We start from the raw sequence: 57671 nt of genomic DNA on the forward strand, positions 1-57671 counted from the left end.
GTAGGCAATGGGGCGCCCCATCTGCCAGCAGATTTCCTCTGCGAGAGTACTTTTCTGCTGTTGCATGCTGGCGACTGCCGCGCGTACCAGTGCGGCGCGCTCGGCAATGGGAACTTGTCGCCAGGCAAGCTGTGCCCCTTGTGCGCTGCCCAGGGCATTCTGGATCTCGTACTCCGTCGCCAGCGGCCGCTCCACGTAAACGCGGTTGTCGATGGGAGAAATACACTGGAGTTTCTGCATATTGATCTCGGCTTGCTGCCGCAGTTATCGGAATAGCGCTTTCCTGCGCGCCTTGCTTCCAGCACTCGGGTTCGAAACGATGCAAGTTCCGCTAAATGATTTCGAAATAGCGCTGCAGCTCCCACTCACCGACGTGCTTGCGATACTCGCGCTCTTCCCACTCGCGACTGGCGGCAAAGTGCTCTACAAACGCATCGCCAAACAGGCTGCGCGCGGCACTGGATTGCCGCAGCCGTTGCGCCGCATCCCACAGGGTGGACGGCAGCGCCAGCTCCGCCGAATGTTGCCCCTCATAGGCATTGCCCAGCACCGGTTCGCCCGGTTCCCATGCTTGCTCAATACCATAAAGGCCAGAGCCAAGGGCTACCGCGAGCGCGAGATAGGGGTTGGCGTCGGCAGCGCCCAATCGATATTCCTGGCGCTGGGACTTTTCATTGCCGGGAATCACGCGCAGCGCCGCGGTGCGATTTTCCACCCCCCAGGTGGCATCGGTGGGAGCCCAAAAGCCGGGGATCATGCGTCGATAGCTGTTAATGGTCGGCGCGACCATGCTCAACAGTTCAGGCATCAACCGCTGCTGCCCGGCAAGAAAGTGCCGCTGGGTATCGCTCATATTGTGCGGCTGCCCCGGGGCATAAAATGCAGAGCGATCATCACCTGTATTGCGCAATGACAGGTGAATATGCCCGCTCTGGCCGGGATACTCGTTCGACCACTTGGCCATAAAAGTCGCCATCAGGCCGCGACGCTCTGCCAGCACCTTGATAAAGGTTTTGAACAGCGCGGCCTTGTCCGCCGCAGCTTCCGCCTGGTCCACGGTGATCGCCGCTTCCAGTACCCCGGGACCGGTTTCCGTGTGCAGCCCCTCAATGGGAAAGTCCATGCGCTCGGCCAGGGTGAGGATTTCCTCATACAGGTCCGCATGCACGGAATTGCGGATCATGGAGTAGCCAAACCACCCCGGCGTGAAGGGTTTGAGATTTCGATAACCCTTGGCCCGTGCGCTGTCGGGGGTTTCCTCAAACACAAAGAATTCGTACTCCAGCGCGGCGTAGGGACTGAAGCCCGCCTGCACGCAGCGCTCGATGACCCGCCGCAATAGCGCACGCGGGCACACGGCCTCTGCGGCACCGTCAAATTCCGCGAGGAACAGCAGCATGCCGCCCTCAAACGGTACCTCGCGGCAGGTATGCGGCAAAATTCGCACCGGCGCATCCGGGTAGCCGGTGTGCCAGCCAGTGTACTGGGCGTTATCGTAGAGCTGGTCCTGGGTGTCCCAGCCCAACACCACATCACAGAACGCAAACCCCTTGTCCAGCGCCGAAAAGAACTTCTCACGGCTCATGTACTTGCCGCGCATCACCCCGTCATTATCGAACAACCCGACCTTCACGTGGCTGAGGCCGCGGGCGTCCACAATGTGTTTGGCATCCTCAACCGAGCGCACCTGGCGCGGCTGCAGCGCACTTGGCGTCCCGCTGGCGGACAACGGCGTGCTGGAAGAAGAGACGCTGGCAGACGACGCGCTGATGGGCGGCTCCGGCGAAGAAGACGGCAGTTCGGTGGACTCATCCATGGTCGGCTCCATTATTGTGATCTGGATTGTGATCTGGATTAGGACCCGGCAGGCGGTGCTGGCTGCAGGCGGAATCTTGCCTACAGCATAGTCAACAGATGGAGACTTTTATGAAGACTAAGGTCGCAGGACACGCAGCCACTGGGCGACTATGTTAGCGCTCGCTCAGGGTATATAATCCGCGCTCCGAAATTTAACCCACCCTTTTGATTATTTTTTAGTCAGGACCACCAACAGGACTAGCAATGAGCTTCGACAAGGTTTCCCCAGGTAAAGAGCTGCCCAACGATATCAACGTAATCATCGAGATCCCGGCCAACCACGATCCGATCAAATACGAAGTCGACAAGGACGCAGACGCGGTATTCGTAGACCGTTTCGTAGCTACCCCGATGTTCTACCCGGCCAACTACGGCTACGTGCCTCAGACCCTGTCTGAAGACGGCGACCCCCTGGACGTGCTGGTTGTTGCACCTTACCCGGTAATGGTTGGCTCCGTAATCCGTTCCCGTGTGATCGGCGTTCTGAATATGACCGACGAATCCGGCGTAGACGCCAAGCTGCTGGCGGTACCGCACACCAAGCTGACCAAGCTGTACGACCACGTTAACGAAATCGGCGACCTGCCGGAGCTGCTGATCAAGCAGATCGAGCACTACTTCGAGAACTACAAGGCGCTGGAAGCTGGCAAGTGGGTGAAAGTAGACGGCTGGGCCGATGCTGACGCGGCACGTGCAGAAGTGATGGCCTCTCGCGAGCGCTACCTGAAAGAAGAAGGCTGATCCCACACGCTGGTGATCGCCCGATCTTTCCGAAAGCCGGCCTTGCGCCGGCTTTTTTGTGCCCGTTAAATAGTCTAACAACACAGCTGGAGCCCACAGATGGCAACCACAATCCCGGGACCCGATGGCAAACCGCGCTGCGGCTGGTGCGCCGCCACCGATGATTTCTTCCCGTATCACGACAACGAATGGGGATTTCCGGTAGACGATGATCAGCGCCTGTTTGAAAAAATTTGCCTGGAAGGATTTCAGTCCGGCCTGAGCTGGCGAACAATCCTCGCCAAGCGGGAAAATTTTCGCGCAGCCTTCAAGCAGTTCGATTTCAACAAGGTGGCAAAGTTTGCCGAGCCGGATGTGGAGCGGTTGCTGCAGGATGCAGGCATCGTGCGGCACCGTGGCAAAATCGAAGCGGTGATCAATAATGCCCAGCGCGCCCAAGAGATGGTGCGCGAAGAGGGGTCACTTGCCGCCTACTTTTGGGGGTTTGAGCCCGAGGAAGTTGCCGGAACGACTCCGCAGAGCGTGTCCACATCGGAAGTTTCCAAGAAAATCTCAAAAGACCTGAAAAAGCGCGGCTGGAAATTCGTTGGCCCCACCACCGTCTATGCGTTTATGCAGGCGATGGGGCTGATTAATGATCACGCCATCGATTGTGTGACGCGCAGGGCCGTGGACAAGGCCAGAAAACAATTCAGGCGGCCATCAGTCCGGTAGCTTGAAAGACGCCTTGCCGGTGATATGGCTCCCCAGCTTCCAGTCCGGTACGTTCACCTGCACCGGCGGCGGCACCTGCTTTTCACTCGCCTCAACCAAATAGCCTACGGCAGGCTTGAGGCTCAGATGGCTCACCGGCACCTGTACCGGCTCGACCTTGGCCCGCTCGTGTTCCTTGAGCAGATTGCCCTCCATGGGCGCAAGGGACAGCGTGCCCTCCTCTTGCGCCACAGGTGCGGGCTGTGCCACCGGCGCCGGTGCTGCCGGAGCCTCCTCTGCTGGGCGCGGCGCCGGCTCGGATTCCGCTTCAGCCACGGCCTCGTTTTTCACCGAAGACTGGGCTCCCTGACGCGCCAGCGTGACCTGTAACTGCTCCGCCTGCGCCAGACTCAGGCCTTTCTTTATCGCCAGTGGGCGGCCACTGAACAATTTCTCGACTGTCTCCGGGCCAGCCTTGAACAATCGCGCCATATTGGCCTTCACATCGGCGGCGGTGTAACCCGGTTCCAGGTCACCGCGAAAAATTACGCTGTAAGTGGATTCGCTCATAACACTGTCTCGATAGCGGCGCCGCTTTAAATCGGCTTGCGTACTTTTTATTTTTGTTGGCTTTGTTGATGTGTGTTCTTGTTGTTTGCACTTGGCACCAGCACCCAACGTTGGCGTATCTGGCGACAGAATTCAATGGGTTCTAGTCGTCCGAGTCCAGAGTCTGATCCATGGTGTACGCCGGGGTAGCAGCGCATTTACCCGCCACAATACGTGCCGGCACACCCGCGACAGTGGAGTGATTCGGAACATCGCGCAGCACCAGGCTGCCCGCAGCGATCTTCACGCCCTCCCCTATGCGCACGGGGCCCAATACCTTGGCACCGGCACCGATCATCACACCGCGACCGATTTTGGGGTGACGATCACCACCGCCACTGCCACTACCGCCCAGGGTTACCGAATGCAGAATCGAAACATCATCTTCCACGATGGAGGTTTCCCCCACCACCAGGCCGGTGGCATGGTCGATCATAATGCCACAGCCAAAATGTGCCGCCGGGTGAATGTCCGTGGCGAACTGTTCCGAGACCTGACTCTGAAAATACAGCGCCAGCGTGCGGCGCCCCTGCCCCCACAACCAATGGGCAATACGGTGGGACTGCAAGGCGTGGAATCCCTTGAAATAGAGAAACGGCATAATGTACTGATCGCAGGCGGGATCGCGATCGTACCAGGCACAAATATCGGCCTGCATACTGAGAGAAATCTGCGGATCATCTGCCAGCGCCCCAGCAATCACTTCCTGCAAGGCGGTCGCGGTCAGTGCGGCATGGTCGAGCACGGAGGCGAGCTGATAGGCAAGCGCACTGTCGATGGAGTCGTGGCGCAGCACCGTGTTGTGAAAATAGCTGGCCAGCACCGGCTCCCCCGACGCGGACGTCGCAGCCTCCGCGCGCATGGCGCCCCAAATATCCCGTTGTTTGAGTTCAGTGACGGTAATAACACAAGCTCCTGTGGCGGTGCGCGATTCAATAATGCGTTTATAGTCTGGTCATATTGGCGGGGTATGCCGAATCCGGGACCGTGATAAAGCGCGCATAGATCTCCGGCATCTGCGCGCAAATCTGCGCACTGAATGCCAGCGACCGATCTTGCGGGCAACTGTTGACCTGCTCAACCAGCGCTTGCGCACTTACCAGATCCTGGAACTCCCGCGCGCGCGGCGCATAACTCAAGTGCCAGCGCTCCGGCGCTACTCCTCCGCGGTCCTCACTGTAAGGGCGAAACAGGCCATAACTTTCGCCGGCCGCAATGCGCGCATCCAGCCAGCAATGAAACGGCCCAAACATGCCATCATCCGCCACTTCATCCGAGGTCAACTGTACTTGATAGCCCGCGGGCAATGCCGACGCATCAATCACATCGAAATCGGTACCCCAGTGATGGCGCGACGCGCCCGGCAGGGCAGACCAGCGCAATATAGCGAATAGGATATCCTCAGGCGACATTCCCGCAACATCCAGCGGCCGACCCAAACTGTCCAGTACCGGCCGCGTGCCCTCCGCTTTCGCATTCCAGATGCGACGCTGACGCTCAAAATCGCGAAAGCCAGATACCACTTTCGGCTCAAAGCCTGCATCCCTCGCATCCCGGCGCAGCTGATCAAATGCCACCAGTGCCTCCGGGTGCATCAGTTGCCCGGAGACCGGCTCGAGTATTACGTGGGCATCGGTGCGCCCGAATACCATGTCCTTTAACAAATTATGCATGGCAAAGTTTTCTCCTCAAAGCCGCTTGGCACCCGCTCTAATACTACATCCGGCGGTGATAAACAGAACCAAAGATCTGCAAAACGGCTATTTGCAGACTAGTCTTTTTCTGCATACGGCAAAATAGGGCAAAATAGCCGCGCGACTCCCAGGCAGCCATAGATGCTCAAAATCCATGGCCGCCCATGGGTTTATATAGCTAGCTGGAGCTAACGCGAAAGCGTCGATACTACCGGACGTAACGCGGTGCATAGTTAAGCGACTCGACAAATTTGCGCCGTGCGTAAACTTTTTCTGTTTCAACCACTGTCCGTCGCCGCTGTTTTAGACCACTGCTAAAGGCAAAAAGTGGTAAGGAACACCCGGCAAGCGACCACCTGCTAGCGGTCTCGCTGCGGGTATAGAAGCGCGGTTTGGCCTTTTATTATTTTGTGCTATGTTGGGCGACCGTTTTACTCGACTCGGGATTGGGTCGAAGCTGGTAGCCATCGGGAGATCGCCCGGTGAAATGCGGCGAATGATACGCTGCGATAATGGCTGCCATACTGTCTAACAGTTCAGGGAAGAATGTTATGCACCCAAGTCAGTCAGAGTTGTTAAAACTGAAAAACCTGGGCCTTGCCTCCGTCAATATTCTGCACTCCATCGGCATCCGCACTCAGGATGACCTCCATCGCGTGGGGCCAGCGGAGGCGTTCGCCAGTATCCGCGGCCGTGGTATCAACGCCTCCCGCGTCCTTCTTTACGCGCTCCAGGGTGCCCTGCTCGATGTCCACTGGAACGAACTCGATCCGGACCTCAAAGCCAATCTGGTGGATGAGGCCGAGCAAATACTGGCGCGCAAAGACCGCGCCTGACGTTCCCCGGCGGACCTCGACCGCGCCTACTCTGCCGCGTCTATTCTGCCTCATATTCCCGCCGGATTGATCGGCCGGTCGGGGGCTTGTAATTGGCGCTCATCGACCCTATCTACTCCCCCGAACAAAACTCGAAACCCACGGCCCTGACACGCGCTGGCACCAGCGGCTGGGGGCGGTGCGCTAACTTTATTATCATTCGGTCTATTTTCACCCAGCGGAGAACACAATGCTGCGAATAGGGCTTTTCCTGCTCACCAACCTGGCAGTCATGGTATTGGTAGGCATCATCTTCAACCTGTTCGGGATTCAGGGAATTCTCGACGCCAACGGCGTCAATCTGAATCTGCCAGGGCTGCTTACGATGTGTGCCATCTTCGGTATTGGCGGCTCATTGATATCACTGCTGCTGTCCAAAACCATCGCCCGCAGAACGACCGGCACCCAGATTATTGAACAGCCCAAGACCGCCGATGAGCGCTGGCTGGTGGAGACGGTACGCGAGCTTTCGGAACGAGCCGGTATCGGCATGCCCGACGTCGGTATTTTTCCCATGCCGCAGGCGAACGCCTTTGCCACAGGCTGGAATCGCAATAATGCCCTGGTCGCGGTGAGCGCGGGGCTCATGCAACGCTTTAACCGGGATGAAGCCCGCGCGGTGATTGGCCACGAGATCGGCCATGTTGCCAACGGCGACATGATCACCCTGGCACTGATTCAGGGCGTGGTGAACACCTTCGTGATGTTCTTTGCGCGACTGGTCGGCTTTTTCGTCGATCGGGTACTGATGCGCAACGAACAGGGACTCGGTATTGGTTACTACGTCACCTCCATCGTGATGGATATGGTGTTCGGTGTCTTCGCCATGATCGTTGTGGCCTGGTTCAGCCGCCGCCGTGAATACCGGGCCGATGCGGCCGGCGCACACCTGGCGAGCCCGCAGGCGATGATTGCGGCTCTGGCGCGGATCAAGGCGGAGTCGGAAGCGGGCCGCGAAGAACCACTGCCCGCCAACATGAAGGCCTTCGGTATTTATGGCAACAGCATGGCGGCCCTGCTGGCGAGTCATCCCCCTCTTGAGGATCGCATCCTCGCACTGCAAAATTCTTCCCGTTAACCGCAACTCTCGGCGAGTAGGCCCACTAGGGGCCGCTCGCCACGCTAGCCTGCGGTACCAAACTTCTTTGACGCAGGAAACACGCCCAACCATGCGCCTGATCAATTACTTCTCTCGACTGTTCCTCGCGACTGCCCTGACCCTGCATGCGGGTGCGGCGAGTGCGGCGAACACAGACTCCCGCCCGCCACAGTTTGCTACCGACGACGAAACCAACACCATGCAGGTGTTCAATTTCGCCAGCCCTTCCGTGGTGTATGTCACCAATGAAACGCTGGTGCGCGACCGCTGGAGTCTGCGCTTGCATACGGTACCCAAGGGTGCCGGTAGCGGCTTTATCTGGGATGAGTACGGTCATGTGGTGACCAACTTTCACGTAATCGAAAAAGCCCGCAAGATCACCATTACCCTGCAGGACCGCAGCGAGTGGCCGGCGCAACTGGTGGGCTCGGCCCCGGAGAAAGATCTGGCGGTGCTGAGAATCAACGCCCCGGCGGAACGACTGAAACCCCTGATACCCGGCGAATCTTCCAGCCTCTCGGTGGGGCGCAAAGTACTGGCAATCGGCAACCCGTTTGGCCTGGATACCACTCTCACCACCGGCGTGGTTAGCGCGCTCGGGCGTGAAATTGATGCCGCTGGCAATCGCACCATTCGCAATGTGATCCAGACCGATGCGGCCATTAATCCCGGCAATTCTGGCGGCCCGTTGCTCGATAGCAGCGGGAGGCTGATCGGGGTAAATACCGCGATCTACAGCCCCAGCGGGGCCAGCGTAGGTATCGGTTTTGCGATTCCGGTGGATACAGTGAAGAAGATTGTTCCGGAGCTCATCGCCCACGGCCGCCTGGTGCGTCCGATTCTTGGCATCGAATCGGCACCGGACCAATGGGCGAATCGCTACGATTTTGAGGGCGTGGCGGTTCTGCGCACCGCGCCGGGCTTGCCCGCCGAGAAAGCCGGGCTGCGCGGCGTCTATCGCGGCAGCCGCGGTGGCTGGCAACTGGGTGATGTGATTGTGGGTATTGATGGTCGGCCGATCAGCAATTACGACGACCTGATGAATGTGCTCGAAGACCGCCGCCCCGGGGACCGGGTACAGGTGGACTACCTGCGCAACGGAGAGGCGTACCAGACCTCGCTGGTACTCGCTGCACCTTAATGCATTTGTAATGTAACTTCGCTCGTTACTTGAGTGGCGGCGCCGCTACCGGGGTGCGCCTGGCGAGACACGCCGTGAACCCATCCCTGGGGGCTCTTCGAAAAAGTCCCTTTTTTCGAAGGTCTCACCAGGCGCACCCCGGTATCGACACCTTCGCCCAGAGTTCAAGTAGTTGCTCGAGCCAATAATTCGTTAAACTCCCCGCCGAACCATTTTTACAACAGCGCTGTAACTTTCCATGCAAAAACATTTCCTCTGCGGCTACCAAGACCTCAACGAAGGCGATTCCAAAGGCTTTTCCCTGGGCGACAAAAGCGCGGGCATGGACAATGTGTTTGCGGTGAAAAAGGACGGCGAAGTGTACGCGTATAAAAATGTCTGCCCACATCGGGGCATCAACCTGGAGTGGCAGCCGGATCAATTTCTGGATTCGGAAAAAGCGCTAATCCAGTGCGCTTCTCATGGCGCCCTGTTCGAGATACGCACCGGCGAATGTATTGCCGGCCCCTGCGCGGGCGACGCACTGACTCCAGTGCCCGTCGAGTACGCGCAGGATGGTCTCTACGTGCTGCTGGCAGACTAATTACTACGCAGGTAGAAACGGCACTGGCTCGATCAGGCAGATTTCCTCTGCAGTGAGCTTGGCGCGGTAAGCGATCACTTCCACACCACTTTTTAGCGCCTGTGTCAGGGCTTGGGCATAAGCTGGGTCGATGTCGGCTGCGGCTTCCACCGTGGCAATCTGGTCGTGCTGCACACAGTAAAACAGCATGGCACGCACGCCGGACTGGGCAAGCTTTTCCAGCTCCCGCAGGTGCTTGGTGCCGCGGGTACTCACCGCATCGGGAAACATGCCGCGCGCGCCCTCGGCAAGGGTGACGTTTTTTACTTCGACGTAACAGGCGCCCGCGCTCCCTTCCAACAGAATATCGATACGGCTGTTTTCTTCGCCGTATTTCACTTCGCGGCGCAGGGCATCGTAGCCCTGCAACTCCGCAATAACCCCATTGTTGATCGCCTCCTCCACGAGGTGGTTAGCACGCCCGGTGTTGACCCCGGCCATGGCGCCTTCTGGTGTGGTGGTAATTTCCAGGGTGTGGCGATACTTGCGCTTGGGATTGCCGGAATCGGAATACCAGCAGGGAGTGTTTTCCTCCCAGCAGTTCTTCATCGATCCGGTGTTAGGGCAGTGGATGGTCATTATTTCGCCATTCGGCAGGGCAACATCCGCCAAAAAACGCTTGTAACGGCGCAGGAGTGTTCCCTCGATCAAGGCCGGGCTCAGCTTCACGTGGTTCTCTCGATAAATCGTTTAAAAATTCAGCAGAAGTTGATGTAAACGCCAACTTGTAGAAAAAATGGCCGCCAGAATACACCAATCAAGTCATCCTTTGTGGGAGGATCATCGCCAAGGGGCAGGTCCGGCAACATTTTGTGGCGCAGTCGTGTGAGATTTGATAGTTTCCTCGCCTTGGCTGCCGCCGCGGCCGTTGGAGACTGCCTGCGGTCTAGGCTTCGCGCCTGCTAGGCTTGAATTTGGTTGTAGTGCCCCTATTAAGAAGGGCCCGTATTACGAGAGAGGCAATGACTATGCCCAATACTGCTGCGAAATCCGATTCTCTGCACGGCTTTGAGCCCTATCAGGAACAGAAGGGCGAGGAGTACATGAATGAGAAGCAGCAGGAGCATTTCCGCAAACTGCTGTTGGCCTGGAAAGCCGAACTGATGGCAGAGGTGGATCGCACCGTAACGCACATGAAGGATGAGGCTGCCAACTTCCCGGACCCGGCCGATCGCGCCAGCCAGGAAGAAGAGTTCAGTCTCGAACTGCGCACCCGCGACCGCGAGCGCAAGCTGATCAAGAAAATCGACTCCACTCTTGAGCTGATTGATCAGGAAGACTACGGCTTCTGTGAAGCCTGTGGTGTTGAGATTGGCATCCGTCGCCTGGAGGCCCGTCCTACAGCCACCCTGTGTGTGGACTGCAAAACTCTGGCGGAGATCAAAGAGAAGCAAATCTCAGGTTGATCACGCACCCCGGGCGGCCGCACCCAGCGCCGCCCGGTATCTACCCCTCACACTGACTTACCCTACCAGTGTCTTTACCTTCCGCACCGACATCCCGCTCAGAGCGCTATATAGGCCGCTTTGCGCCCTCGCCCACTGGGCCTTTACATTTTGGCTCCCTGGTGTGCGCCCTGGGCAGCTTTTTGGACGCTATTGCCCATGGTGGCCACTGGTTGATCCGCATGGAAGACCTGGACCCACCGCGGGAGATGCCAGGCGCAGCGGAACGTATCCTACACTCGCTGCATGCCCATGGCCTGCGCAGCCATTTCCCCGTGGTCTGGCAGAGCAAACGTCACGACCTTTATCAGCAGGCGTTGCAGCAGCTGCGCGCCCGAGATCAAGTCTACCGCTGCTCTTGCACCCGCGAGCAGGTACGCAAGGCCGGCGGACATACGAGGGATAATTGTATCGGCGCATCGGGGCCATACGCCCTGCGTTTTGCGTGCGCCGGCACCCGTGAAGGGTTTGCCGATATCTGGCAGGGCACACAGCAGCAAGCCATTGATGAGGACCCAATCCTCAAGCGCAAGGATGGTCTCTATGCCTACCAACTGGCGGTGGTGGTCGACGATATTGCGCAGGGCATCAATCATGTGGTGCGCGGTGCGGACCTGCTGGACTGCACGGGTATCCAGCAATCCCTGTTCCGTGCACTGGGGGCGGAACCGCCACACTTTGGTCACTTACCCTTGGTGATGAACGACGCCGGGCAGAAGCTCAGCAAGCAAAATCACGCCGCGCCACTGGATGACAGCAAAGCCTCCCTGAACCTGATTCAGGCACTGGGCTTTCTCGGCCTGCGCCCGCCGCACGAACTCGCCGCCAACACCCCGGCGCATATACTTGCCTGGGCCAGCGCGCACTGGCAGCGCAAGGCGGTCGATCGCCACAATCGCCTGCTCGACTAATTCGCTAACCGCTACTCCGTTAAACAGTTGAACTGTGCCCCGGCGGCGCATTAACATTTCGCGCCAGTTTCCCCGTGTTCTAATTCCCCGTGTTCAAACTGCTTCACCACAGGGACCCAACAGGCTTCCAATGAGCAACCGCACCCTGTTAATCCTGCTGGTACTGGTGGGCTATGTGTTCAGCCCCACCGTATTCACCTGGATGATCAACCCCTCTGGCGCCTGGTATCGCCCGTTTATCCTCTGGTTCGTGCTGATCCTGCTGGCCATTTTTATTCAGCGGAGGCGCAAACCCGATGACCTTTGACATCGTCAATATTGCGCTAATAGGCGTTGCGTATATTTTTGCCCTGTTCTTCGTGGCTTTTGCCACCTCCAAGGGCTGGCTGTCTAGCACTTGGGTGCGTCACCCCTTTTTCTACGTGATGTCCCTGGGGGTTTCGCTCAGCGCCTGGACCTATTACGGCATCATCGATCTCGCCTGGCAGCACGGCTACGGCGTACTCGCTTACTACCTGGGCACTGGCGCCATGTTCCTGTTTGCGCCATTCGCACTGGAACCTCTGGCCAGGTTGGCACAGCGCTACCAGCTGACCTCGCCCGCCGACTTGTTGGTGTTCCGCTATCACAGCCGCGAGGCCGGCACCCTCGCCACCCTGTTTATGCTGCTAGGACTACTGCCGCTGATTGCCCTGCAAATTCAGGCGGTGGCAGAAACCCTGGCGCTACTGTCCCGTGACAATGTGGCGGCGATGGCGTTGCCCGACAGCGGCGTCACCAGTAAAGACCTTATCGCCTTCCTCTACTGCGTGTTACTGGCGGTGTTTACCAGCACCTACGGCGCCTCGCGCAAGCGCCGCGCAGGCCTCGCCAGCGCCATGGCCCTGGAGTCCCTGGTCAAACTGGTCGCCCTGCTCGCAGTTGGCCTCTATGCGGTGTACGGCGTTTTCGGCAGCCTCGGCGACCTCGACAACTGGCTCGCGCAGAACAGCGATATGCAGCAGCTGCTGTACTCCCCGATCAAGCAGGGCTCTTCCCACACCCTGCTGCTGGTGTTTATCGCCACCGCAGTGGCCATGCCGCATATTTTCTATCTGAGTATCGCCGACCGCCCACCCACCGAGGGCTTGCGTACCGCCAGCTGGGGATTCCCACTGTTTATGCTGCTGATGGCGCTGCCGATCTTCCCGATCATGTGGGCGGGCTTTGCGCTGGATGTAACGGAGCCTGTGCAGTACTTCACTCTCGCGGTACCCCGCGCCAGCGGCTCCGCGCTACTCACCATCCTCGCCTTTATTGGCGGCCTGTCGGCGGCCACGGGTGCCCTGATCATGATCACCCTGGCACTGGCCACCATGGTGATGAACCACTGGCTGCTGCCCGGCACGCGCTGGCAATCCGACGACAACATGTACCGCCAGCTGCTGTGGCTGCGCCGGGCTCTGGTGGCGGCACTGTTTCTCGCGGGTTTCGCGTTTTATCTGCTGTTGAACAACCGCCTGTCGCTATCGGACCTCGCGATCATTGCGTTTATCGCTTCCCTGCAGTTTTTGCCGGGGATCTTCGCGGTTATCCACTGGCCGCAGGGCAACCGGCGCGGGTTTATCGGCGGACTGCTGGCGGGCATGCTGGTGTGGGCCGGTGGCTTACTGCTGCCGGCAATGGTGGGGAACAGTGGTATTCGCATTGGCGACTTCCATATACCGCTGGGGATGGAAATCTGGCCGCAGATCACCACCCTGACCCTTTCCGTGAACATGCTGCTGTTTGTGGGGCTCTCCATCTTCACCCGCACATCCAGCCTCGAGCGCTATGCGGCCGACCTGTGCAGCGACGATTCCATCAGTCAGGCGCTGCGCCTGGAACTGGATGTGCAATCTGCCGCGGAATTCCGCCTGCGCCTGTCCGAGAGCCTGGGGGCGGCCACCGCCAGCCAGGAAGTCAGCCGCGCATTGCGCCAGCTCAACCTGGAGGAGGAAGAGCGGCGGCCCTATGCCCTGCGCCAGCTGCGCGACCGCCTGGAGGCCAACCTTTCCGGCCTGCTGGGGCGTGTACTGGCGGGCCAGATTCTCGATCGACATGTGCCCTTTGTGACCAGCGACCAGCCGGCAAACAAGGACATCAACCTGATCGAGACCCGCCTCAGCCGCTACAAAAACCAGCTCACCGGCCTGGCCGCAGAACTGAACAACCTGCGCCTGTATCACCGGCAAATGCTGGAAGAACTACCCATGGCAGCCTGCTCCCTGGGGCGTGACGGCGAGATACTGCTGTGGAACTACGCCATGACCGAGCTCACCGGCATTAGTGCCAGCGAGGTGATCGGTTCCAAACCCGAGTACCTGCCAGAGCCCTGGCGCAGCGAGCTGACAGAATTTGCCCGCTCCACCGATGACAGCCGTTTCAAGCAGCAAGTGGATATCGATGGCACCAGCCACTGGCTGAACCTGCACAAGACACGACTCAAACAGCGCGCCGGCAAGTACGGCCGTGAAAACACCCGACGCCAGAACCGCAGTGACGGACAAATGCTGCTGGTGGAGGACATCACGGAAACGCAGGTTCTGGAGCAGGAGCTCATGCACAGCGAGCGCCTGGCATCGGTCGGTCGCCTCGCCGCCGGTGTTGCCCATGAAGTTGGCAATCCGGTCACCGGTATCGCCTGCCTTGCACAGAATCTGCAGTACGAGTCGGAGAACCCGGAAGTGCTGGAAACGGCAGACCAGATCCTCAGCCAGACCCAGCGCATCAGCCGTATCGTCCACTCGCTGGTGAGTTTCTCGCACAGCGGCAGCCAGGACAGCGAAAAAGCACCGGTGGACCTGCGCGCCTGTGTGGAAGAAGCGGTACAGCTGCTGTCGCTGCAGCGGGACAAGACCCAGGTCACCTTCGCCAATGAGGTACCCGCGGACCTGATTGCACTGGGCGACAACCAGCGCCTCATCCAGGTGTTTATCAACTTGCTGAGTAACGCGCGCGACGCCAGCCCCGATGGCGGACACATCGCAGTGACCGGTTACACCCGCGCCGGGCAGGCCTGTGTCGCCGTGACCGACAACGGCCCTGGGATCTCAGCGGCACACCGGGAGCGAATTCTGGAACCCTTCTTCACCACCAAGGAACCCGGCGAAGGCACCGGTCTTGGCCTGGCGATGGTGTACAGCATTGTGGAGGAACATGGCGGGCAGCTGGAACTGGTCAGTCCGGCCCATCCGGAAACCGGACGGGGAGCGCAATTTATTGTGCAAATCCCCTTGGTCGAATTCTGAGTCACGCGGCAGAGGGCAAAACAGGCCGGTTTATGACCAGTTTGTTACCGCCAGACATAAAAATTAGTCGTTTTTTTGATCACAAACAGGGCACTGGGTTGCATCGAAACGCTCAAAAGGTAAAACTTAGCGTCCCCTGAACACTTTGTAACCAGGCGTAACACATGAGCCACATTCTGATCGTAGAAGATGAAGCCATTATCCGCACGGCTTTGCGCAAGCTGCTGGAGCGGCATCGCTACAAGATCAGTGAGGCTGGCTCGGTCCGTGAGGCCACCACAAAGTACCGTCTCGCGGACATGGATCTGATTATTTCCGACTTGCGCCTGCCCGGTGCCCCCGGCACCGACCTGCTCAAACTGGCCGGCGACGTACCGGTGCTGATCATGACCAGCTATGCCAGCCTGCGCTCCGCGGTGGACTCCATGCGTATGGGCGCCGCCGACTATATCGCCAAACCCTTCGACCACGACGAAATGCTCGCCACCGTGCGCCGGGTCATTGGCAAGGCGGAGCAGAATCGCGCGGCGGGTGCCGCCGCGGCGGACAGTAAAGCGGAAGGGCGCGCCATTTCCGGCATGATTGGCGACAGCCCGGTGATGCGCGATCTCTACGCACGGATTCACAAGGTAGCCCCCACCGACGCTACCGTGCTGGTGCACGGTGAGACCGGTACCGGTAAAGAACTGGTGGCGCGGGCGATTCACGAAGAGAGCAAGCGCAACGGCAAGCCCCTGATTTCGGTGAACTGTGCCGCCATTCCGGAAACTTTGATTGAAGCAGAGCTGTTCGGCCACGAGAAAGGCGCATTTACCGGCGCGCAAACCGCGCGCGAAGGCCTGATCGCGGCAGCCGATGGCGGCACCCTATTCCTCGATGAGATTGGCGAATTGCCGCTGGAAGCCCAGGCACGCCTGCTGCGTGTGCTGCAGGAGGGCGAGGTGCGTCCCATTGGCGCCATTGAGTCCCGCAAGGTCAACGTGCGCCTGGTGGCGGCAACCCACCGCAACCTGCGCCAGCTAGCGGCCGAACACAAATTCCGCGAAGACTTGTATTACCGAATTAACGTGGTCCAGATGACCCTCCCGCCGCTGCGCGAGCGCGGCAAGGATGTCCTGGCCATTGCCGAGAACCTGCTGGAGAAATTCTGTGCCAAGGTCAGCCGCTCGATGCTGCGCCTGTCACCGGAAGCGATCCAGGCAATCACCACCTACACCTGGCCCGGTAACGTGCGCGAGCTGGAAAATGCCATTCAACGGGCGGTGATTCTCACCGAAGACAACGTCGAGATTGACCACCGCACCCTGGACATCGACCTGGACCTGGTGCCGATTGAAGAGGCCGACCCCGAGCGACGTCCGCGTACCAGCCTGCGCGCCGACCCCCGTGAAGACCTGTCACTGGAGGACTACTTCGCCCGTTTCGTCCTGGAACACCAGGAGACCATGAGCGAAACCGAGCTGGCCAAGAAGCTCGGCGTGAGCCGCAAGTGCCTGTGGGAACGACGCCAGAAGCTCGGCATCCCGCGCAAAAAGGCCAAACGCCTGGCTGAAGCCTGATCTCTGGCACCGCTCCCATCACTTAAAGCCCGCGCTCCCAGCGCGGGCTTTTTTGTTGCCGCACCACGTGGTAACACGCCCCCTGTACCCTGCGGACTCTCTCAGGGTCTCCAGCCCCTCTCGCGAGTGGACAACCTGGATGTAGCAGTCACAGAAATGTGATCCAACGGGGACAAAAGTGCGAGTTGGTAACAAGTGAAAGTGTTACCCGGTTCCGCCCCCAAGTAACAACCACCGCACTATGTGTAACGGAAATCTGTATTCCCACGCCACAAAAAAGTTCCCATAAAAGATAAGTCATTGATTTTTATAGGTTTTTTAAAGTTGGCACGCTATCTGCTTCGTATAGGCCAAACAATGAGAACAGCCAAGAATAATAATAAATGACTGTCTAAGCCCTAATAACAACTGACAATAAGCGGGCGCAACACAATAAAAATAATAACGGGAAGATCGACAATAAAAACCAAAGTGATCGAATCCGGAGCAAAACTCGAGCAATAAAAACAATAAAGCTCACGACAACAATAAAAATAAACAAAAAGTAATAAGAAACAATAATAAAAATAAACAATAAGAATAAAGACGAATAACAAGAACAATAACTTGTAGAAGACAACAAAAATAACGACAAGCACGTGACAAACTGACTGATTGTGCCTGGGAGAGGGTTTGCTGAATAGCAAATTGATAGCGCAAGGAAGCCGCTGCCTTCATACCGAATAAGAATAATTCCTTTCTTTTCTTCTTTTCCTCGATGCACTTTGATGCTGGACCCCATTGGATTGGGCCCGGCAGCTGTGCATTGTGCTGTATGTGTTAGAATCCGCCCCCAAACCGTCTTCCGGGCCTGTAGTCGCCGGAGCAACCCCGGTTTATCTAGAGTACTTTTAAGCAACCGCTTCACAGAAAGTACACCGATACAGAGACAGCCGCCCCGTGCAGTGGGCTGCGGACAAAACAGATAGCCGTATGTTCAATACCCTGATCAGCCGTATCAAGCGCTGGCATGACAAATCCAAGTCCGCCGAGAGCGATTCCACAGTGGAATCCAGCCGGCCAGGCTCCAAACACAGCCCCCGTCCCGGGCGCAAGAAATCCAAACGATCTAAAAACACCCGCACCGTGATTGCCCGCGGCGATCACTGCCTGTCCCGGCGCGACGTGAGCCGCGCGGCACTGACCGTAATGAAGCGTCTGCAGGAAGCCGGCTTTGAGGCTTATATCGTGGGTGGCGGTGTGCGCGACCTGCTGCTGGGCGGCCACCCCAAGGACTTTGACGTTGCCACTGATGCCACCCCGGAACAGGCCAAACAGCTGTTTCGTGGCGCGCGCATTGTTGGGCGCCGCTTCCGTATCCTGCACGCCCGTATCGGCCGTGAAGTAATCGAGGTGACCACCTTCCGCGGCCATCACAGCGACGGTGAAGCCCACGAGGCGCAACAGTCGGAACACGGCATGCTGCTGCGGGACAATGTCTACGGCGACCTGGAAAGCGATGCGGTACGCCGGGATTTCACCGTAAACGCGCTCTACTACACCACCAACGGCTTCGAGATTCACGACTACACCGGTGGTATCCAGGATATCGAACAGCGCCTGATCCGTATGATCGGCGACCCGGCGACACGCTATAAAGAGGACCCGGTGCGCATGCTGCGCGCGGTGCGCTTTGCCGCCAAGCTGGATTTCGACATTGAGCCCGGCACCGCTGCGCCACTGCGCGAGCTGGCACCGCTCCTGCGCAATATTGCCCCGGCCCGCCTGTTCGACGAAGTCCTCAAGTTGTTGATGAGCGGCAATGGCGAGCGCACCTTTGAATTGCTGCGCGAATACGAGCTGTGGTCGCACCTGTTCCCCGACAATGCGCGCATGCTCGAGTCCCCCGAAGCCCTGGCACTCACCCGTCAGGCGCTGCGCAATACCGATACCCGCATCCGTTCCGACCAACGTGTGACGCCCGCGTTCCTGTACGCGGCGCTGTTGTGGCCGGCGGTCAACAGCGAGCAGAAATTCCTGAGTGACAAAGGCATTCCTCCGGTGCCCGCGCTGGCGCAAGCCGCGCAAAAAATTACCAGCGCGCAGCTAGTGCACACGGCAATTCCCAAGCGTTTCTCCATGCCCATGCGGGAAATCTGGGACATGCAGTCCCGCCTGCCGCGCCGCGGCGGCGAGCGCGCTTTCCGCCTGATGGAGCACCCGCGCTTTCGCGCAGCCTACGATTTCCTGTTGCTGCGGGAAGACAGTGGCGAGATTCCTACCGGGCTGGGCCAGTGGTGGACTGAGTTCCAGCAGCAGGACGAAGAACAACGCCTGCAAATGGTCCGGGATGTACCGAGAAATGGGCCGCGCGGCAGTAAAAGCCGTGGCCGTCGCAACCGCGGCGGTCGCCGGAACCGCACCAACAAGGGCGGCGATCGCCCGTCAAATTGAGCGGACTTCACAAGTGACTCGCTGTTATATTGGCCTAGGCAGCAATCTTGCGGACCCCGTCGGGCAACTGCGCAGCGCGCTGGATGCCATGGCGCAAATTGCACGCACGCGGCTCGCCGAGTGCTCTCCGTTTTACACCAGTGCGCCGGTAGGCCCCGGAGAGCAGCCCGATTATGTGAACGCCGTTGCGGAGCTGGAGACCGACCTCGGCGCGGAAGCGCTACTGGATGCACTGCAAGCCATTGAGAATGCGCACGGTCGTGAACGCACCGTGCGCTGGGGTGCGCGAACCCTGGACCTGGACGTGTTGCTGTTTGGCAACCAGACACTGGCGACAGAGCGCCTTGAAGTGCCGCACCCGCGCATTCCGGAACGAAATTTTGTGCTGGTGCCACTGGCCGATCTGGCCCCGGACCTTGTGATGCCGGATGGCACACCTCTGCGTGACCTGCTCGAGCAGTGCCCAGCCAACCGGTTACATCGACTGTAACCAGGGAACCCAAAGGAGTAACTTCGGTGAGTAATTTTTCCGCGTCCGACGCCCCCTCTTCCGACGATTACCGTACCGAAAACCTGTCTCACGAGTTCGACTTGAATGGTCGGGACTTGCCGCGCTTCATTGCGGTAGAGGGCAATATCGGGGTGGGTAAAACCACCCTGGCGAAGCGACTGGCGGCAACCTTTAACTACGACACGCTGCTGGAGCTGCCGGAAGACAACCCCTTCCTCGCGCGCTTCTACCACGACCCCAAAAGTGCGGCGCTGCCCACCCAGTTACACTTCCTGCTGCAACGTTCGCAGCAAATCCAGGCCCTGCGCCAGGACGACATGTTCAAGCCGGTGCGGGTGGCGGATTTCCTGATCGAGAAAGACCAGCTGTTTGCCGAGGTCACCCTCGACAGCGATGAACTGCAGCTCTACCGCCAGGTCTACCAACACCTCACCCTCGAAGCCCCGAAGCCGGACCTGGTGATCTACCTGCAGGCGCCACTGAACGTGCTTCAGGAACGTATTCACAAGCGCGGTATTAGCGCAGAGCGCAGCATCAGCAATGAATACCTGAGCACGCTCAACGAGGCGTACACCAAGTTCTTCCACTACTACGATCAGGCGCCGCTGCTCATCGTCAACTGCGCAGAAATCGATATCGTCGATCAGCAGGCAGACTATCAACAGCTGGTGGAGTACCTGCTGAACGTAAAGAGCGGCCGGCATTACTACAATCCAGGGAAGTAACCGGTCCAAGCCACCGCACGGTGTGCAGGCGACGCCTGCCATATTATTAGAGAAGTCCGGGCCCAGGCGCCCGCAAAGCGAGATCACAACATGCCCTACGGAACCCAGGAGCTGAGCAAGCCCGTGACGGTGCAGACGCTGCGCAAGATGAAGGCCGACGGCGAAAAATTTATCTGCGTGGCCCTCTACGATGCCCCCATGGCGGCGATGGCGCAGAAGACCGGCGTCGAAACCCTGCTGATTGGCGATTCACTGGGCATGACCGTGTTGGGATACGACAGCACTATCCCGGTGACGATGGAGCAGATGATCTATCACGTGGAAGCCGTGGCGCGGGGTAACAAAAAGTCCCTGATCATGGGCGACCTGCCCTTTATGACCTACGCTACCCCGGAGCAGGCACTCACCAATGCCACCCGTATCATGCAGGCCGGTGCCCACATGGTGAAGATTGAGGGCGGCGCGTGGCTCGCACCCACGGTCAAGATGCTCACCGAGCGCGGCATCCCGGTGTGTGCACACCTCGGGCTTACCCCGCAGTCTGTCCATAAGCTGGGCGGCTTCCGAGTGCAGGGCCGCGATGACGAGCGCGCAGGTGAGATTCTCGATGACGCCGTACAACTGGATGAGGCCGGCGCAGACCTACTTGTGCTCGAGTGCGTGCCCACCGAGCTCGGCAAACGCATTACCGAAACCGTCACCATGCCCACCATTGGCATCGGTGCGGGCCCACATACCGATGCGCAGGTACTGGTGATCAATGACATTCTTGGCCTTACGGAAAAGCCACCGAAGTTCTCCAAGAACTTCTTAGTAGAAGCCGGTGATATTCCCGGTGCCCTGCGCAAGTATGCAGAAGATGTGAAGAACGGTATTTTCCCGGACGCCGAACACAGCTTCAGTTAAGGCGCACACACTGGCGAGCGGACAACACCACGAGAAATCACAGGACAAGCAGTATGGATTTCGCAACCACTTTGACGACGGCGCGCCGCGGTGCGCCAGCACAGATTCCGGCAGGCTGGAGCCAGGGGCGTGCGGCCTTTGGCGGCATGGTGGCCGCCGTTTTGTACCAGCCACTGGAATCGGCGCTGGAACAGGCCTGTGGCGACAGCGCACCGCAGGCGCACCTGCGCTCATTAACCTTTTCTTTCGTGGCACCCGCGGCCGCCGGCACCCTGGACACATCGGTGCGCGTGCTGCGCGCCGGACGCTCCGCGGTACAGGTCGAAGCCCATGCGTCGCAGGACGAGCAGGTGACCACCGCGGTCCTGGCGAGCTTTGGCAAGCCGCGCGAGTCGGCGGTTTCGGTCGGCACCGGCGCTGCCCCTGAATTCCCCGCGCCAGAGTCCTGTGAAGCGCTGCCCTATATCGAAGGGCTGGTCCCGGAATTTTCCCAGCACTTCGACTACCGGCTGGGTGAAGGCGCCTTGCCATTTACTGGCAGCGAAGAGGGCCGCATCGGAGGCTGGATTCGATTCAAAAGCGACAACAGTGCCCCCATCAGCACCGGCCACCTGCTGGCACTGATCGACGCCTGGCCACCGGCAGTGCTTTCACTAGTCACCACCTTGTCCCCGGCCAGTACTCTGACCTGGACCGTGGAACTGATGCCCGCGGCCCACGATCTAGTGGCCGACAGCAGTGACTGGTGGCAGTACCTGGCGGAAGTGGAGCAGGCCGAAGACGGCTATGCGGTAATCGGTGCGCGCCTGTGGGATGCGCGCGGCCGCCTGATCGCGCTGTCGCGGCAGACGGTAACCATCTTCGGTTAATAACCCTTCGGCTACTATTCCCTCGGCTGATGACCGAGCTGCTCTAGCCGGCGTTGGTCACAGCCATTTTTTCCAGCGGAAGGCAACCAGCTGCAGTAACACCGTGATCAGCAACAAACTGCTGAAAATGATAAACGCCTGGGGGTTTTCCGAGCCCGGAATACCGCCGACGTTGACGCCGAGTAATCCGGTAAAAAAGCCCAAGGGTAAAAATACCGCAGCAATAATCGACAGCAAATACATGCGGTTGTTGAGCTGCTCGGAAATACGGCTGGCCAACTCTTCCTGAGTCACCGCAGCGCGATCACGGACCTCATCAATATCTTCAATATGCCGCAGCAGGCGGTCGCTGACCTCGCGTAACTGCATTCGATCACGCTCACTGATCCACGGCCGCCGCTCCGCCATCAGGTGCGTCAGTGCATCCCGTTGCGGGGTGAGATAGCGACGCAGGGTAATGGTTTGTTTGCGTAAAACCGCGAGGTCGGACCGGAGGTTGGCACTGTCACCGGCGACAACCCGGTCTTCCAGGGCATCCATGGCATCCTCAAAGCTGTCCACCGTATGCCCCATGTGCCACACCAACAATCCCGCCAGTTCGAACAAGATCCCGACACTGGTCCCCGGGCCGCGCCCGCGCTCCAGCTGCTCCCGCAGATCCCGGATCGCGAGCAGCTGTCGCTTGCGGGTGGTGATAATCCGCGTCTCCTCCACCCACAGGCGCAGAGACACCATGTCTTCCTGCTCTGATGCGGGGTCAAGATTCACCCCGCGCAGGGCAATCAGCAGCCCATCCCCAACAGCGGTCGTCCGCGGCCGCGTTTCTTCTGTCAGCAGGGCCTCAGCCACCAGCGGATCGAGCTGGGCGCCCCCGGATATCCACGACCGTGTATGCGCATCAGAATAATCCAAATGCACCCACAGACAGCCCTGAGCGGGCTCCCAGGCCTCGATTTCAGCCCAGGTTAAATTGCGAGCACCACCTTCGCCGTCCAGCAGGTACCCGTGAATCAATCCGTTGTTCATCAGCGCCTCGTGGTCTAGCGGGAAAGAGCCAATCGGGCCCCGGCGGTCTCACCCGCCGCAAGCTGCCAGCTATCGGCAAAGGCATTGCCGTGCTCTACGCACACAAACCCTGCGTAATAGGAGCCGACATCGGCCATTGTGGATGCGAGCTCCGCGCCCGGGTTCCAGGTAATAACGGTGTGGCAGTTTTCACTGCGCGTATGGATAGGGTGCGGGGTCAGGATGGTCTGTGCGGCGGGCGCCTGCTCAAATACCCGATCGACTTCGCCGGAAAAATGCAGATTCCCCTCGAGGCGATCGCGGGAGAAGCCGGTTGTCTTGTCCAGGTAATCAACACCAGACAGCCCCTGCACCTGTACCGCATTGACGCTATCCACAGCAAAATAGCTGTGCAGTGCCCAACTGTATTCCGCGGCAACGTCGGCGGTATTGGTCAACTCAAGGTCAAACGCCAACTCCGCACCGAGCCCAATGGTGAGCGAACACTGAAAACTTGGTGCAAACACTTCGTCGCCGGGATGGGAAAATGACAGCCGCAGTGACACGCGGCCATCCGCGTGTTGCTCACTGCTCTCCAGCGTCCAGTCTTGGCCACGCACCAGCCCATGCTTGGGTTTGGTGGGGTCCGCGCGATTTTCGCCAAACCATGGCAAACACACCGGTACACCGCCGCGCACGGCCCTGCCGGGCACAAACTGTGCCGCCGGGCTCACCCATAACAGCGGCGCGCGATCGCGGGCGGTAAATTCAAGAACCTGGGCGCCTTGCACGGCAATCACCGCCCGACATAACGCGGTTTCCACCAGCAACAAATCGAGGCCGGGCTTGCCATAAACCGCACCGCTGTCGGTATAACTCAGGTAGTTGGTTGCAACCACAGGGAAACTCCATCTTCAGTTTGTTGCTGACAAATTGTTGCGGGACACGCGCAAGCAGGCGCGCGCAATCTTGACCAGGGTCTTAGTCTATCGCCTCCGCGGGAGATTTGGCCATTGGCACGCCATCCCGCGGTGCCGTAGCGAGGTCACCTGAATTGATCTGCAACCAGTCAAATCCCTCCTGCTGACAGGCAAAGATACAGTTGGCGGCCTTGGCAGCGGCCTCAGACAGGGCCGCGCGCGCGAGTTCGAGACTGTTGTTCTTTTCGCTGATGTGCGCCACGACCAGATGCTGCAGGTGATCGCTGCCCACCCGCTGCAGGAAGCCCGCCGCCTGTTGATTGCTCAGGTGGCCGTAGGCACCGCCCACACGGCGCTTCAGCGACGGGGGGTAAGGCCCCTGCGCCAGCATTTGTGGGTCGTGGTTGGCTTCCAGCACCAGTGCATCGCAATCGCCAAAGTGGGACTCTACGTGAGGCGTGATGGTACCCAGGTCGGTAAGCAGGCCGAGGCTGCTGCCACGGCTGCGAAATACAAATTGCGCGGCTTCGCGGGCATCGTGAGGGACCGCAACGGGGGTAACTTCGATGTCCCCGATCACAAATGGCTGGTGCCCTTCGATCAGGCGTACCTCTGGCAAGGTGCCGATATCCCGTGCCCGCAGGGTACCTGGTGTCAGGTAAACCGGCAGGCGGTACTTGCGGGCCAGTGGGCCAACGCCACCCATATGGTCGCTGTGTTCGTGGGTTACGAGAATTGCGGAGAGGTCCGCGGGAGAGGCGCCGAGCCGCGCCATGCGCCGCTCGGTTTCCTTGATGGTGAAACCACAGTCCACCAACAGGCAGTGATCACCACAGGCGACCAGAGTGCCGTTACCCTTACTACCACTACCCAGGGAGGCAAATCGGATCGCCATGTCGTTTCCGTCAGATCAGGTTCTGGCGGATCGCCATCAGCAGCTCGGAAGCCCTGACGCGGGACAGCGGCTGGCCACGGGTAGAGCGCACACGCACTTGCACGGATTCACCCACCTGGCGCAACACCACCAGGTATCCGGGGATATCACTTGCTGGTGCAGCACCAACCCCGGGGATGCCGGCAAACAATTGCGCGCTGGGGTCAACATTCGCCAGCACCTGCTCCAGACTATAGCCTTCGGCAGCCTGCGCGATCTTGTCTTCCCCTCTGCCGGAGCGCCAGCTGGAGAACCAGCCTTCGTCGTCATCGGAAAGCTCGCGGTCCGGATCGAAGGTCACATAGTAAACGCCCTGATCCGCATCTTCTTTGTGCAGGCGATAAGCGCCGGTATTCAACGCGTGGGCAACGGTGGCACGCGCACGATTCATCGCCAGATCCAGCGCCACAAACGGCTCCTGACCGGCCGGCTCCATCACCTGTACCTTAACCTTGCCACCGCCAACGGCCTGCGCCACCAGGGAAGCCGAAGTGCCGGCAGCATCGGTGGCCAGTGCGGTGGACATCTCGTCGATCATCCAGCCTTCGCGCTCCACGCTGCTGGACTGCGCCGGCCAGGTAACGGCTTCGCTGGCTGGGGCGGACATGGGCGCAGACAGGTGGCGCACATGAATTTCAGTGGTATCCGGCTGTACGCCGGACTCTACCTGCAGACGGTATTTGTCTTTGGTGTCCGGGTTGTCGCCAAAGGTCAGCCAGGTGGTTTCCATGGTGCCGGAACCCGCGTCCGACATCGCCAGCTGCAGGCCTGTGGTGCGCAGGAAGTAATGCAGTTGCGGCCATACCTCGTCTGGCGGCTGATTCACCAGCACCCAGCGACGACTACCTAGCTTCTGGATTTTCACCCGGTCGAGGCCCACATTGACATTCAGGGCCTGCGGCCGCGGCACAACGAACTCTCCGCGCTCCACATCACCGGCGATGGTCGGCACCTCGTAAAGCTCTTCCTGGGGCTTCTCGGTGATGCCCGCAGGCATACGCAGGGGGGGCAGGCTATTGGCCATCTGGTAGTCGTCTCCGCGATCGCGGAAATACCCGTCATTGCCGAAAATACCACAGCCACTGAGAGAGGAAACCACAGCGCACAACAGCGCTCCGGCGGTCAATTTTGTCATTATTCGTACCTTGTCGAATCAGTCGCGATCGCGTTTTATTCAGTTACGCTGGCCTTGCATAAATCCGATGCCTCGGGTCTCAGCCAACCGTGTTTTCGCTGTCAGAGCACGCCGGCACTGCGCAGGGCATCGCGCACCACAGCGTGATATTCGGAAGACAGCTCGGTCATGGGCAGGCGGATTCCGCTGTCGATGCGGCCCATTTCTTTCAGCGCCCACTTGACCGGTATGGGGTTGGACTCCACAAACAGCGTTTTGTGCAATTGTTCGATACGCTGATTGATGGCGCGGGCAGTATCGGTGTCGCCCACCAGGGCTGCCTCGCACATTTGCGCGACAGCGGCGGGGGCAACATTGGCAGTAACACTGATGTTGCCGTGGCCACCCATCAGGATCAATTCCACAGCCGTGGCATCGTCACCAGAGTAGACGGCAAAGTCTTCCGGCACCAGATCGATCACTGCACGCGCCCGCTCCAGGTCACCCGTCGCCTCTTTGATCCCGACGATATTGGACACCGAACTCAACCGTGCCACGGTTTCCGGCAACATATCCACCGCGGTGCGACCGGGCACATTGTAGAGAATCTGGGGGATATTGACGGCCTTGGCCACCGCCTTGAAGTGCTGGTACAGGCCTTCCTGGGTGGGCTTGTTGTAGTAAGGGGTTACCAGCAGGCAGGCATCGGCACCGCATTTTGCTGCGGTGGCGGTCAGCTCAATCGCTTCTGTGGTGGAGTTGGCGCCGGTGCCGGCGATGACCGGGATGCGCCCGGCTACCTGGTCTACCACCCGGCGAATGACTTCCAGGTGCTCGTGTACGTCGAGGGTTGCAGACTCACCCGTGGTTCCTACGGCCACCAGGGCGCGGGTGCCCTGCTCAATGTGCCATTCCACCAAGTCGTGCAGTTTGTCCCAGTCCAGGCTGCCGTCTGCGTACATGGGTGTGGCGAGTGCCACCATACTGCCGGAAATCATTGCAACTCCTTCTCTAACCGGCCGTGGACCGGTTACTACCACCAAAAATAGAATGCGGTATGTTACTTAGCGTGTAGGTTCGATGCCAGCGTAAAAAACTCATCCTGCGGAAGAGAAGCCGACACCGCCAAAACTGGTTATTTTTTGCGCTTTTTGCGACGTTTTTTGCGAGGCGGGTAGAAGCTTTCCTCCCCCTCCGGACGGGTTTTGAAGCGACGGTGCACCCACATGTACTGGGAGGGGTTTTCGCGCATACGCGCCTCCACGAACCGGTTCACCAGCACCGCATCCTGGTATTCATCACCAGAGGGAATCTCATCAATCGCTGGGAACACCTTGACGTGGTAGATCCCTTTATCTTCCAGACGGGTAACGGTGTAGGGAACGACCTTGGCGCGGCCCACCCGGGCAAACCGGGAAGTGCCGGTTACGGTTGCCGCCGGGATGCCGAACAGCGGCGCAAACACCCCCTGCTTGATGCCATAGTCCTGATCCGGTGCGTACCAGACTGCGCGACCACGCTGCAGCGCCCGCAACATACCGCGTACATCCTTGCGCTGCAGGACATTGGACTCTTTGTTGTGGCGCTCACGACCTTTGCGCTGCATGTAGTCGTATACCGGGTTCTTGTGCGGCCGGTACATGCCATCCACCGAGTGGCTCATGCTCATAAAGGCCGCACCCATCTCCAGGGTGGTGAAGTGCATGGCCATCAATACGACGCCCTGCCCCCGATCCTGCGGTTCCTGCAGGTGCTCCAGCCCCTCAATCGTGAAGCGACGGCGCAGCCAACGCGGTGAACGGAACCAGGCCATGCCGGCTTCCATCAGCGCGATACCGTTGGAGGCAAAATTGCGCTGCAACAACTGCGCGCGCTCATCAGGGGAGAGTTCGGGGAAACACAGCGCCAGGTTGCGTTCGGCGATCTGGCGGCGGTCATCGGCAAAGCGCAGCATCAGCCCGCCCAGGGCGCGCCCCATGGCGATTTGCCAGCGGTAGGGCAGCTGGGCAACCAGATACCAGATTCCAAAGAGGGTCCAGGTGAACCAGTAACGCGGGTGCAGCAGGGCGGCGCGAAAATGGGGTTTTTCCATAAAACGGGTAATTGCGATCAGGGAATGGAGTCCCGGCCACCGCGGCGGCAGGAGGAATGCGGCGCATTATAGCTCCGCCCCCCGCCAGCGGATATACCCGTTGAACTATCGCTGGTAAGCAGTCACAACCCAGATATCTCAGTGACGCAGCATTACATCCAGCTCGTCAACCACCTCACACCAGTCACTATCTTCGTCCAGCGCGTCACTGAGAAATTTACGCTGACTGTCACTCCAGAAGGTTGCCCGGGTGAGCTTCTCCTCCCCTGCCAAATGGTGACTATCGAGAAATTCCCGGATCGCATCATTGTCAGAACCCAGTCCCAGCTGAGCAAACAGGTCATTGATCGTGTGGTGTCCAGTTTCCATGGCGAATCTCTTGTTTCTCACTGATTGAAATCAGTATAGATAAAACCGCGCCAAGTACCCGGCAACACCATGGCCCGTATATCTGGTCAGGGGGCGGGATTGGCGTTGGCCTGATGAATCTCGCCGATGGCCGCGAGCAATTCCTCACTGAGCGTGAGCTCGGCACTGGCGATATTGCTGCGCAACTGCGCCAGCGTGGTGGCACCAATAATATTGCTGGTAACAAACGGCTGCTGGGTAACAAACGCCAGAGCCATTTGCGCCGGGTCCAGCCCAAACTCCCGCGCCAGTGACACATAGGCCTCGGTGGCCGCGATAGCGCGCCCCCCGGTATAGCGCTGGAAACGGTCGAACAGGGTAAGACGCGCACCTGCGGGTTTGGCACCACCCAGGTATTTGCCACTCAAGGTACCGAAGCCTAGGGGGGAATAGGCCAGCAAGCCACATTGCTCACGGATGGCCATTTCCGCCAGGCCCACCTCAAAGGTGCGGTTGAGCAAACTGTAGGGGTTCTGGATCGAGGCCACCCGGGGTTTGTTGCCATGGGCGGCCAGGCGCAGGTAGCGGTGTACTCCCCAGGGCGTTTCATTGGACAGGCCGATGTGGCGCACCTTTCCCGCGGCAACCAGCTCCTGCAGAGCGGACAGGGTCTCTGCAATATCGACACCATCATCCTCACCGTGCTGGTACCCGAGCTTGCCGAAGAAGTTGGCCTGCCGCTCTGGCCAGTGCACCTGATAAAGGTCGATATAATCCATCTTCAGTCGCGCCAGCGAATCATCACACGCCTTGAGAATTTGGGCGCGGTCCAAACGCGGACCGCCGCGCACATGGCCAACACCCGAGTTCGCCGCGCCGCGGCCGGTCACCTTGCTTGCCAGTACCACCTGATCCCGCTTACCGCGCTGCTGCAGCCAGTTACCAATAAACTCCTCGGTGCGGCCATAAGTTTCCGGGCGCGGTGGCACCGGGTACATCTCTGCGCAGTCGATAAAGTTCACGCCGTGTTCTGTCGCGTAATCCAGCTGAGCAAATGCCTCATCCTGGGAGTTCTGCTCCCCAAACGTCATGGTACCGAGGCAGATCTTGCTGACCTCGAGATCGGTTTTACCGAGTGGGCGATACTCCATTGCGACTCCTGTAAAAAATCGACACTGACGATCGATGAGAAAAATTTGTCACATTATGCCGATAGAGATGCGGAGGGTACACACAGGAGAAACATTTATGCGAGAAACAATACGGCGGCTAGTTGGCGTAGTGCGCTGGACTCAAAACCACAATACCGACCATAGAGGCTAGTGCAAAAAGTACAGTTCCCAGAATCCAGTAAGAGGGTCTATTCGAGCAGATCAGGAGTATCAGCAGCACTGCCAATGCCAGGTCTTCCACATTGTTCGGGCTATAGATCCCCAGATCGAACAGGAAAATATTGATCAGATAGGCGCAGAAAAAATAGATCGCCAGGCAGGTAATGGCCCATTTACCATTAAACCGAAACTGTTCGAACGCGGCGTTATTCGGCTTCTCAATTTGAGAACTCGCGTCCAGTGCGACACGCCCGGGCACAATTAGTCGACTCGCGAAACACAGAATCAGTGTCAAGCCAATTAACAGGCCGAACTCCAGTGCCGTCCAATCTTTCTGCAGTTTGTGCAGCTCGAACGCCCCCCACAGCAATTGAAATTGCCAGGCAATGATTAACAGCACCCACACAGGCACTAACCAGTGCAGCGCGACCAGCTGCCGTTCGCGAAATGCCCGCGCCAGGTCGCCGAGCATCAGGGTGATGGCCAGAGCGACCAGTAGCAGTACGAAGCTGATGACATACTCAAAAATATTCATCGGCACAGAGACCAACTGAAAACCTCTCGGCCAGTATAGCCGCTGTATGTCCCGGGGCTCGGCATGCGAGGCTTTCGAAGAGCGGGCAGCCGCTGTCGGCCATGCACCTTTCTTTAGGACATAAAACTTTAGGACATAAAAAAACGCCATCGTAAAAGATGGCGTTTTTTGCTGCGTCCGCGGAAGTTGGAATTATTTAAAGTCCGCTTCCACCACCGGGCTGGTTTCGGCAGAGTAATCAACACCGCTAACACCGAATCCAAATAGCTTCAGGAAATCGTCGCTATAGCCTTTGTAATCGGTCAGCTGGAACAGGTTTTCCTCGGTCACTTCCGGCCACAGCTTCTCGATTTTCGCCTGGGTTTCCGCACGCAGCTCCTTGTCATCCATGCGGAAACGATTCACGTCATCGAGACGGGGCGAATCGGTGTACAGGCCCTCGGTGTAGAGGCGGTACAACTGCTCGATACAACCTTCGTGGGTACCCTCTTCTTTCATCACCTTGTATACCAGCGAGATATACAGCGGCATGACCGGAATTGCCGAGCTGGACTGAGTAACCAGAGCCTTCAGTACTGCGACATTCGCGCTGGCGCTGCCGCTGTCGCTGATGGCCTTGGCGGCGCGATCCAGGTCTTCCTTCGCCTTGCCAATGGTGGCGTGGCCGTAGATCGGCCAGGTGAGTTTTTCGCCGATATAGGTGTAGGCAACCGTCTTGCAATCGTCCGCCAGAACACCGGCTTCCCCCAGGACCTGCATCCACAGTTCCCAGTCTTCACCGCCCATTACTTTAACGGTCGCGGCAATTTCTTCTTCGTTCGCCGGATCAACACTGATATCGGAGATTTCCAACTTGTCGGTGTTGAGGTTCTTGGCGGTGTAGGACTCACCAATCGGCTTCAGCACCGAGCTGTACAGCTCGCCGGTTTTCGGGTCGGTACGACGCGGGGACGCGAGGCTGTAGATAACCAGGTCGATTTTGCCCAGGTCCTGCTTGATCATGTCGATCGTCTGCGCCTTTATCTCGTCGGAAAAGGCATCGCCATTAATGCTCTTGGCGTACAGGCCAGCTTTGTGTGCTTCCTGTTCGAACGCGGCAGAATTGTAGTAACCGGCAGACGCGGTGCGCTTCTCGGTAGGTGGTTTCTCAAAGAACACCCCCAGGGTATTGGCGCCACAACCGAAGGCTGCGGTAATGCGCGAAGCGAGACCGTAGCCAGTGGATGCACCAACCACGAGGACATTTTTCGGACCGTCTTCGATAGCGGGCTGGGATTTGATGTATTCGATCTGCTCACGCACGTTGGCGGCACAGCCCTGCGGGTGGGCGTTGGTACAGATGAATCCGCGAACTTTCGGCTGGATAATCATGCCGGGCTCTCCGTTGGGTAATTCTTCGAACGTCTGTTCTTGCGTAGCTAGCCGACCGGTCGGCCATAAAGCGGGACATTCTAAAGCGTGTCGCCGGTAACGCCCATAGTGCGAGGTCACGGATCGGGAATTTCATGGCCAATATTTCGGGTATCACGGCCAATTTAGCCAATATCGACCTGCGGCCTGCGCCCCATGCGAGTGCGAGCTGCACACTTTTTGTACACAAATGACCAGGCCGGACGCATCAGTCTCGGGCCGATGTGCTCGATTAACCCCGATAACACCCGCAATCCCAGGCCCACCGTGCATCCCGGGGCACCTCCACGGGGCCAGTGCCTTTGGCACAGTTAATGCAATTACTGTGTGAAGTCGTTGAGTGGGCCGCAATGGAGCGCGGCACGCTCCCCGCCCCGACCCAGTGGTAACCAAAGAGGTAACAGCACATGAAGTACTACTCACGTCATTTCGTAAAACCCGGCGACCTGAACCCTGCACAACGTCTGTTTGGCGGCCAGGCACTGGCGTGGATAGATGAGGAAGCGGCAATTTTCGCCGGGTGCCAGATGGGTACCGCCAATATCGTGACCAAGCTGATGTCAGAAATCGACTTCGTCAGCTCAGCGGTGTGCGGGGATATTGTGGAATTTGGCTTCGAGGTCACCGACGTCGGCCGCACCTCACTCACCGTGCACTGTGAGATGCGCAACAAGCAGACCCGCGAGCTGATCGTGCGCGTCGACCGAATCGTATTTGTGGCACTGGATGCGGATGGCAAACCAACACCGCACAAGAAAGCCCGCCTGAGTATGCCGAACGCAACGACCAGCACCACCGCAACTACCCGCCTCGCCGGCTAACGTTACCTGTACAAATAAAAAAAGCCTGTGGGGGTCTATCCCGCAGGCTTTTTTGTTTTATGCATCAGGATAAATTTGTGCAGCAGTAACTTTATCGAAGTAACAGACTTACCGAAGTAGCAGTAAGGGCTGATTAGTCCCCAGCAACATTTTCGCGGTCACACTACCCAGCAACAGATCGCGCAGCTTACTGTGGCTGAACGCACCCATTACCGTCAGGTCGATATCGTGTTCCTGTTGGTACGCAATCAGCGCATCAACCGTCTTGCCCTGCAGGTTCGCGCTGGTCACACGAATACCGGCGTGCCCCAGTGTCTCGGCACCCTGCGCCAACACCGACTCGGCTCCATCACCCACATACACTAGATGACAGTCGACACCCTTAAACACCGGACTGGTAGCGACCATATCCAGCGCCTTGCGCGCCGCCTCACTGCCGTCATACGCCAGCATGATTGAACGGGGCTCCGAAAACTCCCGGTTCACCACCAGAATCGGCTTGTGCAGCGCCCGCACCACCGTTTCCAGCTGCGCCCCCAGGCCTTTATCCGACTCGCCGTGCTCTTCACCGCGAATACCCAGCACCAGCACTCGGATGTGGTCTTCCATCTCCACCAGGGATTCAACCAAAGACCCGTGGCGCTGACAGGTGATTACCCGCTCGGCACCCGCCTGCTCCGCGCGCTGGCGCGCATCTTCCAGCATCTGCCGGCCCTGCTCCAGCAACAGCTTCGAGCGCTGCTGTTCCAGGGAGGTCAGCTCTTCCAACAGTTCTTCCTGGCTACCCAGGCCAATACTGCCGGACAGGTCGGCAACCGCCGGGGTGGTTACGCGTTCGATATTGTGCAGGAGTTTGACCGGCGCCTTGGCGCGGCTAGATATCCAGGCGGAGTAATCACAGACGGCGCCACTGTAGTGAGAGCCATCAATGCAGGAGAGTACGATGGGGTCTTTGTGCTCGGTCATTTATTATTTTCCCTCTATCACTTACCACTATGCGTGTTCGTGTAGGTGCCGGCTTACAAGGTCTGTCGCCGTGAATGAAGCCGAAATGCTGAATGGAAGTTTTTGAAAACCGTCGGCGACATGGACGTCGCCGACGGAGCATACAGGGATGTACTTGTGCGTTTTCAAAAACTTCCATTCAGTGTTTCGGCGCCACGGAGGTAATACAGAGCTCCCGAACGAAGCTCGCAGGCCTTAGTGCCCGCCCAGCACCTTCTCAATCTCTTCCGGCTTGTCGTGCACACCAAAGCGGTCAACGATGGTGGAACTCGCCTCGTTCAGGCCAATCAGCTCGACCTCGGCACCCTCACGACGGAACTTCACCACCGACTTGTCCAGAGAGTACACCGCCGACACATCCCAGAAGTGCGCACGGCTCAGATCAATCACCACCTTGTCCAGCGCCTCTTTAAAATCAAACGCCGCAACAAACTTGTCTGCAGAATTGAAGAACACCTGCCCCACCACCTTGTAGGTACGGCAATTCTTCTCTTCATCCAGCTCCGAGCTCACATACATAAAGTGGCTCACCTTGTTGGCGAAGAACAGCGATGCCAGCAGAACACCCACAAACACGCCGAATGCCAGATTATGGGTAAACACTACCACAATCACTGTGGACAGCATCACCAGATTGGTGGATAGCGGCAACTTGTTCAGGTTGCGAATGGAGCCCCAGTCAAAGGTACCGATAGACACCATGATCATCACCGCCACCAGCGCCGCCATCGGGATCACCGCCACCCAATCGCTCAGGAACACCACCAGGGTCAGCAGGCCAACACCGGCCACCAGCGTAGACAGACGGCCGCGGCCGCCGGATTTCACATTGATCACAGACTGGCCGATCATTGCACAGCCCGCCATGCCGCCCAGCATGCCGGCACCGATATTGGCGATACCCTGGCCCTTACACTCGCGGTTCTTGTCACTGTTGGTGTCCGTCAGATCGTCCACGATGGTCGCGGTCATCAGGGATTCCAGCAAACCGACCACCGCCAGACCGGCGGAGTACGGGAAGATGATCTTCAGGGTTTCAAAATTCAGCGGTACGTCCGGCCACAGGAAGATTGGCAGGGTATCCGGGAGCTCACCCATATCGCCCACGGTCCGGATATCCATCCCCATAGTCACCGCCACCGCAGTCAGCACCAGAATACACACCAGTGGTGAAGGCAGGATCTTGCCCACCACCGGCACATAGGGGAACAGGTAGATAATGCCGAGGCCCGCCGCGGTCATGGCATACACATGCCAGGTCACATCGGTGAGCTCCGGCAACTGCGCCATAAAGATCAGGATGGCCAGGGCGTTCACAAACCCCGTGACCACGGCCCTCGACACAAAGCTCATCAGGCTGCCGAGTTTGAGATAGCCGGCAATGATCTGCAGCACCCCCGTCAATAACGTGGCCGCAAGCAGGTACTGTAACCCGTGCTCCTTCACCAGCGTCACCATCAGCAGCGCCATGGCGCCGGTGGCGGCGGAGATCATGCCCGGGCGGCCGCCCACAAACGCGATGACCACGGCAATACAGAAGGACGCGTAGAGACCAACACGCGGGTCGACACCGGCAATGATGGAAAAGGCAATGGCTTCCGGGATGAGGGCCAGCGCGACCACAAGGCCGGCGAGCACGTCACGGCGGATGTTGCCAAACCAGTCATTTCTGGTGGACGACAACAGGGTATTGGAGAACTGCATAATCAGAAGAGCCTGTCTGGGGAGTCTTGTTCGGAATCCTGCTTTCTTCGGCGCGCAATCTTCACCGGAAAACAGGGGCGCGGATTCTAGCATCTTGGGGTTGCTGGCTAAAGAACACCCAAATGTTTTTCAGCCCGGACCGGCAATCCGTGCGGGCCCGGGTCCCATGTCACCTAATTCCTCTGCTGTCCGATACCACGGACACCCGCTGTCCGGACACTTTCTGCGGACACCTCAGTTCCGCCCCGACAATTCATAAAATATTTATTTACCTTACAAATCAATAGCTTATACGCAATTAACACCTTGGCACGGCAATTGCGATAAGGCCGCTGCATCCAGAAAAATCCACGCTGCATCCGGGGCAGAAAAAACCTGCGTCAGAGTGGCAGAACAAAACAAATCGATTCACAGCACTTGGGAACAACATGATCAGAGATACCTCAGGGCAGGACGTCCAGCTCGCACCGCAAAGCCCGTGGAAGAGCCCGCGCCTGCTCAAGCGCGTCGGCCTGGGTATGGGCGCAGCCGCGTTCGTGGTGTGGGGACTGATGAGCTGGCAAAGCACCAACGCCGTGGATGCCCGCCTTTCCCTGTCGCGCATCAATATCGCTGCGGTGGAGCGCGGGGACCTGGTCCGCGACCTGGTGGTTCAGGGCAAAGTCGTTGCGGCCAATAGCCCTACCCTGTTCAGCCCGGCTCAGGGCATCGTCAAATTCGCGGTCAAGGCCGGTGACACCGTCAGCACCGGGCAGTTGCTTGCAGAGGTCGACAGCCCGCAGCTGCAAAACCAGCTCGCCCAGGAAAGTGCGCTGTACAACAAACTGAGTGTGGAACTGGCGCGCCAGAAAATTCAGGCGAAACGCCAGCGTCTGGAGAACACCCAGAAGGCCGACCTTGCCAAGGTGGACCTGGCGGCGGCGCGCCGCGAATTGAAGCGCGCACAGATTTCCCTGGAAAAGCAGATTATCCCCCAGCTGGACTTCGAAAAGGCCAGCGATGACCTGGCACGCGCAGAGCTCGAATACGCGCAGGCGGTACAGAATGCATCGCTGGAAAACGAGGCACTCACGTTTGAAACCCAGACCCTGCAACTGCAGGTTGACCAGCAAAGACTGCAGATGGAAGAACTGCAGCGCAAGGTCAACGAATTGCACATCGTATCCCCGGTAGACGGCACCATCGGCAGTCTCGCCACCACCCAACGCGCCGCCGTCGCCGCCAACGCGCCGCTGCTCACCGTAGTCGATCTGACCAGCTTCGAACTGGAAGCCGCGGTGCCGGAGAACTACGCCGATGACCTGGGCCTCGCTATGGCTGTGGAAGTCACCATGGGCTTCGAAAAGCTGCCCGGTGAGATCACCGCTATCGCACCCGAGGTGATTAACAACCAAGTTACCGCCCGCGTGCGTTTCACCGATGGTCAGCCCGCTAATTTGCGCCAGAACCTGCGCCTTACCGCCCGCGTACTCCTGGAAAGCCGCGAGAACGTCATGCTGGTGAAACGCGGCGGCTTCCTGGAGCAGACCGGCGGTCGCTTCGCCTGGAAACTAACTGACCAGCAGCAGGCCGTGAAGGTGCCGATCACCATCGGCGCGTGGGGGCTCAACCAGGTTGAGATTGTTTCGGGGCTCGAGGTAGGCGACCAGATTATCACCTCCGCCGCCGATGAGCTGGACAAGGCACAACTGGTTGCCCTGAAAGATTGATACCGCAACGAACTCATAAACGCAGAACTGAATTAAAGATCACGCAACTTCGAAGACAAGGAAATTTACCATGCTAAAAATGCAAAACATCCGTAAAAGTTATCGCACCGACACCATCGAGACCCATGCGCTGCGCGACTTCAGCCTGGAGGTGAACGAGGGAGAGTTCGTCTCGGTTACCGGCCCCAGCGGCTCCGGCAAAACCACCTTCCTGAATATTGCGGGCCTGCTGGAAACGCCGACCGGTGGCCAGTATCTGTTGGACGGCCAGGAAGTCGGCAACCTTTCCGATAGCGAGCGCTCACGTCTGCGCAATGAGAAAATCGGCTTTATCTTTCAGGGCTTCAACCTGATTCCTGACCTGAACCTGTTCGACAATATCGACGTGCCGCTGCGCTATCGTGGTTTCAATGCCAAAGAGCGTCGTCGCCGCATTGAAAAATCCCTGGAACAGGTCGGTCTTTCCGCCCGCGCCAAACACCTGCCCGCGCAGCTCTCCGGTGGACAGCAACAGCGTGTGGCGATCGCCCGCGCCCTCGCCGGTGAACCACGCTTCCTGCTCGCGGATGAACCAACCGGTAACCTGGACTCGCTGATGGCACGCCAGGTGATGGAACTTCTGGAGTTCATCAACGAATGGGGCACCACCATTGTCATGGTGACCCATGACCCGGACCTGGCCCGCCGCGCGCAACGCAATATCCAGATCGTCGACGGCCAGGTATCCGACCTGCGCCAGACCATTGCGCAACCCGAAGCCGCCATCGCCTAAGCTGAATCCGAGAAAAGGAAACCGAAATGATCGGCTATTACATCAGCCTCGCCATGCGCAGCCTGCGGGGCACTCCTATTCTGAGCGCGCTTATGATCGCCGCAATCGCAGTCGGTGTCGGCGCATCCATGACCGTACTCACGGTTAACTACATGACCTCGAAAAATCCGCTAGAGCACAAAGACAGCGTACTGTACGCAGTACAGCTGGATAGCTGGGATCCGAACGAATCCTACAACCGCGGTGGGCGGGGCAATCAAATCCCATGGCAGCTGACCTATCAAGACGCAACTGCCCTGCTGCGTTCGGAAATTCCCGCGCGCCAGGTTGCCATGCACCGGTTTGGTTTCACCGTCACCACTGACGATAGCCAGGTGCGCCCTTTCGTGGCTAACGCTCGGGTAACCACGCGGGATTTCTTCGGCCTGTTCGACGTACCGTTCAAGCACGGCGGCACCTGGGAGAAAAGTGCCGATGAGACCCCCACCCTCAGCGTGGTTCTGTCCAGCGCAACCAACGCCAAAATCTTTGGTGAGAAGAACAGCGTCGGTGAAGTTATCCAACTGAATGGCGAACCATTCACCGTCGTTGGCGTTATTGAAGACTGGAATCCGTCACCCAAGGTACATGACCTCAACAATGGCGCATTCAACGACTCGGAAGAGATCTACATCCCGTTTGGCCTGCATCGCAAATTTGAAATCCACAGTTGGGGTAACAATAACGGCTGGAACAGCGGTGGCAACGAAGGCGTGACCGGCTATGAGGCACACCTGCAGAGTGAATCCGTATGGATCCAATACTGGGTGGAGCTGGACAGCGCCGCGCAAAAGCGTGATTACGAAGAGTTCATCACCAACTATATCCGCCAGCAAAAAGAGCAGGGGCGTTTCCAGCGCCCGCTGAAGTTCGCCCTCACGCAACCTTCCGAATGGCTGGTGCTGAATGAAGTACTGGACCAGGACAGCCGGGTATTGGCCTGGTGCGCACTGGCATTTTTACTGGTGTGTGTCGTCAATGCGGTAGCACTGCTGCTGGCAAAGTTCCTACGCAAGGCGCCAGAGGCTGGCGTGCGTCGGGCACTAGGTGCGGGACGCGGCTCGATATTCACCCAGCACCTGATTGAAAGCGGCTGCATTGGGCTGCTGGGCGGACTTGCCGGCATCGTACTTACACTCGTGGGGCTAGCCGGTATTCGTGTACTCACCGACGACGGCTTTGACCGGGTGGCACAAATGGACTGGGCTATGGTGTTTGCCGCAATCGCACTGGCGGTTTTCGCGAGCCTGCTGGCCGGCCTCTACCCGGCCTGGCGTATCAGCCGGACCAATCCTTCTGTTTACCTGAAAACGCAATAAGCCAGAAAAGGAAACTATCGTGTTTGAAATCAAACCCATGCTATCCGCCCTCTGGCGAAACAAGATATCCGCGCTGCTCATCGCAGTGCAGATCGCCCTCACCCTCGCGATTGTGAGCAACTCGGTAACGATCATTCAGGAGCGGCAACAAAAGATCGATCGCCCCACCGGGATCGATGTGGAAAATCTGATCGGTATTACCTTTATGCCGGTACCGACCGAGTACGACATGGCTGGTGCCGTGGTTGCGGACCTGGATCTGTTACGCTCGATGCCAGGTGTCATCGATGCGAGCGTGACCAACCAACTGCCGCTATCCGGCTCTGGCTCCGCCAGCGGTTACTTTCTCGAACCGAATCAGGAGATCGGCGATCTCACCGCAAACTACTACCATACGGACCCGCACTTTATTAACACGCTGGGGATGAAGCTGGTAGCGGGACGCAACTTCCGCGAAGATGAGATGAAAATTCTCGGTGCGCACGACAACCAAATTTCCGATGTCGCGATCGTCACCCAGCAATTTGCCGACAGCGCCTTCCCGGAAGAGAGTGCACTCGGTAAATACCTGTACTCCGGCCGCGATGATCATCCGACCAAGATTATTGGTATCGTAGATCGCCATCTTGGAGCCTGGCCGAGCTGGAACCTGGCCGGAAACGTGGTGTTTAACCCGATGTTGATCACCGGCAATCACAAACGCTATCTGGTAAGAACAGAACCGGGACAGCGGGACGCCGTATTCAAACAGCTGGAAGACAAGCTGGCGGAACGCGACCCGCAGCGCGTGATCCATGTCGAAACCACGGAAGAGAATAAAAGGCAGAGCTACTCTGGCGATAACCTGATGATCAAAATGCTGTCGGTGGTTGTTGGGCTGCTTACCTTCATCGTGGCACTGGGTATTGTGGGGCTCACCACCTTCTGGATTAACCAGCGCACCAAGCAGATCGGTATTCGCCGTGCCCTGGGTGCCAGCCGCAGCAACATCAGCCGTTACTTCCTGGTGGAAAACAGTATTATCGCCGTTACCGGCCTGACGCTGGGGGGCACCGCGGCACTGATCATCAACGAGGCCATCGCCAATAATTTCTCGCAGCCACCACTGTCACTTTCTCTGCTCATTGGCTGTGCGATAGTATTACTGGTAGTCAGCCTCACCGCGGCACTGGTGCCGGCGCTGCGCGCTGCGAACATCTCGCCGGCGACAGCGACACGGAGCGTATAAAAACTCGATTATCCGCTACTGAGCTCCTGCGCCCCCTGCCGGGCGCAGGAGCACCGTAAAGTAAGTTTAAGACCACCGCAACAGGAAGCGCGCGTTGGACAAAGTACTCATCATCGACGACAACACCAGTATCATTTCTGCCTTGTCACTGTTGTTGTCTCTACACGATATTCAGACTCTTTCCGCCATTACCCCCCAGGCCGGCCTACAGCTGTTGCGGGAAAATCCGGACATCAGTCTGGTTATCCAGGACATGAACTTCACTGCCGACACCACCTCCGGGGAAGAAGGCCGTGCACTGTTTTTTGCCCTGCGTGAAATCCAGCCCGATATCCCGGTCATTCTGCTTACCGCATGGACCCAGTTGGAAATGGCGGTAGCGCTGGTAAAAGCCGGCGCGGCCGACTATGTAGGTAAACCCTGGGACGACAACAAGCTTATCGCCACCATTAAAAACCTGCTCGAATTACACGACCTTCAGCAGCAACAGCGGCAATCCCAGAGTCGTGCGCAACAGGCTCGAGAACTGCTGCAACAGAAGTTTGACCTGCAGAGCGTGGTTTACCGCAGCCAGAGCGTGCAGACGCTGCTGGAAATGGCCACGCAGGTTGCCCACTCGGATGTACCGGTGCTGATTACTGGCCCCAATGGTGCCGGCAAGGAAAAGATCGCCGATATCGTGCAGGCGAACTCCAGCGTAAAAGACGGCCCCTACATCAAGGTCAACGTGGGCGCACTGCCCGAAGAGTTGATGGAAGCCGAGCTGTTTGGTGCGGAAGCCGGAGCCTATACCGGCGCAGGCAACAAGGTGCGTCAGGGGCGATTTGAAGCGGCCGATGGCGGCACCCTGTTTCTGGACGAGATCGGCGAGCTCTCCGCCAGCGGTCAGGTAAAGCTGTTGCGCGTATTGCAGACTGGGGAATTTCAACGGCTCGGCAGCAGCCAGACCCGCAAGGTACAGGTGCGCGTGATCAGCGCCACCAACAGCAACCTGCAGGAAATGATTGCCGACAGCAGCTTTCGCCAGGATCTGTTCTACCGTCTGAATGTGATTGAGCTGAAGCTCCCTCCCCTGAGTGACCGGCCGGAAGATATCCTGCCGCTCGCCCGCGGGTTTCTGGCCAAAACAGGCAAGCAGCTGAGTGCCCAGGCGCAGCAAAGCCTGATGCGTTATCGCTGGCCAGGGAATGTGCGCGAGTTACAGAACGTGATGCAACGGGCGGCAGTACTCACGCAAGGCGACATTGTCGAAGAGTCGACCCTCGCGCTTCCCGAAGACAGCCTGGCCAAGGCACCTGAGCACAGCTTTGAACCCAGCCGGGAACTGCTGGAGCAAACCCTGGCCAATTGCAACGGCGTGATTGCCCAGGCTGCGCGCGAGCTTGGCCTTAGCCGTCAGGCGCTGTATCGGCGTTTGGATAAGTATGGTATTCCTTACTGATGCGAACACCGTCCACGCCCAAAACTTCTATCGAAGGGAAACTCTTTGCCACCGTGCTGCTGTCGGTCGCAGTTGCGACCGGTATTCCCTTTGGACTCACCCAGCTCGGCGTACCACCGATACTCGCGTGGAGCATCGGGCTGCTGCTGGGGCTCACCGCTGCATTCCTGCTCATGCGCCCGATCACCCACAAAATCAATCAGGCGCTGCAAAGCCTCGAAGGCGGGCTGCTGAACTTTCGCGACGGCGATTTTTCTATTTCGCTGGCGCTGGACAGCCATGACCAGTTTGGAAAACTCGCCAATCTGTACAACGAGGTCGGTGAAATCCTGCGCAGGGAACGGGCACATATCCACCAGCGCGAACTGCTACTGGATACAGTGATCCAGAGTTCACCACTGGCTTTGCTGCTCATCGACCAGAGCCAGCACGTAATCTATGCCAACACCAGTGCACGCCACCTGCTGCACCAGGGGCGGCCGCTGCAGGGCCATCTACTGTCCAAAATCTTACCGCATAGCCCCAGGGAACTGGCGCAGGCCATCGAGCGCGAGCAGGATGGGCTGATTAGCTACCTCGACGGCGAGGCCACCCATACCATGCATATCAGCAACAGTACCTTTGTGCTGAATGCACAAAAACACCGCCTGGTGCTGCTGCGTGAAATGACGCGCGAGCTGACCCGCGCGGAAGTTCAGGTGTGGAAAAAAGTCATTCGTCTGATCAGCCATGAACTGAACAATTCGCTCGCGCCAATATCCTCCATGGCCCACAGCGGAAAATTACTCTCCCAGAAAATCGATTCGCAACAGCTCGCCGGGGTGTTCGATGTCATCGCGGACCGCTGCAAGCATCTCACCGAATTTACCCAGGGCTATGCACGTTTCGCCAAGCTGCCACCCCCGGTGTGTGAAGAGGTGGCCTGGGATACGCTGGTTTCCCGCGTACAGCCACTGCAGCCGTTCACCCTCACCGATACGCTGCCCAGCCGGCCGGGCTACTTCGATCCAACACAGCTGGAGCAGGCGCTGCTGAACCTGCTGAAGAATGCCGCCGAATCCGGTAGCGCACGGGAAGATATTTCGGTGCGCATCCAGACAGATGCACACGGGCAACTGCTGACGGTCGCGGACCGCGGCACCGGGATGAATGATCAGGTACTGCAGCAGGCACTGCTGCCGTTCTATTCGACTAAGCCCGGCGGGGTCGGACTGGGCTTGGCGCTGTGCCGGGAAATTGCCGATGCCCACGGCGGGCAGGTGCAATTACACAACCGGGCCAGGGGTGGCCTCAGGGTAACCATCTGGCTCCCCTGGGCAGAGACAGGCTAAGTCAAAAACTTTGCGACGCGGCCGATTAGCCCGCCTGCGCTTCCATGGAATAGCAGCGTAAACCTTCGCTGTACAACCAGCAGCGACCGCCTTCCGGGCATGGTGCCTCCAGTTCCAGCGGCGATGTGCCAGCAGGACACAGCTGCGCCTGCCCGGCATTACACCAGGCCCCGGTGTCCAGTTGATAACAGATCGAATCATTCACCAGACAGGCGTCTGCAGTGTGCGTCTCGGCGTGACCGGCAAAGCAATTCCGTGGAAAAGCGGGCATCAGGTTGGCAGGTTGTGGGCGCTGATAAAAGGCCCCGGGGGTGCCGCTGAGGTCACACCAGAACCCATCGAGGCTGGCTGCGTTTTCCACCCCGTCACCGGTGGTGGCGCAACCCGTGCTCAGCACGGCAAATAGCAGGCAAAACAGGCGCAGTTTCATGATCACATCCTCTGTGATTATTCAGGTCGTCCCAATTGACCTTAAATTCTCGCACTGGTACCCGCGGAACAGAGCTTACTTTTCGTAGACGATACAGCGGCGACCACCAGAAATTTCATAGCACTGAGCGGTTGCCGGGCAAATCGAACCCGGTGCCAGCTCTTCCGCATCTCCGGGACAGCCATCATAGTTCGTCTTCTGCTCAGCCACAGGCTCCCGCGGAATTGGCGCACTGTTAGGGTAGACCACCTGATCACGCACGCTGCTCGTGCCGCAGGCCGCGACCAGCGTTACCGCCGCCAATAAAGAAAATAGGGTCGTTCGCTTGTACATGGGGTCTCCTTAAAAAATGGGTGGCGGTTACGCGTACCAGCGCCAACGGCACTGGCACTAGCGCATCAGTACACGCGCATAACCGGGAAAAACCAGCAGGCGGAGCCCACCCGGCTATCGCCAGCGTCGGTGGCACACTGTTGATTGGCCGCCTGCGGTGCTGCTGTATTCGGCAGGTAATTCCCCACCTCGACAAAGTTTGCACGCTGGCTCTTGCTTTCGGGACTAAAGAAAAATGGATCGTGACTGATGTCGTCCTCATAGGGAAGGAAGATACAACCTTGTATGCACACGGTGGCGCCTAACACCACTCCTGCAATCCCTCTGCGACTCATGGCGCTTCTACCTCACAACTGAAATTGCCCTAACCGCTTATCGGGAAACCGACGTTTCCGCTTCCGATATTTTTAGTCTAGCTGGCAGGAAGGGTTGGACGCCGCTGTACAGTTTTTAACCGCAATAAAATGCGCAGATTTCAACCTCAGGATCACCGGGCCGCCATTCGTGAGCAGCTGGCGCATTATCTATCTGCAAAACGCGAAATTTCGCACAAAAAAAAGCCGGTGGGATTAGCCACCGGCTTTCATATGCCAAGTCTGCAATCGAGATTACAGCAGCAGTCGGCGCACGTCTGCCAACACTCCGGCGAGGTAGGTCAGGAAGCGACCAGCGTCGCCACCGTTGACGGCGCGATGGTCGTAAGACAGCGCCAGCGGCAGCATCTTGCGCGGCACAAACTCCTTGCCGTTCCACTCGGGGCGCACAGACAACTTGGAAACACCCAGGATACCCACTTCCGGCGAATTCACGATCGGCGTGAAACCCGTGCCACCGATGGCACCCAGGCTGGAGATGGTAAAGCAGGCGCCCTGCATATCGCGCGGCTTCAGCTTGCCATCACGGGCGGCGATCGCCAGTGCGGTGGCTTCTTCCGCCAGATCGTACAGGCCTTTTTTATCCACATCACGAATCACCGGGACCATCAGACCTTTCGGTGTATCTACCGCCATGCCGATATGCACGTAGTCCTTCTTAACAATGTGCTCGCCATCGTTGTGCAGGGATACGTTAAAGCTCGGCACTTCACGCAGCGCAGCCGCCGCTGCTTTCAGCAGGAAAGGCACCGGGGTGAGTTTCACGCCACGCTTCTCTGCTTCCGCTTTCATCGCCTTGCGGAAATCTTCCAGCTCGGTGATGTCTGCATCGTCAAACTGGGTAACGTGCGGTACGTTCAGCCAGTTGCGCGACATGTTCGCGGCGGTGATCTTGTGGATCTTGCTCATCGGCTCGGTAGTGACCGGGCCAAACTGGCTGAAGTCGATTTCCGGCATCGGCGCAATACCAATACCGCCACCCACTCCACCGGCAGCACCACTTTCCGCTTTCTTCACCTGCTCCTTGATGTAGGCGTGCAGGTCGTCTTTGGTCACACGGTTGCGCGGGCCGGTCGGCTTTACCTTGTTCAGGGTCACACCCAGTTCACGGGCCAGCTTGCGCACGGCGGGGCCGGCGTAAACTTCCGCCGACGGCGTGTGGTCGCGTTCGACATGCGGGTCGCGCTTGGGCGACGCTGACGGCTCATGCGCCGCTTCCGGTGCAGCCGCTTGCGGCGCCGGAGCGGGCGCTGCTGCCGGCGCAGGCGCCGGAGCTGGCGCACTAGCGCCCTCACCGCCACTTACGCCACCAGCAGCAGCCTTGATCACGCCAATCACGTCACCGGTGGAAACCTTGTCGCCTTCCTTCACGGAGAGGGAGACGATGGTGCCGGAAGCGGAAGACGGCACGTCCATGGACGCCTTGTCCCCTTCCACCACGATCAGGGCATCACCCTCTTCTACCGAGTCACCCGCAGCAACGGAGAGTTCAATCACGTCCACCGCCTCGGCGCCGCCGAGATCGGGAACCTTGAGTTCCTGTTCCGTCTCTTCAGCGGCAGCGGCGGCGGGTGCCGGGGCAGGCGGCTCTTCTGATGCTACTGCCGGTGCAGGTGCGGCTTCTTCCGCCACCACTTCTGCAGACTCTTCTGCAACGTCGCCAGCGGCGCCGGTTTCCATTTCACCGATCACGTCGCCTTCGGAAACCTTGTCACCTTCCTTGACGGAAATGCTCAGGATCTTGCCGGCAACAGGTGCGGGAACGTCCATAGAGGCCTTGTCGCCCTCCACAACAATCAGCGCATCCTCTTCCGCGACGGTGTCACCCACCGCAACCGCAATTTCAATTACGTCTACCTGATCGGCGCCGCCGAGATCAGGCACTTTAATGACTTGTTTTGCCATGTCTTGCCTTCCTTAATTCAGCGGGCCTTAAACCAGACGCGGGTTTACTTTTTCCGGATCGATGTTCAGTTTCTTGATCGCGTCTGCGACTTCTTTCGCATCGATAACACCCTGGTTAGCCAGGCCAGTCAGCGCAGCGATCACCACGTAGTTGCGGTTCACTTCGAAGAAGCGACGCAGCTGCTCGCGGCTGTCGGAACGACCGAAGCCGTCGGTGCCGAGTGCGATCATGTCGCCGTCGATAAACTCGCGCAGCGGCTCAACGTAGGAACGAATGTAATCGGTAGAAATCACCACCGGGGTTTCGTTGCCTTCGAACTGCTCGCCAATCCAGGATTTACGGGCTTCCTCGGTCGGGTGCAGCATGTTCCAGCGCGCCACGTCCTGCGCTTCGCGGGAAGCTTCGGTGGCGGAGGTCAGGTTCCACACGTCAGAGGTAACACCGAACTGGTCAGCGAGAATGTCCGCGGCGGCCAGTACTTCGCGCAAGATAGAACCAGCGCCCACCAGCTGTACGTGCTTCTTCGCCGCCTTGCCTTTGCCCGGCTTGCGCGAATTGTTATCCAGCTTGTAGATACCGCGAATGATGCCTTCTTCAACGCCCTGCGGCATTTCCGGCTGCAGGTAGTTTTCGTTCTCAATGGTGATGTAGTAGAACAGGTTCTGCTGCTCTTCGTACATTTCCTTCAGGCCCTGGCGCATGATTACGGCGAGGTCGTAACCGTAGGCCGGGTCGTAGCTCTTACAGTTCGGGATGGTCGCAGACAGTACGTGGCTGTGGCCATCCTGGTGCTGCAGGCCTTCCCCGTTCAGGGTGGTACGGCCGGCGGTGGCACCAATCAGGAAGCCGCGCGCCTGCATGTCACCCGCCGCCCAGGCCAGGTCGCCAATGCGCTGGAAGCCGAACATCGAGTAGTAGATGTAGAACGGCACCATCGGTACGCCATGGTTGCTGTACGCGGTGGCGAGCGCCATCCACGCAGACATCGCACCGGCTTCGTTGATGCCCTCTTCCAGCACCTGGCCTTTCTTGTCTTCCTTGTAATACATGATCTGGCCGTGGTCGACCGGCGTGTATTTCTGGCCTTGGGAGGAGTAGATACCCAGCTGACGGAACAGACCTTCCATACCGAAGGTACGGGCTTCGTCCGGCACGATCGGCGCAACGTTCTGGCCCATCTTCTTGTCTTTCACCAGCACCGACAGCGCGCGTACGAATGCCATGGTGGTGGAGATTTCGCGGTCGCCGGAGCCTTTGGTCAGAGCACTGAAGGCGTCCAGTTCCGGAATTTCCAGCTTGGCCACGTCCACGCTGCGCGACGGTACCGGGCCACCCAGAGCCTTGCGACGCTCGGCCATGTACTTCATTTCCGGGCTGTCCGGAGACGGGCGGTAGTAAGGGACTTCTTCGATTTCCTTGTCGGTAATCGGGATCGCAAAGCGGTCACGGAAGCGCTTCAGTGCCTCGGTGTCCATTTTCTTCACGTTGTGGGTATCCATCGCCGCTTCACCGGCTGCACCCAGGCCGTAACCTTTCACGGTTTGCGCCAGGATCACGGTCGGCTTGCCCTTGCTCGCCATCGCTTCGGCGTAAGCCGCGTACACCTTGTACGGGTCGTGGCCACCGCGGTTGAGCTTCATGATCTCTTCGTCGGAGAAGTCCTGGACCATCTCCTTCAGCTCCGGGTACTTACCGAAGAAGTGCTCACGGGTGTAGGCGCCACCGTTGGCCTTGAAGTTCTGCATTTCACCATCGACGGTTTCGTCCATGACTTTCTGCAGCAGGCCTTTGTCGTCTTTCTCGAACAGCGGATCCCACAGGCGGCCCCACAGGACCTTGATCACATTCCAGCCGGCACCGCGGAACACGCCTTCCAGTTCCTGCACGATCTTGCCGTTGCCACGCACCGGGCCATCCAGACGCTGCAGGTTACAGTTGACCACGAAGACCAGGTTTTCCAGCCTCTCGCGGCCCGCCAGGGCGATTGCGCCCAGGGATTCCGGCTCGTCACACTCACCGTCGCCCAGGAATGCCCACACCTTGCGATCGCCGCGCGGAGACAGGCCACGGGCAGACAGGTAACGCATGATGTGCGCCTGATAGATCGCCTGGATTGGGCCGAGACCCATGGATACGGTGGGGAACTGCCAGTATTCCGGCATCAACCAGGGGTGCGGGTATGAAGAGAGGCCGTTGCCGTTCACTTCACGGCGGAAGTTGTCCAGCTGCTCTTCATCAAAGCGGCCTTCCAGGTAGGAGCGGGCATAGATACCCGGGGCACTGTGGCCCTGGAAGAAGATCAAGTCGCCGCGCTCTTCCCCTTCATTACCACGGAAGAAGTAGTTGAACGCAACATCGTACAGGGTCGCTGCCGATGAGAAGCTGGCGATGTGGCCGCCGAGGCTGTCACTGTTGGAGTTGGCACGTACCACCATGGCCAGCGCATTCCAGCGGATCAGGGAGCGGATACGACGCTCCATAAACAGGTCCCCGGGCATACGCTTTTCCGCTTCCGGCGGAATGGTATTGCGATACGGGGTCGTAATAGCTGCCGGCAGCTGTACGCCGGTGTTGGTCGCGCGATCAGACAGCTGCTTGATCAGGAACGCGGCGCGCTCCTTGCCGCTGTGGCGGATAACCGCCTGCAGCGCGTCCAGCCATTCCTGCGTTTCCTGAATGTCGGTTTCTTCGTGCATCAAATGCTCCTCGGCGAATATACGACGTCGAGTCGGTGTTTTTTTATGGTCAGAATTTTTTGCCGCGCAACAGTACCGCAAATGCGGGGAATTCCCCCGAGTCAGGCACCTTCCTCGCCAATTCACCACCAAAAATGGCCGGAAAAGCGATTTTCGCTGATCAGCAGTTCGATACTGACTCGATTCCAATAAAAGGGCTGTGCGACGGAATACCGCCGGCTGGGAACCAGTGGATTCGGTTACCGGCTCGACTTTGAATTCGGCGTTGAATTCACGACCTGCTAAATGTAGGGCCAGCGCCTTGCAGCGCACAGGCATCACCACATAAAAACAGGCGGTAAGTGCTCAAGCGGGGGCGATTGTAGTATTACTACAAAACTTTTTCCAGATAGGACAATTAGTAACAAATAAAACCAAATTGCAAAACAAATAGTTTTCTGAAAGCGGTATTGGCGGATGAATTTGTCGTCAATAAGTGAAATTCTATTACAAAATAGAGTCCAGAAATCACCTTTTGGTCACGCATGTACCAACGAAAGCGGGATTGGCGGGATGGTGACTTCCCACGCCAGCCTGTGTTGCGCCGCTCCGTCAATAACCAAAAGCGCCGATTGACCTGCAACATTTACCCCGTGCTCAGCCCTGAAACCCGCCCAATATCGGCGGGCGAGGCGAGTATCAGGGGACCCAGCGCGCTTACAATTTGATCACCTGCGCCTCTGGCACCGGCTCGGCGTAGACCAGATAGCGCAGCGGCCCGCCCGCCTCTAAGGCGCCAAAGGGATAGCAGGTAACCAGCAGCAAGCCGGGCCGGTCGCTCACTGGCAAGGTCTCGCGTGAACTGTCCACCACTCGGGTACCCCGCACGCGATAGTGCCGCCAGCGCCCGTCGCGCCCCTGCAGTTGCACCCCCATCCCCACCTGCAATTTTTCCAGGCCGCGGAAGTGTGTATCGCGGTGTGCGGCAATAACCGTGGTGCGCACGGGCGTATCATCACCGTGCTGTTGCGTCACCGGCAGTGTTGAAGCCTCATGTAAGCCGGGCCCAAAAGCGAGCGCTTCACCACTGGTCCCCTGCAACACCACCAAAGGTTTTTGCTGGTCCAGTTTGAGTCGCGCCACCGGCCAGGTATCCGCCCAGGGCCACGGCTTGTGAATCTCCCCCGCGTGCAACTGACGCTCCCAGGCACTGCTGATCAGGTATTGAGACAATTCCGCTTTCGCCAGAATCCAGCTGGCGCCCGCCAGCTGCCATACACCGGCAGTGATCAACAGCAGTGGCAGCAAGCGCTTAGACAGCCACATGCGGCTCATTGCTGCACCCCTGTAATACGAGTGCCGATCGCGCGCGGAGGCAACTCGCCTGATTTTATTGTGGCCGGAGAAAGGCGTCGCGCCAGGAGGTGTTCCAGACGCGTTCGACAGCGACGTACATCGGGGGTGAGACCACATAGCAGCGTACGCACCCTGCGCATGATTGCTGCACGTGCGCGCAGCCCCATGCCCCCGAGGAGCAACAGTAAAGCGGTAAGAATCTGTCCGTAAACACCAGTTGCGGTGGAAGGATAGGTAAAGCGCTGTAGGTTCTGGCCGCTGGCAACCGCATTGGGCACGGAACTGGACTTCCACGCCTCCGCCTGCGGACGCACCGGGGTCTCTTCGACAGCAACAAAGCTGGTATAGGGGCTGGCCAGCTGGTGACGCAGCGCCAGCGCGAGGATTTGCTGCTTGAGGGGATCTGCAACCACTTCGGCCTGTTCACCATCGCCTGCCGTTCTTGCCAGGGGGCCGCGCTGGCGTTGCATATCACGCAGCGCGGCAATTTTTGCCCGCGCCCACACACTGCCTATTTGATCGCCCTGCTGATCCACGACTAATTGCGCCAGAGAAATAGTGCGGGAAAAGCGCTTGCCTGCAAGGCGGCCACTGACAACCAGCTCACCGCTGGACGGCATCCCCAGGGGCTGACCTTCGATTCGTGCAACCAACCGCACGGGTTCCCCCAAATACAGATCGGGCAGCTGCTTTGGATAAGCTTCGAGTTTGATGCCCCGCGGAAAGTCTACGCGCAGGTCGGTCACCAGCGGGTTTTCCAGCTTCTCGAACAGGCGCCCCATTTGCGCCTGTACTTCCCCCAGGTCACCGATATGCACCGCACTGCCGCGGCCTATTTGCGCCGCTTTGGTCATAAAGTGACTGTTGGACGCTGAGCCAATGCCCACGGTAAACAAACGCACCTGGCCGAGTCGCTGCTGGATGATTTCAAACAGTGCGCGCTCATTGCCAACCGCACCATCGGTAATAAACACCACCTGACGTACAAGCTCGCCCGCCTGTTCATCCAGCTGCTGGGATAAGGCTTCTTTCAACGCCGGCGCCATCTCGGTACCGCCGGTGGCACTCAGCGATTCCACCCAATCCCGTGCGCGGTGAATATTTTCCTGACTGGCGCTGACTGGGCGTGGATAAAAAGACCGATGATGGCTGTTAAATTCAATAATATTAAAGCGGTCCTGCGCAGCGAGCCGCGATAACGCCAACAGCAGACTTTCCTTGGCCTGACGAATCGAGTTGCCGCCCATGGAGCCGGATGTATCGACTACATACACTACTTCCCGGGGCAACTTGCGAGTTGCGCCGGGTTCCCGCGGAGGCAACAGCAACAATTGCAGGTACTGTGCGCTGCCATCTTGTGATTGCTCTGCAAACACCGCGGCGGAAGGCATGGAAGACATCTGCGGCCGCCAGTGCAACACAAAGTCACGGTCCATGGGTGCCGAGCCCCCTTTCAACTGGACCTGGTACCGATTCCCGTCCTGGCGTCGAAAGTCCACTTCGTGATAGGGGCTGTAAATGTCTGCCAGCGGCAACCCCATGCCGAGGTCGATATGAATCGACATCTGGTGGCTGCCACGGTTTGCCAGTTCCGCCATCGGCACCATGAAGGGGGAAATATGCTGCGCATCCGGAACCTGGTCCGTAGGCAGCGACCAGCCGTGCGAATTGAGCGCGAGTTCTTGTGCAGACTCTTGTGCAGACTTTCGAGAGAGCTCGCCCGATACCCCGGGAATATAGCGAGGTGTAAGGGTACTCGGCAGGCGCAGGCTGAACTGATCGCGATCAAACTTGAGCGTTTGCAGATAGCGCACCTCAACGGCAATTTTTTCACCCGGTGCGATATTGGCGACACGACTGGTAAACATGTTCGGCCGCTGCTGTTCCAGTAACGCTGCGCGCTTGCCCGCCGCGCGCGCTTCGGTATACACCTTCTTCGCCTCTTCACGCTCGCGCACCTTGCCGACAATTCTGCGCTCGCCAATTACAATCTCCATGCCGCGTACCGCGGCATTTTCCGGCAGCGGCAGTACGTAGACGGCCTCCCGCCAGTGATTGCTGGTGTTAATATATGTCTGTGCAATGTGCACTTCGGCCACCAGGCCACGCACCCGCATGTCGACCGCGGTCGACAGGTGCAACGCCGGCTCAAAGGTTCCCTCCTGCTCACCGACAAACAGTAAGTCGCCGCTGCCGGCATCCTCTAACGCCACCTCCTCAAACGCCGGCGCTTGCGGTGCATCATCCGCGCTCGCCCCGACGGCAGCAAGGAGCACCGCGAGCGTGGTCACGGCGAACAGTAGCCAGCTACCGACGCGGCTTTTGCGATAGCGGCGGCGGTAATATTCGCTGGTAGGAAGAATCAGCAAGTCGCGCTCGATGCGCGGTGATGGAAAAAGCGGTCGGTTCACGAGAGCCTCCAAATCAATGAATGGAGGTATTACACACAGACAATCGGGCACTGCCGGGGAATCAATCGGGCGAGCTGCGGGTCAATTGTGGCGAAACATGGCAGGGCAAAAATACGATGCCAAAAACGCAGAAACCGGCACGGGGCCGGTTTCTGAAAACTTGGGGATAAGTGGGAGCCTAATCGATCAGGCCATACCCATCGCGCAATACGTCGATAATTTCCGCCTTGGGGTTGTCCGAAATCACCAGTTTTTCGCCAATGATCTTTTCCGCGATACCCACATAGGTATTAGAGACCGCCATCAACATGGATTCCGGCAACTCATTGTCACGGGCAAGCGCCAGACGCTCATCCATACGATCTTTATTCAGCAGAATGTCCGGATCCGGAAAATGGTTCAGCAGTGCCTGACGGAAACCTTCTTTGGAGTTTTCCACAACTTCGCCATTGCGGTACTGGGGGCCATCCCAGATACGGGACGAGTCCGGGGTACCCACCTCATCCATGTAGATCAGCTTTTCGCGACCATCTGCGTCGCTGACATAGCCGAACTCGAACTTGGTATCCACAAACACCTGGTCCAGTTTCTCCAGCTCTGCGGAGATAACATCAAACCCTTCTTGCAGAAGCTGCTCGTAGCGATCGATATCCGCAGCGCTCTGGAAATTAAACGCGGCAAAATTCGCCAGAATATTCTGGCGAGTAATGTTTACATCGTCCGCTTCCGGCACCCCCGGGATTCCCTTGAGGATCCCCTTGGTAGACGGGGTAATCAGCAGTTCGGGAAGCTTCTGGTCTTTTTGCAGGCCGTCCGGCAGCTGGATACCACAGAACTCCCGTTCGCCCTTGCTGTAGGCGCGCCACATAGAGCCGGTAATGTACTGACGGGCAATGGCCTCAATCATCACCGGACGCGCCTTCTGCACAATCCACACCGCGGGGTGGGGAATATCCAGAATATGGCTGTCTGCCAGGCCCTGCTCCTTAAAGCGCTTGAACCAGTGATTGGCCACAGCATTCAATGCCGCCCCCTTGCCGGGCACGCCACGCAGTCCATTCTCACCCTTCCAGATGCAGTCGAATGCCGACATGCGGTCGGAAATCACCATCACGGCCAGCGGCGCATCCGCAGCCACCGGGTAGCCCTTCTCCTTGATCAGGCGGGCGCTGTCTGCCTCGGTCAACCAATAGACCGAGCGTACCTTGCCACTGTGGACGGGCTTGTCGGTGCGAATCGGGAGATCGTTGTTCACCGCGAGGACTTTGTCTGCGAGGCTCATGGAGGTTCCTGTGCCGTTACAAGGACGGGTATAGATAATAGATAGACAGAAGCCCCGCGGCAGCGGGGCGGAAAATTCAGGCGCGGGATTCTAGCAAACCCCCTATCACTGAAACAGTGACAAGCCGAACCAAATGCCGGCCCTCAATCAGTGCCGGTTGCCCGGCTCAGGCTTCGCTGTCGGCACTGGCCGCCGCCTCCCTGGCCCACTCGGCCTGATGCTCACTGGTGGGCCAGGCATTCAGGATGGCCTTGGCGAGCGTGGCCAGCGGAATGGCAAAGAAAACACCCCAGAAACCCCAGATACCGCCGAACACCAGCACCGCGAGAATAATCGCCACCGGATGCAGGTTAACCGCCTCGGAAAACAGGATCGGCACCAGCACGTTGCCGTCCAGCAACTGAATCATGCCGTAGGCAAACATCAACCAGAAAAATTCACTGCTCCAGCCCCACTGGAACAGGCCGATCATCGCCACCGGAATGGTCACCACCGCTGCCCCGATATAGGGGATGAGCACCGACAGGCCCACCGCGGCCGCCAGCAGCAGCGCGTAATTCACCCCCAGCAACAGGAAGGCCGCGTAACTCACCACCCCGACAATGGCAATCTCGATCACCTTGCCGCGGACATAGTTCGCCACCTGGTCATTCATTTCGTACCAGATCTGGCGCAGCATGGGACGCTGATGGGGCAAGAACGACGCGCACCAGCGCAGCAGCTGCTTGGAGTCCTTGAGGAAAAAGAACACCAGAATCGGCACCACTACCAGGTAAATCAGCACCGCCGCCAGAATCGGCAGGTTGGCCAGCGAGAAGGTCAGCAGAGTCTGGCCGATACCACCCAGCTCGCTGCCTACGGTATTGAAGATTTCATCGATTTGCTGCGCGGTGACCAGGCGCGGATATTGCTCCGGCAATAACACCAGCAGATCCTTGCCACTGGCGATCATATTGGGCAACTCGGAAACCAGGCGCACCGCCTGCCGCCAGATTATTGGCAATACCACAAACAACATGGCGGCGATGATGCCCACCAGTACCAGGCAGGCAATCGTCACCGACAGCCAGTGCGGCACCTTCCAGGACTCCAGCCGCTGCACCATGCCCTGCATCAAAAAGGCAATCACCAGCGCCGCCAGCACGGGCGCCAGCACACCGCCCAGTGTGGCGAGCACAATCAGCCCAGCCAGCAACAGCAGTACCAGCAGCACCACCTCTTCCTGGCCGAAATAGCGATTTACCCACCCCTTCACAATCGCATACATAAATGCTGTTCTCTCGAAACTCTTTGATATCTAACTAAGATCTAACTCAGATCAAACTTAAAACTATTTGCGTATCGACTTGTTGCGCATCTACTTGCGCATCTAGCGAGTGTCGATCGCTCGTCCACCGCCGCGTTCAGTGGCCACAGGGTCATTGGTCAATCTGCTGCAGCCAATAATGGAAGAATTCACCATCAATTTCCGCACGCAGCAAGCGTACGCCACTCAACGTGCAAAAGCTGCGAATATCTCGCTGTGACGCGGGGTCGGTGGCAATCAAATGCAAGATTTCACCCGGCGGCAGCTGCTTCAGGGCCCGCCGCATGGCGAGCAGTGGTTGCGGGCACGGCTGGCCGCTGGCATCTACCCTTACAGCAGAGGCCCACACACTATCCGGTGCCTGACTGGTCTGATTTGCGGAGCTGGTCATAAAAACGCGGTAAAGAACCGTAAATGCGGTGAATTATACCGGTGCCCATGGGTCAATGGGCCATGGAGCTGAACCTTTTACCCGGGAGCTGTTCAAAACCTCGACAGTCTCACAGGGTTACGTATAGTGTTAGCGGCAGGAATCCCGGCAGGCGCAGTAAAATTATGACCGATAACCCGACATCATTCAGAAAACGTTTAGGCCGCAGTTGCATGGGCCTGCGTCAGCGCGCTGCCGGCTTCATTTCGGGTCTCACCGCAGGACTCCTGCTGACCACTGCGCCATTGGTGGCAACCGCCCAGGGTGATCACCACATCCGACTCCCCATGCTCGGCGACACCAGCAGTGGCCTGGTTTCCCGTGCGCGGGAAAAAGAACTGGGCAGCATGTGGCTGCGCATGTTTCGCAGCCAGGTACGCACTTCCAGTGACGCCCTGCTGCAGCAGTATGTTGAGAATTCACTGCAGGCGCTGGCGGAATACAGCCCGCTGGAGGACAAGAGCCTCGACGTCGTGGTGGTGAACAACGACACCATGAACGCCTTTGCCGTGCCCGGTGGCGTGGTCGGTGTGCATACCGGCCTTTTCCTGTTCGCCGAAAACGAAGACCAGTTTGCCTCGGTGCTGGCGCACGAACTCGCGCACCTGAGCCAGCGTCATTACGCCCGCTCGCTGGAGGCGCAACGCAACAGTACCTTACCCACCCTAGCCGGTATGCTCGGCGCGCTGGTGCTGGCGGCGACCGCCGGTGGCGATGCGGGCCTGGCCGCGATGACCGCTACCCAGGCTGCCGCGCTGGACAACCAGCTGCGCTTTTCCCGCCAGAACGAGCAGGAAGCCGACCGCGTGGGCATCGAAACCCTGGCCAAGGCCGGGATGGACCCGCAGGCCGCGGGCGAAATGTTCGAGCAAATGCTGAAAGCGACCCGCTACTACCGCCGCCCGCCAGAGTTCCTGCTCACGCACCCGGTCACTGAAAAGCGTATCGCCGACGCCAAGCTGCGGGCCAACCGCATGGACAAGGTCCCCCTGCGTAATAGCCGCGAGTACCACCTGATGCGCGCGCGTATTCGCGTGGCCGCAGAGGCTACCCCGCAACAGGCGGTGAAGCGTTTCCAGGCGGAACTGCGCGGCATCAACGACAATGAAGACGCCGCCCGCTACGGCCTGGCACTGGCGCAGACCTCCGCCGGCAAACCCGATACCGCCATCGACACCCTGCAGCCGCTGCTGGACAAAGAGCCTGACAAGGACGCCTTTGTGTTGGCGCGCGCCGATATCGACCTGGCCCGCCAGGACTACACCAGCGCGACCAATCGCCTGCAAAAAGCGGTTAACAAGAATCCGAAAAATCACGCCCTGACCATGGGGCTGGCGAATGCCCACTTTAAGGCGGGCAACTATCTGGCCGCAGAACGTATCCTCAAGAAGCACAGCCGCGTGCGCCGCAAAGATCCGGCGGTGTGGTACCTGCTGGCGGAAACTCACGGTCTGGCCGGAGATATTGTCGGCGTGCACGAGGCGCGCGCTGAGTACTACATCTTAAACGGCGTCTTCGATAAAGCGCTGCAGCACCTACGCCACGGCGTACGCCTGGCGAAAAACGACTACCAGACCCATGCGATCCTCGAGCAGCGCATGAAGGATGTGATTAAGATGCAGGAGCGGGCCAAGGAACTGTAAGCCCTGCCAGTGCCCAATAGAAAAAGAGCGGCAAGTTGCCGCTCTTTTTTTACTTTCAGTCCAGGGGTTTGCGGAAATCCAGCATCCGCTGCAGCGGCATCATCGCGCGCTTGCCCAGGGCCTCATCCACAAAGATTTCATTGTCACCGCGCTCGAGAACACCGCACAGGTTTTCCAGCGAGTTCATTGCCATCCATGGGCAGTTTGCACAGCTGCGACAGGTAGCCCCGGAACCGGCGGTAGGCGCGATAATCAGTTCCTTATCCGGGCACTGCTGCTGCATCTTGTAGAAGATGCCCTGATCGGTCGCGACAATAAACTGCTTGTTCGGACGGGTTTTCGCCGCGTTAATAATCTGCGAAGTGGAGCCCACCACGTCGGCCAGCTCAACAACCGCAGCGGGCGATTCCGGGTGCACCAGTACCAGGGCTTCCGGGTACAGCGCCTTCAGGTCAGCCACCCCCTTCGCCTTGAATTCTTCGTGCACAATACAGGCCGCATCCCACAG

General features: G+C 58.6%; 53 protein-coding genes (1 of these 53 running past the window's edge). 24 read left to right on the top strand and 29 right to left on the bottom strand.

Annotation, left to right across the window (positions count from 1 at the left end):
- Both AS89_RS16805 and AS89_RS0103475 read right to left on the bottom strand, forming a co-directional pair.
- A partial coding sequence (locus AS89_RS16805) for an aldehyde dehydrogenase family protein (RefSeq protein WP_010130949.1) occupies nt 1–240 on the bottom strand: 240 nt, incomplete at its 3' end.
- Nucleotides 241–331: 91 nt separating this feature from the next.
- The gene (locus AS89_RS0103475; RefSeq protein WP_100169240.1) at nt 332–1816 is read right to left on the bottom strand and encodes a glutamine synthetase family protein; all 1485 of its coding nucleotides are present in this window, start codon (nt 1814–1816) and stop codon (nt 332–334) included.
- 245 nt (nt 1817–2061) lie between these two features.
- Between AS89_RS0103475 and ppa the strand changes: the two genes are divergently transcribed.
- A complete protein-coding gene (gene ppa, locus AS89_RS0103485) occupies nt 2062–2598 on the top strand; it encodes an inorganic diphosphatase (RefSeq protein WP_010130952.1) in 537 nt (178 codons plus the stop codon).
- 99 nt (nt 2599–2697) lie between these two features.
- Nucleotides 2698–3312, top strand: coding sequence for a DNA-3-methyladenine glycosylase I (locus tag AS89_RS0103490; protein WP_010130953.1), 615 nt, complete (start codon nt 2698–2700; stop codon nt 3310–3312).
- Here the strand turns inward: AS89_RS0103490 and AS89_RS18115 are convergent.
- The 3 genes from AS89_RS18115 to AS89_RS0103505 all read right to left on the bottom strand — a co-directional run bounded on the left by AS89_RS18115 (nt 3301) and on the right by AS89_RS0103505 (nt 5573).
- On the bottom strand, nt 3301–3861 hold the full coding sequence (locus tag AS89_RS18115) for a hypothetical protein (protein ID WP_010130954.1): 561 nt from the start codon (nt 3859–3861) through the stop codon (nt 3301–3303). The two genes, AS89_RS0103490 and AS89_RS18115, sit on opposite strands and share 12 nt — an antisense overlap.
- A gap of 142 nt (nt 3862–4003) precedes the next feature.
- Entirely contained in the window at nt 4004–4762 is a 759-nt protein-coding gene (gene cysE / locus AS89_RS0103500; RefSeq protein WP_010130955.1) for a serine O-acetyltransferase, read from the bottom strand.
- An 82-nt stretch (nt 4763–4844) separates the two neighbouring features.
- Nucleotides 4845–5573 carry a M15 family metallopeptidase gene (locus AS89_RS0103505; RefSeq protein ID WP_010130956.1) on the bottom strand — a complete coding sequence of 243 codons (729 nt, stop codon included), beginning with the start codon at nt 5571–5573 and terminating at the stop codon, nt 4845–4847.
- Nucleotides 5574–6145: 572 nt separating this feature from the next.
- Between AS89_RS0103505 and AS89_RS0103510 the strand changes: the two genes are divergently transcribed.
- The 4 genes from AS89_RS0103510 to AS89_RS0103525 all read left to right on the top strand — a co-directional run bounded on the left by AS89_RS0103510 (nt 6146) and on the right by AS89_RS0103525 (nt 9292).
- Nucleotides 6146–6430: a TfoX/Sxy family protein gene (locus AS89_RS0103510; RefSeq protein WP_010130957.1), complete on the top strand. Its 285-nt coding sequence runs from the start codon at nt 6146–6148 to the stop codon at nt 6428–6430.
- 229 nt (nt 6431–6659) lie between these two features.
- The gene (htpX, locus tag AS89_RS0103515; protein WP_010130958.1) at nt 6660–7547 is read left to right on the top strand and encodes a protease HtpX; all 888 of its coding nucleotides are present in this window, start codon (nt 6660–6662) and stop codon (nt 7545–7547) included.
- Between the two features lie 91 nt (nt 7548–7638).
- A complete protein-coding gene (locus AS89_RS0103520) occupies nt 7639–8709 on the top strand; it encodes a S1C family serine protease (RefSeq protein WP_010130959.1) in 1071 nt (356 codons plus the stop codon).
- 238 nt (nt 8710–8947) lie between these two features.
- Entirely contained in the window at nt 8948–9292 is a 345-nt protein-coding gene (locus tag AS89_RS0103525; protein ID WP_010130960.1) for a Rieske (2Fe-2S) protein, read from the top strand.
- Between the two features lie 3 nt (nt 9293–9295).
- Here AS89_RS0103525 and sfsA read toward each other — a convergent pair whose 3' ends face one another.
- On the bottom strand, nt 9296–10000 hold the full coding sequence (gene sfsA, locus AS89_RS0103530) for a DNA/RNA nuclease SfsA (RefSeq protein WP_010130961.1): 705 nt from the start codon (nt 9998–10000) through the stop codon (nt 9296–9298).
- Between the two features lie 299 nt (nt 10001–10299).
- Between sfsA and dksA the strand changes: the two genes are divergently transcribed.
- The 10 genes from dksA (at nt 10300) to AS89_RS0103580 (ending at nt 21959) form a co-directional block, all read left to right on the top strand.
- On the top strand, nt 10300–10737 hold the full coding sequence (gene dksA, locus AS89_RS0103535) for an RNA polymerase-binding protein DksA (protein WP_010130962.1): 438 nt from the start codon (nt 10300–10302) through the stop codon (nt 10735–10737).
- A 68-nt stretch (nt 10738–10805) separates the two neighbouring features.
- Nucleotides 10806–11687, top strand: coding sequence for a tRNA glutamyl-Q(34) synthetase GluQRS (gene gluQRS, locus AS89_RS0103540; RefSeq protein ID WP_033229903.1), 882 nt, complete (start codon nt 10806–10808; stop codon nt 11685–11687).
- A 130-nt stretch (nt 11688–11817) separates the two neighbouring features.
- Nucleotides 11818–11994, top strand: a complete 177-nt coding sequence (locus tag AS89_RS18850; protein ID WP_010130964.1) for a hypothetical protein — start codon at nt 11818–11820, stop codon at nt 11992–11994.
- Nucleotides 11984–14956: an ATP-binding protein gene (locus AS89_RS0103550; RefSeq protein WP_010130965.1), complete on the top strand. Its 2973-nt coding sequence runs from the start codon at nt 11984–11986 to the stop codon at nt 14954–14956. Before AS89_RS18850 ends, AS89_RS0103550 begins: the two co-directional genes overlap by 11 nt.
- A 164-nt stretch (nt 14957–15120) precedes the next feature.
- Nucleotides 15121–16515 carry a sigma-54-dependent transcriptional regulator gene (locus AS89_RS0103555; RefSeq protein ID WP_010130966.1) on the top strand — a complete coding sequence of 465 codons (1395 nt, stop codon included), beginning with the start codon at nt 15121–15123 and terminating at the stop codon, nt 16513–16515.
- 972 nt (nt 16516–17487) lie between these two features.
- On the top strand, nt 17488–18948 hold the full coding sequence (gene pcnB / locus AS89_RS16815) for a polynucleotide adenylyltransferase PcnB (RefSeq protein WP_010130967.1): 1461 nt from the start codon (nt 17488–17490) through the stop codon (nt 18946–18948).
- Nucleotides 18949–18961: 13 nt separating this feature from the next.
- Nucleotides 18962–19438 (top strand): 2-amino-4-hydroxy-6-hydroxymethyldihydropteridine diphosphokinase, encoded by a 477-nt coding sequence (gene folK / locus AS89_RS0103565; RefSeq protein WP_010130968.1) that lies wholly within the window; start codon nt 18962–18964, stop codon nt 19436–19438.
- Nucleotides 19439–19521: 83 nt separating this feature from the next.
- A complete protein-coding gene (locus tag AS89_RS0103570; RefSeq protein ID WP_029249760.1) occupies nt 19522–20184 on the top strand; it encodes a deoxynucleoside kinase in 663 nt (220 codons plus the stop codon).
- 90 nt (nt 20185–20274) lie between these two features.
- Nucleotides 20275–21090, top strand: a complete 816-nt coding sequence (panB, locus tag AS89_RS0103575; RefSeq protein ID WP_010130971.1) for a 3-methyl-2-oxobutanoate hydroxymethyltransferase — start codon at nt 20275–20277, stop codon at nt 21088–21090.
- A 53-nt stretch (nt 21091–21143) separates the two neighbouring features.
- The gene (locus tag AS89_RS0103580; protein WP_010130972.1) at nt 21144–21959 is read left to right on the top strand and encodes an acyl-CoA thioesterase; all 816 of its coding nucleotides are present in this window, start codon (nt 21144–21146) and stop codon (nt 21957–21959) included.
- 57 nt (nt 21960–22016) lie between these two features.
- Here the strand turns inward: AS89_RS0103580 and AS89_RS0103585 are convergent, their stop codons facing one another.
- From AS89_RS0103585 to fabV, 10 genes are all read right to left on the bottom strand, one after another.
- Nucleotides 22017–22985: a zinc transporter ZntB gene (locus tag AS89_RS0103585; protein WP_010130973.1), complete on the bottom strand. Its 969-nt coding sequence runs from the start codon at nt 22983–22985 to the stop codon at nt 22017–22019.
- A 14-nt stretch (nt 22986–22999) separates the two neighbouring features.
- Nucleotides 23000–23863 (bottom strand): D-hexose-6-phosphate mutarotase, encoded by an 864-nt coding sequence (locus AS89_RS16820; RefSeq protein WP_010130974.1) that lies wholly within the window; start codon nt 23861–23863, stop codon nt 23000–23002.
- An 82-nt stretch (nt 23864–23945) separates the two neighbouring features.
- Nucleotides 23946–24779 carry an MBL fold metallo-hydrolase gene (locus tag AS89_RS0103595; RefSeq protein WP_010130975.1) on the bottom strand — a complete coding sequence of 278 codons (834 nt, stop codon included), beginning with the start codon at nt 24777–24779 and terminating at the stop codon, nt 23946–23948.
- 10 nt (nt 24780–24789) lie between these two features.
- Complete coding sequence (bamC, locus tag AS89_RS0103600; protein ID WP_010130976.1) at nt 24790–25953, bottom strand: outer membrane protein assembly factor BamC; 1164 nt, start codon at nt 25951–25953, stop codon at nt 24790–24792.
- Nucleotides 25954–26054: 101 nt separating this feature from the next.
- Nucleotides 26055–26930 carry a 4-hydroxy-tetrahydrodipicolinate synthase gene (dapA, locus tag AS89_RS0103605; protein ID WP_010130977.1) on the bottom strand — a complete coding sequence of 292 codons (876 nt, stop codon included), beginning with the start codon at nt 26928–26930 and terminating at the stop codon, nt 26055–26057.
- Between the two features lie 137 nt (nt 26931–27067).
- Nucleotides 27068–28024 (bottom strand): LpxL/LpxP family Kdo(2)-lipid IV(A) lauroyl/palmitoleoyl acyltransferase, encoded by a 957-nt coding sequence (lpxL, locus tag AS89_RS0103610; protein ID WP_010130978.1) that lies wholly within the window; start codon nt 28022–28024, stop codon nt 27068–27070.
- A 138-nt stretch (nt 28025–28162) separates the two neighbouring features.
- Entirely contained in the window at nt 28163–28393 is a 231-nt protein-coding gene (locus tag AS89_RS0103615) for a DUF2789 domain-containing protein (protein WP_010130979.1), read from the bottom strand.
- Between the two features lie 86 nt (nt 28394–28479).
- The gene (locus AS89_RS0103620; RefSeq protein WP_010130980.1) at nt 28480–29523 is read right to left on the bottom strand and encodes an NADP(H)-dependent aldo-keto reductase; all 1044 of its coding nucleotides are present in this window, start codon (nt 29521–29523) and stop codon (nt 28480–28482) included.
- A 118-nt stretch (nt 29524–29641) separates the two neighbouring features.
- On the bottom strand, nt 29642–30238 hold the full coding sequence (locus AS89_RS0103625; protein WP_010130982.1) for a hypothetical protein: 597 nt from the start codon (nt 30236–30238) through the stop codon (nt 29642–29644).
- A gap of 192 nt (nt 30239–30430) precedes the next feature.
- Nucleotides 30431–31609: an enoyl-ACP reductase FabV gene (gene fabV, locus AS89_RS0103630; RefSeq protein WP_010130983.1), complete on the bottom strand. Its 1179-nt coding sequence runs from the start codon at nt 31607–31609 to the stop codon at nt 30431–30433.
- Between the two features lie 446 nt (nt 31610–32055).
- Between fabV and AS89_RS0103635 the strand changes: the two genes are divergently transcribed.
- Nucleotides 32056–32469 carry an acyl-CoA thioesterase gene (locus AS89_RS0103635; RefSeq protein WP_010130984.1) on the top strand — a complete coding sequence of 138 codons (414 nt, stop codon included), beginning with the start codon at nt 32056–32058 and terminating at the stop codon, nt 32467–32469.
- A gap of 108 nt (nt 32470–32577) precedes the next feature.
- On the opposite strand, the gene AS89_RS0103640 is transcribed toward AS89_RS0103635, so the two are convergent.
- Complete coding sequence (locus AS89_RS0103640; RefSeq protein WP_010130985.1) at nt 32578–33435, bottom strand: universal stress protein; 858 nt, start codon at nt 33433–33435, stop codon at nt 32578–32580.
- Nucleotides 33436–33669: 234 nt separating this feature from the next.
- On the bottom strand, nt 33670–35178 hold the full coding sequence (locus tag AS89_RS0103645; RefSeq protein WP_010130986.1) for a SulP family inorganic anion transporter: 1509 nt from the start codon (nt 35176–35178) through the stop codon (nt 33670–33672).
- 428 nt (nt 35179–35606) lie between these two features.
- Here AS89_RS0103645 and AS89_RS0103650 point away from each other — a divergent pair, with 428 nt between their 5' ends.
- From AS89_RS0103650 to AS89_RS0103675, 6 genes are all read left to right on the top strand, one after another.
- A complete protein-coding gene (locus AS89_RS0103650) occupies nt 35607–36887 on the top strand; it encodes an efflux RND transporter periplasmic adaptor subunit (protein ID WP_010130987.1) in 1281 nt (426 codons plus the stop codon).
- A 70-nt stretch (nt 36888–36957) separates the two neighbouring features.
- Nucleotides 36958–37659 carry an ABC transporter ATP-binding protein gene (locus AS89_RS16825; RefSeq protein ID WP_010130988.1) on the top strand — a complete coding sequence of 234 codons (702 nt, stop codon included), beginning with the start codon at nt 36958–36960 and terminating at the stop codon, nt 37657–37659.
- Between the two features lie 26 nt (nt 37660–37685).
- A complete protein-coding gene (locus AS89_RS0103660) occupies nt 37686–39017 on the top strand; it encodes an ABC transporter permease (RefSeq protein ID WP_010130989.1) in 1332 nt (443 codons plus the stop codon).
- Between the two features lie 19 nt (nt 39018–39036).
- Nucleotides 39037–40245: an ABC transporter permease gene (locus tag AS89_RS0103665; RefSeq protein WP_010130990.1), complete on the top strand. Its 1209-nt coding sequence runs from the start codon at nt 39037–39039 to the stop codon at nt 40243–40245.
- Between the two features lie 94 nt (nt 40246–40339).
- Complete coding sequence (locus AS89_RS0103670; protein WP_010130992.1) at nt 40340–41686, top strand: sigma-54-dependent transcriptional regulator; 1347 nt, start codon at nt 40340–40342, stop codon at nt 41684–41686.
- The gene (locus AS89_RS0103675) at nt 41686–43017 is read left to right on the top strand and encodes a sensor histidine kinase (RefSeq protein ID WP_010130993.1); all 1332 of its coding nucleotides are present in this window, start codon (nt 41686–41688) and stop codon (nt 43015–43017) included. Before AS89_RS0103670 ends, AS89_RS0103675 begins: the two co-directional genes overlap by 1 nt.
- Nucleotides 43018–43042: 25 nt before the next feature.
- On the opposite strand, the gene AS89_RS0103680 is transcribed toward AS89_RS0103675, so the two are convergent.
- The 10 genes from AS89_RS0103680 to AS89_RS0103725 all read right to left on the bottom strand — a co-directional run bounded on the left by AS89_RS0103680 (nt 43043) and on the right by AS89_RS0103725 (nt 55481).
- Nucleotides 43043–43447, bottom strand: a complete 405-nt coding sequence (locus tag AS89_RS0103680; protein WP_010130994.1) for a hypothetical protein — start codon at nt 43445–43447, stop codon at nt 43043–43045.
- Between the two features lie 75 nt (nt 43448–43522).
- Complete coding sequence (locus AS89_RS0103685; RefSeq protein WP_010130995.1) at nt 43523–43780, bottom strand: hypothetical protein; 258 nt, start codon at nt 43778–43780, stop codon at nt 43523–43525.
- Nucleotides 43781–43845: 65 nt separating this feature from the next.
- Nucleotides 43846–44115 carry a hypothetical protein gene (locus AS89_RS0103690; protein ID WP_138976361.1) on the bottom strand — a complete coding sequence of 90 codons (270 nt, stop codon included), beginning with the start codon at nt 44113–44115 and terminating at the stop codon, nt 43846–43848.
- A gap of 273 nt (nt 44116–44388) precedes the next feature.
- Nucleotides 44389–46059, bottom strand: a complete 1671-nt coding sequence (gene aceF, locus AS89_RS0103695) for a dihydrolipoyllysine-residue acetyltransferase (protein ID WP_010130997.1) — start codon at nt 46057–46059, stop codon at nt 44389–44391.
- Nucleotides 46060–46086: 27 nt separating this feature from the next.
- The gene (gene aceE / locus AS89_RS0103700) at nt 46087–48756 is read right to left on the bottom strand and encodes a pyruvate dehydrogenase (acetyl-transferring), homodimeric type (protein WP_010130998.1); all 2670 of its coding nucleotides are present in this window, start codon (nt 48754–48756) and stop codon (nt 46087–46089) included.
- 696 nt (nt 48757–49452) lie between these two features.
- Nucleotides 49453–50070: a class GN sortase gene (locus AS89_RS0103705; protein ID WP_010131000.1), complete on the bottom strand. Its 618-nt coding sequence runs from the start codon at nt 50068–50070 to the stop codon at nt 49453–49455.
- Nucleotides 50067–52502 (bottom strand): marine proteobacterial sortase target protein, encoded by a 2436-nt coding sequence (locus AS89_RS0103710; protein ID WP_010131001.1) that lies wholly within the window; start codon nt 52500–52502, stop codon nt 50067–50069. The genes AS89_RS0103705 and AS89_RS0103710 overlap by 4 nt, the downstream gene beginning before the upstream one ends.
- 178 nt (nt 52503–52680) lie before the next feature.
- A complete protein-coding gene (locus AS89_RS0103715; RefSeq protein ID WP_010131002.1) occupies nt 52681–53784 on the bottom strand; it encodes a phosphoribosylaminoimidazolesuccinocarboxamide synthase in 1104 nt (367 codons plus the stop codon).
- Nucleotides 53785–53950: 166 nt separating this feature from the next.
- A complete protein-coding gene (locus AS89_RS0103720; protein WP_010131003.1) occupies nt 53951–55051 on the bottom strand; it encodes an AI-2E family transporter in 1101 nt (366 codons plus the stop codon).
- Between the two features lie 151 nt (nt 55052–55202).
- Nucleotides 55203–55481, bottom strand: a complete 279-nt coding sequence (locus AS89_RS0103725) for a sulfurtransferase TusA family protein (RefSeq protein WP_010131004.1) — start codon at nt 55479–55481, stop codon at nt 55203–55205.
- A gap of 164 nt (nt 55482–55645) precedes the next feature.
- Here AS89_RS0103725 and AS89_RS0103730 point away from each other — a divergent pair, with 164 nt between their 5' ends.
- Nucleotides 55646–57163, top strand: a complete 1518-nt coding sequence (locus AS89_RS0103730) for a M48 family metalloprotease (RefSeq protein WP_029249763.1) — start codon at nt 55646–55648, stop codon at nt 57161–57163.
- 55 nt (nt 57164–57218) lie between these two features.
- On the opposite strand, the gene nadA is transcribed toward AS89_RS0103730, so the two are convergent.
- Nucleotides 57219–57671: the 3' end of a quinolinate synthase NadA gene (gene nadA / locus AS89_RS0103735; RefSeq protein ID WP_010131006.1), read on the bottom strand. 627 nt of this gene lie beyond the right edge of the window; 453 of the gene's 1080 nt are visible here — the last part of the coding sequence; its start codon lies beyond the right edge, outside the window — the gene reads right to left on this strand; its stop codon occupies nt 57219–57221.

Origin of the sequence: Microbulbifer agarilyticus S89 (assembly GCF_000220505.1) — a bacterium.
Classification (GTDB): Bacteria; Pseudomonadota; Gammaproteobacteria; order Pseudomonadales; family Cellvibrionaceae; genus Microbulbifer; species Microbulbifer agarilyticus_B.

What these genes read in the sequence shown, in the direction of transcription:
- fabV (WP_010130983.1), bottom strand. Translation starts at nt 31,609, where the DNA reads ATGATTATCCAGCCGAAAGTTCGCGGATTCATCTGTACCAACGCCCAC.
- aceE (WP_010130998.1), bottom strand. Translation starts at nt 48,756, where the DNA reads ATGCACGAAGAAACCGACATTCAGGAAACGCAGGAATGGCTGGACGCG.
- AS89_RS0103520 (WP_010130959.1), top strand. Translation starts at nt 7,639, where the DNA reads ATGCGCCTGATCAATTACTTCTCTCGACTGTTCCTCGCGACTGCCCTG.
- AS89_RS0103555 (WP_010130966.1), top strand. Translation starts at nt 15,121, where the DNA reads ATGAGCCACATTCTGATCGTAGAAGATGAAGCCATTATCCGCACGGCT.
- AS89_RS18850 (WP_010130964.1), top strand. Translation starts at nt 11,818, where the DNA reads ATGAGCAACCGCACCCTGTTAATCCTGCTGGTACTGGTGGGCTATGTG.
- AS89_RS0103650 (WP_010130987.1), top strand. Translation starts at nt 35,607, where the DNA reads ATGATCAGAGATACCTCAGGGCAGGACGTCCAGCTCGCACCGCAAAGC.
- htpX (WP_010130958.1), top strand. Translation starts at nt 6,660, where the DNA reads ATGCTGCGAATAGGGCTTTTCCTGCTCACCAACCTGGCAGTCATGGTA.
- dksA (WP_010130962.1), top strand. Translation starts at nt 10,300, where the DNA reads ATGCCCAATACTGCTGCGAAATCCGATTCTCTGCACGGCTTTGAGCCC.
- AS89_RS0103505 (WP_010130956.1), bottom strand. Translation starts at nt 5,573, where the DNA reads ATGCATAATTTGTTAAAGGACATGGTATTCGGGCGCACCGATGCCCAC.
- lpxL (WP_010130978.1), bottom strand. Translation starts at nt 28,024, where the DNA reads ATGGAAAAACCCCATTTTCGCGCCGCCCTGCTGCACCCGCGTTACTGG.
- AS89_RS0103620 (WP_010130980.1), bottom strand. Translation starts at nt 29,523, where the DNA reads ATGGAGTATCGCCCACTCGGTAAAACCGATCTCGAGGTCAGCAAGATC.
- AS89_RS0103625 (WP_010130982.1), bottom strand. Translation starts at nt 30,238, where the DNA reads ATGAATATTTTTGAGTATGTCATCAGCTTCGTACTGCTACTGGTCGCT.
- AS89_RS0103680 (WP_010130994.1), bottom strand. Translation starts at nt 43,447, where the DNA reads ATGAAACTGCGCCTGTTTTGCCTGCTATTTGCCGTGCTGAGCACGGGT.
- cysE (WP_010130955.1), bottom strand. Translation starts at nt 4,762, where the DNA reads ATGCGCGCGGAGGCTGCGACGTCCGCGTCGGGGGAGCCGGTGCTGGCC.
- AS89_RS0103580 (WP_010130972.1), top strand. Translation starts at nt 21,144, where the DNA reads ATGGATTTCGCAACCACTTTGACGACGGCGCGCCGCGGTGCGCCAGCA.
- AS89_RS0103525 (WP_010130960.1), top strand. Translation starts at nt 8,948, where the DNA reads ATGCAAAAACATTTCCTCTGCGGCTACCAAGACCTCAACGAAGGCGAT.
- AS89_RS0103715 (WP_010131002.1), bottom strand. Translation starts at nt 53,784, where the DNA reads ATGAGCCTCGCAGACAAAGTCCTCGCGGTGAACAACGATCTCCCGATT.
- AS89_RS0103730 (WP_029249763.1), top strand. Translation starts at nt 55,646, where the DNA reads ATGACCGATAACCCGACATCATTCAGAAAACGTTTAGGCCGCAGTTGC.
- AS89_RS0103685 (WP_010130995.1), bottom strand. Translation starts at nt 43,780, where the DNA reads ATGTACAAGCGAACGACCCTATTTTCTTTATTGGCGGCGGTAACGCTG.
- AS89_RS0103725 (WP_010131004.1), bottom strand. Translation starts at nt 55,481, where the DNA reads ATGACCAGCTCCGCAAATCAGACCAGTCAGGCACCGGATAGTGTGTGG.
- dapA (WP_010130977.1), bottom strand. Translation starts at nt 26,930, where the DNA reads ATGATTTCCGGCAGTATGGTGGCACTCGCCACACCCATGTACGCAGAC.
- AS89_RS0103550 (WP_010130965.1), top strand. Translation starts at nt 11,984, where the DNA reads ATGACCTTTGACATCGTCAATATTGCGCTAATAGGCGTTGCGTATATT.
- pcnB (WP_010130967.1), top strand. Translation starts at nt 17,488, where the DNA reads ATGTTCAATACCCTGATCAGCCGTATCAAGCGCTGGCATGACAAATCC.
- AS89_RS0103660 (WP_010130989.1), top strand. Translation starts at nt 37,686, where the DNA reads ATGATCGGCTATTACATCAGCCTCGCCATGCGCAGCCTGCGGGGCACT.
- AS89_RS0103475 (WP_100169240.1), bottom strand. Translation starts at nt 1,816, where the DNA reads ATGGATGAGTCCACCGAACTGCCGTCTTCTTCGCCGGAGCCGCCCATC.
- AS89_RS0103510 (WP_010130957.1), top strand. Translation starts at nt 6,146, where the DNA reads ATGCACCCAAGTCAGTCAGAGTTGTTAAAACTGAAAAACCTGGGCCTT.
- AS89_RS0103705 (WP_010131000.1), bottom strand. Translation starts at nt 50,070, where the DNA reads ATGAGCCGCATGTGGCTGTCTAAGCGCTTGCTGCCACTGCTGTTGATC.
- AS89_RS0103690 (WP_138976361.1), bottom strand. Translation starts at nt 44,115, where the DNA reads ATGAGTCGCAGAGGGATTGCAGGAGTGGTGTTAGGCGCCACCGTGTGC.
- AS89_RS0103720 (WP_010131003.1), bottom strand. Translation starts at nt 55,051, where the DNA reads ATGTATGCGATTGTGAAGGGGTGGGTAAATCGCTATTTCGGCCAGGAA.
- AS89_RS0103645 (WP_010130986.1), bottom strand. Translation starts at nt 35,178, where the DNA reads ATGCAGTTCTCCAATACCCTGTTGTCGTCCACCAGAAATGACTGGTTT.
- bamC (WP_010130976.1), bottom strand. Translation starts at nt 25,953, where the DNA reads ATGACAAAATTGACCGCCGGAGCGCTGTTGTGCGCTGTGGTTTCCTCT.
- AS89_RS16825 (WP_010130988.1), top strand. Translation starts at nt 36,958, where the DNA reads ATGCTAAAAATGCAAAACATCCGTAAAAGTTATCGCACCGACACCATC.
- AS89_RS0103635 (WP_010130984.1), top strand. Translation starts at nt 32,056, where the DNA reads ATGAAGTACTACTCACGTCATTTCGTAAAACCCGGCGACCTGAACCCT.
- AS89_RS18115 (WP_010130954.1), bottom strand. Translation starts at nt 3,861, where the DNA reads ATGAGCGAATCCACTTACAGCGTAATTTTTCGCGGTGACCTGGAACCG.
- ppa (WP_010130952.1), top strand. Translation starts at nt 2,062, where the DNA reads ATGAGCTTCGACAAGGTTTCCCCAGGTAAAGAGCTGCCCAACGATATC.
- AS89_RS0103490 (WP_010130953.1), top strand. Translation starts at nt 2,698, where the DNA reads ATGGCAACCACAATCCCGGGACCCGATGGCAAACCGCGCTGCGGCTGG.
- panB (WP_010130971.1), top strand. Translation starts at nt 20,275, where the DNA reads ATGCCCTACGGAACCCAGGAGCTGAGCAAGCCCGTGACGGTGCAGACG.
- AS89_RS0103585 (WP_010130973.1), bottom strand. Translation starts at nt 22,985, where the DNA reads ATGAACAACGGATTGATTCACGGGTACCTGCTGGACGGCGAAGGTGGT.
- AS89_RS0103675 (WP_010130993.1), top strand. Translation starts at nt 41,686, where the DNA reads ATGCGAACACCGTCCACGCCCAAAACTTCTATCGAAGGGAAACTCTTT.
- AS89_RS0103595 (WP_010130975.1), bottom strand. Translation starts at nt 24,779, where the DNA reads ATGGCGATCCGATTTGCCTCCCTGGGTAGTGGTAGTAAGGGTAACGGC.
- AS89_RS0103640 (WP_010130985.1), bottom strand. Translation starts at nt 33,435, where the DNA reads ATGACCGAGCACAAAGACCCCATCGTACTCTCCTGCATTGATGGCTCT.
- AS89_RS0103615 (WP_010130979.1), bottom strand. Translation starts at nt 28,393, where the DNA reads ATGGAAACTGGACACCACACGATCAATGACCTGTTTGCTCAGCTGGGA.
- aceF (WP_010130997.1), bottom strand. Translation starts at nt 46,059, where the DNA reads ATGGCAAAACAAGTCATTAAAGTGCCTGATCTCGGCGGCGCCGATCAG.